Origin of the sequence: Bradyrhizobium sp. LMTR 3 (assembly GCF_001693485.1) — a bacterium.
GTDB lineage: Bacteria > Pseudomonadota > Alphaproteobacteria > Rhizobiales > Xanthobacteraceae > Bradyrhizobium.
The window spans coordinates 1-57,671 of record NZ_MAXC01000005.1 but is presented as its reverse complement, the minus strand read 5'-3'; the positions used below and the strand labels follow the sequence as shown (position 1 = coordinate 57,671).

The 57,671-nt window shown below is 63.3% G+C and carries 50 protein-coding genes; 35 read left to right on the top strand and 15 right to left on the bottom strand.

Annotation, left to right across the window (positions count from 1 at the left end):
- Window positions 1-163 precede the first annotated feature (163 nt).
- The 16 genes from LMTR3_RS05620 to LMTR3_RS05545 all read left to right on the top strand — a co-directional run bounded on the left by LMTR3_RS05620 (window position 164) and on the right by LMTR3_RS05545 (window position 15,077).
- Complete coding sequence (locus LMTR3_RS05620; protein ID WP_028350065.1) at window positions 164-544, top strand: hypothetical protein; 381 nt, start codon at window positions 164-166, stop codon at window positions 542-544.
- Complete coding sequence (locus LMTR3_RS05615; protein ID WP_065744101.1) at window positions 541-1,623, top strand: alpha/beta fold hydrolase; 1,083 nt, start codon at window positions 541-543, stop codon at window positions 1,621-1,623. Before LMTR3_RS05620 ends, LMTR3_RS05615 begins: the two co-directional genes overlap by 4 nt.
- Window positions 1,620-2,213, top strand: coding sequence for a GNAT family N-acetyltransferase (locus tag LMTR3_RS05610; RefSeq protein WP_065744100.1), 594 nt, complete (start codon window positions 1,620-1,622; stop codon window positions 2,211-2,213). The genes LMTR3_RS05615 and LMTR3_RS05610 overlap by 4 nt, the downstream gene beginning before the upstream one ends.
- A 246-nt stretch (window positions 2,214-2,459) precedes the next feature.
- Entirely contained in the window at window positions 2,460-2,936 is a 477-nt protein-coding gene (locus LMTR3_RS05605) for a phasin (protein WP_065744099.1), read from the top strand.
- A 201-nt stretch (window positions 2,937-3,137) separates the two neighbouring features.
- Entirely contained in the window at window positions 3,138-4,424 is a 1,287-nt protein-coding gene (locus LMTR3_RS05600; protein WP_065744098.1) for a DUF445 domain-containing protein, read from the top strand.
- A 186-nt stretch (window positions 4,425-4,610) separates the two neighbouring features.
- Entirely contained in the window at window positions 4,611-5,381 is a 771-nt protein-coding gene (locus LMTR3_RS05595; protein WP_065744097.1) for an esterase/lipase family protein, read from the top strand.
- Window positions 5,382-5,774: 393 nt separating this feature from the next.
- A complete protein-coding gene (gene paaX, locus LMTR3_RS05590; RefSeq protein ID WP_065744096.1) occupies window positions 5,775-6,644 on the top strand; it encodes a phenylacetic acid degradation operon negative regulatory protein PaaX in 870 nt (289 codons plus the stop codon).
- A 75-nt stretch (window positions 6,645-6,719) separates the two neighbouring features.
- Window positions 6,720-7,712, top strand: a complete 993-nt coding sequence (gene paaA, locus LMTR3_RS05585) for a 1,2-phenylacetyl-CoA epoxidase subunit PaaA (protein WP_065744095.1) — start codon at window positions 6,720-6,722, stop codon at window positions 7,710-7,712.
- Window positions 7,713-7,723: 11 nt separating this feature from the next.
- Window positions 7,724-8,011 (top strand): 1,2-phenylacetyl-CoA epoxidase subunit PaaB, encoded by a 288-nt coding sequence (gene paaB, locus LMTR3_RS05580; protein ID WP_057844448.1) that lies wholly within the window; start codon window positions 7,724-7,726, stop codon window positions 8,009-8,011.
- Between the two features lie 192 nt (window positions 8,012-8,203).
- Window positions 8,204-8,980: a 1,2-phenylacetyl-CoA epoxidase subunit PaaC gene (gene paaC / locus LMTR3_RS05575; RefSeq protein ID WP_065744094.1), complete on the top strand. Its 777-nt coding sequence runs from the start codon at window positions 8,204-8,206 to the stop codon at window positions 8,978-8,980.
- Window positions 8,974-9,477 (top strand): 1,2-phenylacetyl-CoA epoxidase subunit PaaD, encoded by a 504-nt coding sequence (gene paaD / locus LMTR3_RS05570; RefSeq protein WP_065744093.1) that lies wholly within the window; start codon window positions 8,974-8,976, stop codon window positions 9,475-9,477. The genes paaC and paaD overlap by 7 nt, the downstream gene beginning before the upstream one ends.
- Before the next feature lie 111 nt (window positions 9,478-9,588).
- Window positions 9,589-10,668, top strand: a complete 1,080-nt coding sequence (gene paaE, locus LMTR3_RS05565; RefSeq protein WP_065744092.1) for a 1,2-phenylacetyl-CoA epoxidase subunit PaaE — start codon at window positions 9,589-9,591, stop codon at window positions 10,666-10,668.
- Window positions 10,669-10,923: 255 nt separating this feature from the next.
- Window positions 10,924-11,382: a hydroxyphenylacetyl-CoA thioesterase PaaI gene (gene paaI, locus LMTR3_RS05560; RefSeq protein ID WP_065744091.1), complete on the top strand. Its 459-nt coding sequence runs from the start codon at window positions 10,924-10,926 to the stop codon at window positions 11,380-11,382.
- 19 nt (window positions 11,383-11,401) lie between these two features.
- Window positions 11,402-12,733, top strand: coding sequence for a phenylacetate--CoA ligase PaaK (paaK, locus tag LMTR3_RS05555; protein WP_065744090.1), 1,332 nt, complete (start codon window positions 11,402-11,404; stop codon window positions 12,731-12,733).
- 31 nt (window positions 12,734-12,764) lie between these two features.
- Window positions 12,765-13,784 (top strand): quinone oxidoreductase family protein, encoded by a 1,020-nt coding sequence (locus tag LMTR3_RS05550; RefSeq protein ID WP_065744089.1) that lies wholly within the window; start codon window positions 12,765-12,767, stop codon window positions 13,782-13,784.
- A gap of 234 nt (window positions 13,785-14,018) precedes the next feature.
- Window positions 14,019-15,077, top strand: a complete 1,059-nt coding sequence (locus LMTR3_RS05545) for a YeeE/YedE family protein (RefSeq protein WP_176721822.1) — start codon at window positions 14,019-14,021, stop codon at window positions 15,075-15,077.
- Window positions 15,078-15,111: 34 nt separating this feature from the next.
- Here LMTR3_RS05545 and LMTR3_RS05540 read toward each other — a convergent pair whose 3' ends face one another.
- From LMTR3_RS05540 to LMTR3_RS05525, 4 genes are all read right to left on the bottom strand, one after another.
- Window positions 15,112-16,335 (bottom strand): bifunctional alpha/beta hydrolase/OsmC family protein, encoded by a 1,224-nt coding sequence (locus tag LMTR3_RS05540; protein WP_065744088.1) that lies wholly within the window; start codon window positions 16,333-16,335, stop codon window positions 15,112-15,114.
- 38 nt (window positions 16,336-16,373) lie between these two features.
- Window positions 16,374-17,039 (bottom strand): sulfite oxidase-like oxidoreductase, encoded by a 666-nt coding sequence (locus LMTR3_RS05535; protein WP_065744087.1) that lies wholly within the window; start codon window positions 17,037-17,039, stop codon window positions 16,374-16,376.
- Between the two features lie 30 nt (window positions 17,040-17,069).
- The gene (locus LMTR3_RS05530; RefSeq protein WP_065744086.1) at window positions 17,070-18,542 is read right to left on the bottom strand and encodes an amidase; all 1,473 of its coding nucleotides are present in this window, start codon (window positions 18,540-18,542) and stop codon (window positions 17,070-17,072) included.
- 201 nt (window positions 18,543-18,743) lie between these two features.
- Window positions 18,744-19,520 (bottom strand): SDR family oxidoreductase, encoded by a 777-nt coding sequence (locus LMTR3_RS05525; RefSeq protein ID WP_065744085.1) that lies wholly within the window; start codon window positions 19,518-19,520, stop codon window positions 18,744-18,746.
- 174 nt (window positions 19,521-19,694) lie between these two features.
- On the opposite strand from LMTR3_RS05525, the gene LMTR3_RS05520 reads away from it, so the two are divergent.
- Window positions 19,695-20,774, top strand: coding sequence for a tartrate dehydrogenase (locus LMTR3_RS05520; protein WP_065744084.1), 1,080 nt, complete (start codon window positions 19,695-19,697; stop codon window positions 20,772-20,774).
- A gap of 144 nt (window positions 20,775-20,918) precedes the next feature.
- Here LMTR3_RS05520 and LMTR3_RS05515 read toward each other — a convergent pair whose 3' ends face one another.
- The 3 genes from LMTR3_RS05515 to LMTR3_RS05505 are packed head-to-tail and all read right to left on the bottom strand — an operon-like array spanning window position 20,919 to window position 24,088.
- Entirely contained in the window at window positions 20,919-21,836 is a 918-nt protein-coding gene (locus tag LMTR3_RS05515) for an NAD(P)-dependent oxidoreductase (protein WP_065744083.1), read from the bottom strand.
- Between the two features lie 27 nt (window positions 21,837-21,863).
- A complete protein-coding gene (locus LMTR3_RS05510) occupies window positions 21,864-23,114 on the bottom strand; it encodes a Zn-dependent hydrolase (protein ID WP_065744082.1) in 1,251 nt (416 codons plus the stop codon).
- A 56-nt stretch (window positions 23,115-23,170) separates the two neighbouring features.
- Window positions 23,171-24,088, bottom strand: a complete 918-nt coding sequence (locus LMTR3_RS05505; protein WP_065744081.1) for a LysR family transcriptional regulator — start codon at window positions 24,086-24,088, stop codon at window positions 23,171-23,173.
- Window positions 24,089-24,208: 120 nt separating this feature from the next.
- Here LMTR3_RS05505 and LMTR3_RS05500 point away from each other — a divergent pair, with 120 nt between their 5' ends.
- The 6 genes from LMTR3_RS05500 (at window position 24,209) to LMTR3_RS05475 (ending at window position 29,832) form a co-directional block, all read left to right on the top strand.
- Window positions 24,209-25,030 carry a putative hydro-lyase gene (locus LMTR3_RS05500; protein ID WP_065744080.1) on the top strand — a complete coding sequence of 274 codons (822 nt, stop codon included), beginning with the start codon at window positions 24,209-24,211 and terminating at the stop codon, window positions 25,028-25,030.
- Between the two features lie 82 nt (window positions 25,031-25,112).
- Window positions 25,113-26,363, top strand: coding sequence for an ABC transporter substrate-binding protein (locus LMTR3_RS05495; protein WP_065744079.1), 1,251 nt, complete (start codon window positions 25,113-25,115; stop codon window positions 26,361-26,363).
- A gap of 167 nt (window positions 26,364-26,530) precedes the next feature.
- A complete protein-coding gene (locus LMTR3_RS05490) occupies window positions 26,531-27,409 on the top strand; it encodes a branched-chain amino acid ABC transporter permease (RefSeq protein ID WP_065744078.1) in 879 nt (292 codons plus the stop codon).
- The gene (locus LMTR3_RS05485) at window positions 27,409-28,416 is read left to right on the top strand and encodes a branched-chain amino acid ABC transporter permease (protein ID WP_065744077.1); all 1,008 of its coding nucleotides are present in this window, start codon (window positions 27,409-27,411) and stop codon (window positions 28,414-28,416) included. The genes LMTR3_RS05490 and LMTR3_RS05485 overlap by 1 nt, the downstream gene beginning before the upstream one ends.
- A complete protein-coding gene (locus tag LMTR3_RS05480) occupies window positions 28,413-29,144 on the top strand; it encodes an ABC transporter ATP-binding protein (RefSeq protein ID WP_065744076.1) in 732 nt (243 codons plus the stop codon). The genes LMTR3_RS05485 and LMTR3_RS05480 overlap by 4 nt, the downstream gene beginning before the upstream one ends.
- Window positions 29,128-29,832, top strand: a complete 705-nt coding sequence (locus LMTR3_RS05475) for an ABC transporter ATP-binding protein (protein ID WP_065744075.1) — start codon at window positions 29,128-29,130, stop codon at window positions 29,830-29,832. The genes LMTR3_RS05480 and LMTR3_RS05475 overlap by 17 nt, the downstream gene beginning before the upstream one ends.
- Window positions 29,833-29,915: 83 nt before the next feature.
- Here the strand turns inward: LMTR3_RS05475 and otnC are convergent, their stop codons facing one another.
- Window positions 29,916-30,575 carry a 3-oxo-tetronate 4-phosphate decarboxylase gene (otnC, locus tag LMTR3_RS05470; protein ID WP_065744074.1) on the bottom strand — a complete coding sequence of 220 codons (660 nt, stop codon included), beginning with the start codon at window positions 30,573-30,575 and terminating at the stop codon, window positions 29,916-29,918.
- Between the two features lie 51 nt (window positions 30,576-30,626).
- Between otnC and ltnD the strand changes: the two genes are divergently transcribed.
- The 8 genes from ltnD to LMTR3_RS05430 all read left to right on the top strand — a co-directional run bounded on the left by ltnD (window position 30,627) and on the right by LMTR3_RS05430 (window position 43,199).
- On the top strand, window positions 30,627-31,610 hold the full coding sequence (gene ltnD, locus LMTR3_RS05465) for an L-threonate dehydrogenase (protein ID WP_349643790.1): 984 nt from the start codon (window positions 30,627-30,629) through the stop codon (window positions 31,608-31,610).
- Between the two features lie 26 nt (window positions 31,611-31,636).
- Window positions 31,637-32,419, top strand: coding sequence for a 2-oxo-tetronate isomerase (otnI, locus tag LMTR3_RS05460; protein WP_065744073.1), 783 nt, complete (start codon window positions 31,637-31,639; stop codon window positions 32,417-32,419).
- The gene (otnK, locus tag LMTR3_RS05455) at window positions 32,416-33,693 is read left to right on the top strand and encodes a 3-oxo-tetronate kinase (RefSeq protein WP_065744072.1); all 1,278 of its coding nucleotides are present in this window, start codon (window positions 32,416-32,418) and stop codon (window positions 33,691-33,693) included. The genes otnI and otnK overlap by 4 nt, the downstream gene beginning before the upstream one ends.
- A 178-nt stretch (window positions 33,694-33,871) precedes the next feature.
- On the top strand, window positions 33,872-35,563 hold the full coding sequence (locus LMTR3_RS05450) for a methyl-accepting chemotaxis protein (protein WP_065744071.1): 1,692 nt from the start codon (window positions 33,872-33,874) through the stop codon (window positions 35,561-35,563).
- Window positions 35,564-35,811: 248 nt separating this feature from the next.
- Complete coding sequence (locus LMTR3_RS05445; RefSeq protein ID WP_065744168.1) at window positions 35,812-37,839, top strand: methyl-accepting chemotaxis protein; 2,028 nt, start codon at window positions 35,812-35,814, stop codon at window positions 37,837-37,839.
- Window positions 37,840-38,051: 212 nt separating this feature from the next.
- Entirely contained in the window at window positions 38,052-39,752 is a 1,701-nt protein-coding gene (locus LMTR3_RS05440; RefSeq protein ID WP_065744070.1) for a methyl-accepting chemotaxis protein, read from the top strand.
- Window positions 39,753-40,228: 476 nt separating this feature from the next.
- The gene (locus LMTR3_RS05435; RefSeq protein ID WP_245319768.1) at window positions 40,229-41,197 is read left to right on the top strand and encodes a helix-turn-helix domain-containing protein; all 969 of its coding nucleotides are present in this window, start codon (window positions 40,229-40,231) and stop codon (window positions 41,195-41,197) included.
- Between the two features lie 253 nt (window positions 41,198-41,450).
- Window positions 41,451-43,199 (top strand): methyl-accepting chemotaxis protein, encoded by a 1,749-nt coding sequence (locus LMTR3_RS05430; RefSeq protein WP_065744068.1) that lies wholly within the window; start codon window positions 41,451-41,453, stop codon window positions 43,197-43,199.
- Between the two features lie 201 nt (window positions 43,200-43,400).
- Here the strand turns inward: LMTR3_RS05430 and LMTR3_RS05425 are convergent, their stop codons facing one another.
- Window positions 43,401-44,915 (bottom strand): acetyl-CoA acetyltransferase, encoded by a 1,515-nt coding sequence (locus LMTR3_RS05425; RefSeq protein WP_065744067.1) that lies wholly within the window; start codon window positions 44,913-44,915, stop codon window positions 43,401-43,403.
- A gap of 126 nt (window positions 44,916-45,041) precedes the next feature.
- Entirely contained in the window at window positions 45,042-46,175 is a 1,134-nt protein-coding gene (locus tag LMTR3_RS05420) for a nitronate monooxygenase (protein ID WP_065744066.1), read from the bottom strand.
- Window positions 46,176-46,506: 331 nt separating this feature from the next.
- Between LMTR3_RS05420 and LMTR3_RS05415 the strand changes: the two genes are divergently transcribed.
- On the top strand, window positions 46,507-48,165 hold the full coding sequence (locus LMTR3_RS05415) for a flavin-containing monooxygenase (RefSeq protein WP_065744065.1): 1,659 nt from the start codon (window positions 46,507-46,509) through the stop codon (window positions 48,163-48,165).
- A 139-nt stretch (window positions 48,166-48,304) separates the two neighbouring features.
- On the opposite strand, the gene LMTR3_RS05410 is transcribed toward LMTR3_RS05415, so the two are convergent.
- On the bottom strand, window positions 48,305-49,456 hold the full coding sequence (locus tag LMTR3_RS05410) for an aminotransferase class V-fold PLP-dependent enzyme (protein WP_065744064.1): 1,152 nt from the start codon (window positions 49,454-49,456) through the stop codon (window positions 48,305-48,307).
- Between the two features lie 282 nt (window positions 49,457-49,738).
- Between LMTR3_RS05410 and yghU the strand changes: the two genes are divergently transcribed.
- Both yghU and LMTR3_RS05400 read left to right on the top strand, forming a co-directional pair.
- Window positions 49,739-50,632, top strand: coding sequence for a glutathione-dependent disulfide-bond oxidoreductase (gene yghU, locus LMTR3_RS05405; RefSeq protein WP_065744063.1), 894 nt, complete (start codon window positions 49,739-49,741; stop codon window positions 50,630-50,632).
- 290 nt (window positions 50,633-50,922) lie between these two features.
- The gene (locus LMTR3_RS05400) at window positions 50,923-51,681 is read left to right on the top strand and encodes an alpha/beta fold hydrolase (protein ID WP_065744062.1); all 759 of its coding nucleotides are present in this window, start codon (window positions 50,923-50,925) and stop codon (window positions 51,679-51,681) included.
- A 122-nt stretch (window positions 51,682-51,803) separates the two neighbouring features.
- Here the strand turns inward: LMTR3_RS05400 and LMTR3_RS05395 are convergent, their stop codons facing one another.
- From LMTR3_RS05395 to LMTR3_RS05380, 4 genes are all read right to left on the bottom strand, one after another.
- The gene (locus LMTR3_RS05395; protein ID WP_065744061.1) at window positions 51,804-52,424 is read right to left on the bottom strand and encodes a flavin reductase family protein; all 621 of its coding nucleotides are present in this window, start codon (window positions 52,422-52,424) and stop codon (window positions 51,804-51,806) included.
- A 317-nt stretch (window positions 52,425-52,741) separates the two neighbouring features.
- Entirely contained in the window at window positions 52,742-54,016 is a 1,275-nt protein-coding gene (locus tag LMTR3_RS05390) for an acyl-CoA dehydrogenase family protein (protein ID WP_065744060.1), read from the bottom strand.
- Window positions 54,017-54,243: 227 nt separating this feature from the next.
- A complete protein-coding gene (locus LMTR3_RS05385; protein WP_065744059.1) occupies window positions 54,244-55,578 on the bottom strand; it encodes an amidohydrolase in 1,335 nt (444 codons plus the stop codon).
- Window positions 55,579-55,663: 85 nt separating this feature from the next.
- A complete protein-coding gene (locus tag LMTR3_RS05380; protein WP_065744058.1) occupies window positions 55,664-56,044 on the bottom strand; it encodes a VOC family protein in 381 nt (126 codons plus the stop codon).
- A gap of 321 nt (window positions 56,045-56,365) precedes the next feature.
- Here LMTR3_RS05380 and htpX point away from each other — a divergent pair, with 321 nt between their 5' ends.
- On the top strand, window positions 56,366-57,301 hold the full coding sequence (htpX, locus tag LMTR3_RS05375; RefSeq protein WP_065744167.1) for a zinc metalloprotease HtpX: 936 nt from the start codon (window positions 56,366-56,368) through the stop codon (window positions 57,299-57,301).
- Window positions 57,302-57,671 lie beyond the last annotated feature (370 nt).

The following is a 57,671-nucleotide window of genomic DNA, read 5'->3' as shown; positions in this document are numbered from 1 at the left end:
GCGTGTCTTCCCTCAAGTGTTATCTGGCTTCAGTAACTATGGCACGGTTTCCCGCACCGCAGAAGACGTCGCCGCGGTTGACCGGCCCGCTGCAACGGTGTGGTATGGGCCAAACACAAGCGAAGCGTGGCAAGCGCTCGTAATCTTTCGGGAGAGGGCGCCAATGGCCGACAAAGGCAACGATCCTGCCGTGATCTGGCAGACCATGATCGGGGAGATGGAGAAGGGGTTCAACTCCTTTGCCAACCAGGCGATGGCCTCGCCCGAATTCTCAAAAATGATGAACCAGGTCGGCGGCGTCAGCGCAGGCGCGCAGAAGCAGCTCGGCGAACTGATGGAGAAATACCTGCTGGCGATGAACCTGCCGAGCCGGGCGCAGCTCGTCGGCATGGCGGAGCGGCTGCAAGCGATCGAGGGCCAGCTCAACGAGATCAAGGCGTTGTTGCATCAGGTGCACCACAATTCGCTGGCGCCGGAGAGCGGCTACGGCACGCCGCGGCCGCCGCGCACCAAGCGTCCGCCCGCGGAGGGAGAGCAGAAATGAACGCTCCCGCGGGTCTCGATCTCGCTTCCATTTCGGAGCGGGTCCAGTCCGAGGTGCAGCGCGCGATCCAGCGTAGCATCAAGGGCGTCGAATATTTTTCTACCTCCGGCCCTTCGCTCGGCTCGACGCCAAAGGACATTCTGGCCGCCCGCGGCACCATGAACCTCTATCACTATCGGCCGATTGCGGACGAAATCTACCGCGTGCCGATCCTGATCGTGATGGCGACCACCAACCGCGGCTACATCCTCGACATGGTGCCCGGCCAGAGTTTTATCGAGTTTCTGCTGAAGCGCGGCTACGACGTCTACATGCTGGACTGGAGCGCGCCGAAGCCGGAAGAAAAATCCTTGCGGATGGAGGACTACGTCCTCGACTTCATCCCCGACTGCGTCCGCCGCGTGCAGCAGGATTCCGGCGAGCAGGACGTTACGGTGATCGGCTATTGCTTCGGCGGCGTGCTGTCGCTCTTGTACGGCTCGATCTTCCATGACGGGCCGATGAAGAATTTGATCTGCTTCACCACGCCGATCGATTTCCGCGAGATGAAGCTGTTCCAGAACTTTTCGGACCGCCGCTATTTCGACGTCGATCGCCTCGTCGATAGCGTCGGCAATGTGCCGCCCGAAATGATCCTGTCCTCGTTTGAAATGCTGCGGCCGGCGTCGCGCACCGTCAGCCAGGTGCAATTGTGGGAAAACATCTGGAACGACGAGTTCGTGAAGTCGTACCGGATGTTCGACCGCTGGGCGACGGATACGCTGCCACTGGCGGGCGAGTATTTCCGCGACATCACCAAGAACCTGATGTGGGACAACAAGCTCTTTAACGGCAACATGTCGGTCGGCGGGCGTGCGGCGGATATTTCCAGGATCAAGGTGCCGATCCTGCATGCGGTCGCCGAACACGACCACATCGTGCCCTATGATGCGGCCAAGCACCTGATCGCCAAGATCGGTTCGACCGACAAGGAAGAGGTGATCCTCAAGGGCGGTCACGTCAGCCTCGTCGCCGGCGCCAACGCGATCAAGCGGCTGTGGCCGAAACTGGATTCCTGGCTAGGTAAGAGATCAACATGAGCGAGACACGTTCCTATCCGCGCCACGTCAAGACCGATTCCGGAGAGATCGAATTCCGCATGATGGGGCGGGCGGACGAAGCCGCCGTGCTGGCATTTGCGCAAAAGCTCCCGACGCATGATCTCTTGTTTCTGCCGCGCAACATCAGCCAGCCAAAGGTGCTCTCGGCCTGGATCAACGAGATCGAGCGCGGCCAGATCGTAAGCCTGCTGGCGGTGAAGGCGGGGACGGTGGTCGGCTGCGGCACGCTGGTGCGCGACCCGCATTCATGGTCGCCCCATGTCGGCGAGATCCGGATGGTGGTGTCGCTTGATGTCCGCGGGCAGGGGGTCGGCCGGGCGCTATCGCAGGAAACGTTTGCGCTGGCGCTGGGCGCCGGGCTGGAAAAGCTGTCGGTGCAGATGACCGTCGACCAGCAAGCGGCGATCGCCTTGTTCGAGAGCCTTGGCTTCCGGGCCGAGGCCCTGCTGCGCGATCACGTCCGGGATGTCGACGGCAAAAAGCACGACATCGTCGTGCTCGGGCACAATGTGGCGCAGGTTCGGGCACAGATGGAAGCCTATGGGCTCCCGGGGGCCGTGCAGCACTAGCCAAACCCAAAATCGCGAAAACAACCCCATGCAAAGTAGATGGGGCGACTCCGGCATTAGCCTAAAGTGGAACTTTTGCCGGTTCTCTGGGCGGACCGCTCATCCATTAGGCGTTTCACGAATTTGTGATATCGCGGTGCAACATTAATGTTGCGACGCACCATTAACTATGGCACAACACACGTGCCCCGGGCCAATCCGGACGGGGTGAGCCCATAGCTCAAACCGAGGATGGAGAGACCCCCAATGACCACCGAAACCAATTCCGTGCTGAACACCGTCAAGGATGCCTTCGCCCCCGTCACCGAGGCGTTCACCAAGCTCCAGAACCTGGAAGTTCCGGAAGCCGCCCGTGAGTTCGTGAAGAAGCAGACCGAGACCGCCAAGGAGCGCGCAGCCGACCTTTATGCCGGTTCGGAGAAGGCGACCGCTGCGATCGAGACCGCCGTTGCCGGTTCGGTTTCCGAGGCCGCCAAGATCAGCCGCAACATCCAGCAGGCGCTCTTCCAGGACGCGGAAGCGTTCTTCGCCGGCATCGACAAGCTCGCTTCGGCGAAGTCGCTGAGCGAAGCCGCCCAGATCCAGTCGGACCTGGTCCGTGCGCGCGGCGAAGTGTTCGTCACGCGGGCGAAGGCCACCACCGAATATCTCGGCAAGCTCGTCGCCGACAGCGCCAAGACCGCGCAGGACAACTTTGCCAAGGTCTACTCCAAGACCGCCTGATCGCGATCCGCTGACAACTGCCGTTTCGAAGGCCCGCTTTTGCGGGCCTTCTTTTTTGGCGGGTATCCCTGTCATTCCGGACGACGCGAAGCGGCGATCCGGAATCTCGAGATTCCGGGTTCGTGCTTCGCACGCCCCGGAATGACGGCGATGGGCGCATCGCGCTATGATTGAAGTGGGTGTAGCTCTCCGAAAGCCGTCATGACCCTTCCGGCCACCTTCATCATTGACAGCCCCGGCGACGCGATCCGCGCCGCCGAGTTGCGGCGCGTGAAGATTTTGGCAACGTCGGTGCTGGCGGCGACGTTTGCGATCTTCCTCGCCGCACGAGCGCTGCTGCCGATGCATCCGGCCTTCGGCTTCATCGCGGCGTTTGCGGAAGCTGCCACCATTGGCGGCCTGGCCGACTGGTACGCCGTGGTGGCGCTGTTCAAACGGCCGCTGGGACTGCCTATCCCGCACACCGCAATCATCCAGAGCAACCAGCACCGCATCGCCGACAAGCTCGGCGAATTCATCGAGAAGCATTTCCTGGAAGCTGCTCCCGTCGAGGCCAAGCTGCGGCAAATCGATTTCGGCGCGTTCATCGCCGACTGGCTGCGCGACCGTAAACGCAGCGAGGATCTTGCGCGCTTTGCGCTGCGGCTGTTGCCCGAAGCGGTGGCGGCGACGGAGACCTCCGGGCTGATGACGTTCGTCAGCCGCCGCATCACCGCGCAACTGATGTCGATCGATCTCGCGCCGCTGGCGGCCGGAACGCTGCGCGCATTCGTGAAGGAGGGGCGGCATTCAGGCCTGCTCGATGACATCCTGCGCGCGGTGCATCAGACCATGACGCAGGCCGAAACCATGGCGATGATCCGCGAAAAAATCCGCGCCGAACTGCCGACGCTGCTGAAGCTCTATCGCGCCGACAAGTTCCTGGTGAACAAGATCGTCGCTTCCGCCACCGCCTTCTTCGAGGAAGTCCGCAACGATCCCGCGCATCCGTTCCGCGGCGAGTTCGATCGCATGGTGATGACCTTCGTCGATCGCCTCGGCACCGATCCAAGCTACGCCGAGCGGATCGAGGGGTTGAAGCGCGATCTCCTGGCGCGTCCCGAAGTGACGGGTCTCGCACGCCACATCTGGGCCAACGCACGCTCGTTCTTCGAACGCAGCGCCTCGGGCGAGACCCAGGTGTTGGAGCAATATCTGGTGCGCATGTTCGTGAAAGCGGGCGAGGCACTGGCCGGCGATGCCGAGTTGCGCACCGAGATCAACCAGGGGCTCGTGGCGGTATTGCGCACCGTGATCGCCGAACAGAAGAGCGGCGTCTCGACCTTCATCTCCGACCAGGTGAAGTCGTGGGACATGGGGCAGTTGATCTCGCTGATCGAAATCAACATCGGCCGCGACCTGCAATACATCCGCTTCAACGGATCGCTGATCGGCGGGATAGCGGGATTGGCGCTGTACACTCTCGAATACCTGCTGCGGCTGCTGTGACTATTTCATCACGTCAACGCTTTTAGTTATCCGAGATGTGATCTGCACTGCTTGCAAGGGGAAAGCCGGTTCCCTAGCTTTTTGTGGAACTATATTGCAGTGCCGAACGATTCTACCGCGTTGGCGTCTAACTGAACCGGTGGCCGGCTGCCGCGACGCAAGGGGCCGAGCCCGAGAGGAGATATGATGTCCGTTGCAGCACAGACGCTTTCGCCGCCGTCCAGAACCCTGATGCTTCTGGAGGGCCGTGCCATTCACGAACTCGGCGCGTTTCTGGGGGCGCTGCCATTGCTGAGTCTGGCGCCACGCGGCGACGGGCATCCCGTGCTGGTGTTGCCCGGTCTCGTTGCATCCGACACCTCGACGCGACCGCTGCGCAGCTTCCTGCGCACGCGCGGCTATGCCGTCAGCGGCTGGCGTCAGGGGCGCAACCTCGGCCTGCGCCACGGCGTGCAGAACGCCATGGTCGATCTGGTGCAGGAGTTGAACGACACACACGGCCGCAAGGTCTCGCTGGTCGGCTGGAGTCTCGGCGGTCTCTATGCGCGTCAGCTTGCCAAGATGATGCCGGAGCGCGTGCGCTCGGTGATCACGCTCGGCAGCCCGTTTGCGTCAGGCCCGAAGGCGACCAACGCCTGGCGCGTCTATGAGCTGGCGAGCGGCCGTCGCGCCGACGAAGAGGATCCCCGTTTTGGCGGCGCGCTGTCGGCGACGCCGCCGGTGCCGACCACCGCAATCTTCAGCCGCACCGACGGCATCTGCGCCTGGCAGGGCTGCATGGAAAAGACGTCAGCGACATCCGAGAGCATCGAGGTCGAAAGCAGCCATTGCGGCATGGGCCATCACCCGGCCGTGGTCTATGCGGTTGCCGATCGCCTGGCGCAGCCGGAAGGCAAGTGGTCGCCGTTCGATCGAAGCGGCTGGCGCAGCGTGGTTTACCCGAATCCGCATCGGTAGTCCGTACGCACGCTCTGCAGTTCGGGGCTTCATCCTTCGAGACGCGGCCTACGGCTGCTCCTCAGGAGGAGGTCTTGAGCACGATGATAATTGGTTAGATCGATTTGGCCGCATCCGCGTTTCACCTCTCCCGCTTGCGGGGGAGGTCGGCGCGAAGCGCCGGGTGGGGGCTCTCTCCGCTCGGGCAGCGTCGCCCGTGGAGACACCCCCACCCCAGCCCTCCCCGCAAGCGGGAGAGGGAGCTCACCTTCTTCCTGGTCGCAATCAAACCTAATTTCATCATGTTTTAGACCCTCATAGCGAGGAGCGGCAGCGCAGCGCGTCTCGAACCATGCGGCCGTGCTGCAGCATCAGCGTTGTTGCATCTCGGCAAAACGCGCTATGCCTTGACGCATGTCGCCGCCGCTTGCCCGCATCATTCAGCAGTTGAAGCGCGAACCGTCGCGCACCGGATCGATCGTCATCACCGTATTCGGCGATGCTATCGTGCCGCGCGGCGGCTCGGTCTGGCTCGGTACGCTGCTGGAATTTTTCGAGCAGCTCGACATCGATGCCAGCGTGGTGCGCACCGCGATGTCGCGGCTGACGGCCGACGGCTGGTTCGAGCGCAATAGAATCGGTCGCAACAGCTTCTACCGGCTCGTGCAGAGCGGTCGGCAAACATTTGATATCGCAACCAGGCACATATACGGCCCGCCAGCCTCCGACTGGACCGGGCGATTTGAACTGCTGCTGATCGGCAATGGCGGAGATCGCGACGCCGCGCGCGAGGCGCTGAAGAACGCTGGTTTCGGCAGTCCGCTACCGGGCGTATGGGTGGCGCCGTCGGGCGTGCCGGTGCCTGCGGAAGCCTCCGGCGCCATTCGTCTCGAAGTGTCGGCGGAAGACGACAGCGGGCGGCGTCTGCTCAGCGAAAGCTGGCCGCTCGATCGCACCGCCGACGCCTATCAGAAATTCATGAAGACCTTCGAGCCGCTGCACGGCTGGCTCGGTCGCGGCGAGCGGTTGACCGAGGCCGACGCGTTCACCGCACGGATCCTCCTGATCCATCATTACCGTCGCGTCGTGCTGCGCGACCCATTGCTGCCGACCGCGCTATTGCCCGCGGACTGGCCGGGCAGGGCCGCCCGAACGCTCTGTGGCGAGATCTATCGCGCGCTGCTTCCCGCGTCCGAACAGTGGCTTGACCGCCATGCGATCAACGAAAGCGGGTCCCTGCCGAAACCCGGCGGGGAACTTTCGAAGCGGTTTGACGGGCCGTAGATATGTTACAGAAATATATTGCATATCATAATTTGTGTTATATATTTCCTCCCAATAAATTCCGGGAGGTCCGCCATGTACACGCAGGCGCTCAACACGTCCGACGGCGACGACCGCCACATTGAGGACGCCACGCGGGCTGCGCAGTTTCAGGCGCGCATCGATGCCGACGAGCGCATCGAGCCCAACGACTGGATGCCGGCCGCCTACCGCAAGACGCTGACGCGGCAGATTTCGCAGCACGCGCATTCCGAAATCGTCGGCATGCTGCCCGAAGGCAACTGGATCACCCGCGCGCCGTCGCTGCGCCGCAAGGCGGCGCTGCTCGCCAAGGTGCAGGATGAGTGCGGCCACGGCCTCTACCTCTACGCCGCCGCCGAGACGCTCGGTTCTTCGCGCGAAGAGCTGGTCGACGCGATGCTCGCGGGCAAGGCAAAGTATTCCTCGATCTTCAATTATCCGACGCTGACCTGGGCCGACATCGGCACCATCGGCTGGCTGGTCGATGGCGCGGCGATCATGAACCAGATCCCGCTGTGCCGCTGCTCCTATGGTCCTTACGCGCGCGCGATGATCCGCGTCTGCAAGGAAGAGTCTTTCCACCAGCGCCAGGGTTTTGAGATCATGCTGACGCTGTGCCGCGGCACTGACGAGCAGAAGGCGATGGCGCAGGACGCGCTGAACCGCTGGTGGTGGCCGGTGCTGATGATGTTCGGCCCGCCCGACCAGGTCAGCCAGCACAGCGACACCTCGACCAAGTGGAAGATCAAGCGTTTCTCCAACGACGAGCTGCGGCAGAAATTCATCGATGCCACCGTGCCGCAGGCCCAGTTCCTGGGGCTTACGATTCCCGATCCCGGCATGAAGCAGAACGCGAACGGCAATTGGGAATACAGCGCGATTGATTGGGACGAGTTCAAGCAGGTGCTGGCAGGCAACGGTCCCTGCAACCGCGACCGTCTGGCGGCGCGGCGCAAGGCGCATGAGGACGGCGCCTGGGTGCGCGAAGCAGCGATGGCCTATGCCGAGAAACGCCGGCAGCGCGCCGCCTTGCAGGCCGCTGAGTAGGGAGACCAACGATGGCGACGCCGAACATTCCGCTCTGGGAAGTTTTCATCCGCAGCCGCAACGGGCTGGCGCACAAGCATGTCGGCTCGCTGCATGCCACCGACGCCACGCTGGCGCTGCAGGCCGCCCGCGACATCTACACCCGCCGCGGCGAGGGCCTCTCGATCTGGGTGGTGCCGTCGAGCGCGATCACGGCGTCCGATCCGTCCGAGAAAGGCATGATGTTCGAGCCGGCGGAGTCGAAGATCTACCGGCACCCGACGTTTTACGACGTGCCCGACGAAGTCGGGCATATGTGAACTCTTTCTCCCCTCACGGTGAGGAGGCGCGCAGCGCCGTCTCGAACCATGAGGCCCCAGACCTCATCCTGAGGAGCTTGCGAAGCAAGCGTCTCGAAGGATGGCGGCAACGGGACTCGCAGCCCATCCTTCGAGACGCGCCTTCGGCGCTCCTCAGGATGAGGTCGGAATGTGAATAGACAGGAATAAAGTATGGCCGCAGCCAACATCACCGTCTCCGAAACGCCGCTGGTGCTCTACACCCTGCGCCGCGCTGACGATGCGTTGATCCTGGGCCATCGGCTGTCGGAATGGTGCGGCCATGCGCCGATGCTGGAAGAGGACATGGCGCTCGCCAATATGGGTCTCGATCTGCTCGGCCAGGCGCGCGAGCTCTATACCTACGCGGCCAAGGTCGAGGGCAGGGGCAACGACGAGGACAAGTTCGCTTATCTCCGCGACGTCAGGCAGTACCGAAATCTCCTGCTGCTGGAACAGCCGAACGGCGATTTCGCGCGCACCATGGTGCGGCAGTTCTTCTATGCTGCGTTCGCCGATCTCTATTGGCGCGCGATGATGCGTTCCACCGATGCAACGCTGGCGGCGATCGCGGCGAAGTCGGAAAAGGAAAGCGCCTATCACGTCCGGCATTCCTCGGAATGGATCGTCCGTCTCGGCGACGGCACCGAGGAAAGCCACCGCCGCGCGCAAGGAGCGATCGACGAGCTCTGGGCTTTCACCGGCGAGATGTTTGAGGTCGACGACAGCGAGCGCGGCCTGATCGATGCCGGCATTGCGATCGACCCTGCTACCTTGCGCCCGCAATGGCTGAAGGCGGTATCGGATGTCGTCCACGAAGCGACGCTTGTTCTGCCTGATAATAAGTGGATGCAGCAGGGTGGCCGCAGTGGGCGGCACAGCGAGCATCTCGGCCATCTCCTGAGTGAATTACAATCGATGCAGCGGACGTTTCCGGGGGCGACATGGTAACGGCCATCCACAGCGATAGCGATCTGCGCCGCCGCGCCTGGGAGGCGGCGGCACAGGTGGTCGATCCCGAAATACCGGTGCTTACGATCGCCGATCTCGGCGTGCTGCGCGAGGTTGAGGTTCATGACGGCCGCGTTGAGGTCGCGATTACGCCCACTTACTCCGGCTGTCCGGCGATGAACATGATCGCGCTCGAAATCGAGCTGGCGCTGGAACGCGCCGGAATGCCGCGCCCGACGGTCCGCACCGTGCTGTCGCCGGCCTGGACCACGGACTGGATGAGCGACGACGGCCGCAACAAGCTCCGGGAATACGGCATCGCCCCGCCGCAGGCCTCACGCTCGCGTCGCGCGCTGTTCGGCGAACAGCAGGTGGCGTGCCCGCAATGCGGCTCGCAAAACACCGAGCTGCTGTCCGAGTTCGGCTCGACCTCCTGCAAGGCGCTGTGGCGTTGCAAGGCCTGCCGCGAACCCTTTGATTATTTCAAGTGTCATTGAGGCCATTATGCCGTCATTGCGAGCGAAGCGAAGCAATCCATGGAGCCGCAGCAACACAAGTGTGGATTGCTTCGTCGCTGCGCTCCTCGCAATGACGATAGGGGACTGCTGATGTCGGTCGCGCCGCGCTTTCACCGCCTTGCCGTCAACGACCTCCGTCGCGAGGCTGTGGATGCGGTGTCGATTACGTTTGCGATCCCGAAGGAGCTGGAAGGCGACTACAGTTTTGCGCCGGGACAATACCTCACTTTGCGTACCACGATGGACGGCGAGGAAGTGCGCCGCTCCTATTCGATCTGCTCGGGGCCTGACGACGGCGAGTTGCGCATCGCGGTGAAGAAGGTCGATGGCGGCGCGTTTTCGAACTGGGCAGCAGACGAATTGAAGGCCGGCGACGAGCTCGACGTGATGACGCCGACCGGCCGCTTCGGCGTCGCCCCTGCGCCGGATGAGGCGAGGGTCTATGTCGGATTTGCCGCAGGAAGCGGCATCACGCCGATCCTGTCGATCGTCAAGGGCGTGCTGGCGCGCGAGCCGAATAGCCGGTTCTTCCTGTTTTACGGCAACCGCACGACGTCAAACATGCTGTTCCTCGAAGAACTCGAGGAACTGAAAGACCGCTTCATGCAGCGGTTGTCGCTGTTCCACGTCATCTCGGGCGAGGAGCAGGATATCCCGATCCTGCATGGCCGGCTCGATGGCGCGAAAGTGCGCGTGCTGCTGCGCTCGCTGGTATCAGCCTCGAGTGTCGATCACGTCTTCATCTGCGGCCCCATGGGTATGAGCGAGGACATCGAGACCACTTGCCGCGAGATCGGCATTGCCGAGGATCGCATCCATGTCGAGCGCTTTGTCTCGGAATTCGGCGGCAAGCCGCGCGCGAAGAGGATTGTCGAGCCGTCCGCGCCGCCGAGGGCGATCGCCTCCCTGATCATCGACGGCAAGCGCCGCGAGGTGCCGGTCGCCGAAGGAGAGGCCATTCTCGACGCCGCATTGCGCGCCGGCATGGATCTGCCGTTCGCCTGCAAGGGCGGCATGTGCTCGACCTGCCGCGCCAAGCTGGTCGAGGGCGAGGCGCAGATGGAAGTCAACTATTCGCTGGAGCCGTGGGAACTGAAGGCGGGATTCATCCTGACCTGCCAGGCGCGGCCGTGCTCGGACAAGGTCGTGGTGGACTACGATCATGTGTGACGACAACGTCATTCCGGGATGGTCCGAAGGACCAGACCTCAGATGCGCAATTGCGCATCGGGGAATCTCGAGATTCCGGGTCTGGTCCTTCGGACCATCCCGGAATGACGGACATGGCTAACGCAAACACTTGGGATCGTTGACACCTCAGGTGCTTCGTTCCCAGACTGACCGACTACGTAACGAGGCTTGATAACAAGCCCGGTAACAGGGAGAGAACGTCGTGAAACCGTCTCGCAGAGCGGGTAACCCGCTATGAACGTCGCGCTTTCGCCCGACGAGATCGCCCGCGCCTGCGCGGAGGCGATGTGGAAGGAAGACGACGCCAGCAAGGGCCTCGGCATGAAAATTGTCGAGGTCGGGCCGGGGCAGGCGACGCTGACGATGACGGTGCAGCCGCACATGGTCAACGGCCAGCGCATCGCCCATGGCGGCTTCATTTTTCTCCTCGCCGATTCCACCTTCGCCTTTGCCTGTAATTCCCGCAATGAGCGCGCGGTTGCCGCGCAATGCGACATCGCCTTCATCCGTCCGGGCAAGCTCGGCGACGTGCTGGTCGCAACCGCGCGGGAAGTTTCGCGCAACGGTCGCTCCGGGATCTATGACGTCCGCGTCACATCGGGCGATGTCGTGATTGCGGAATTCCGCGGCCATTCCCGCACCGTCGCCGGGACGTGGCTGTCGGCCGCGGACGAAGATACCAAACAAAAATAGCAAGCGAGAGGAACACGCCATGGCCATGGCAAGATTGAAATCCAGCGGAAGCGGTTACGGCGCTGAATTGGATGAGGCCGAGCGCGCCTCGCGCGACGAGATCATGGCGCTACAGACCAAGCGCCTCGCCTGGTCGCTCCGGCACGCCTACGACAATGTGGCCCATTACAGGAAGGCGTTTGACGCGGCCGGCGTGCATCCCTCCGATTTCAAGCAGCTCTCTGATCTCACGAAATTCCCATTCACGGCGAAGACCGATCTCCGCGACAACTATCCCTTCAGCATGTTCGCCGTGCCGCGCGAAAAGCTGGTCCGCGTCCACGCGTCCTCGGGCACAACGGGCAAGCCGATCGTGGTCGGCTATACGCAAGGCGATATCGATATCTGGTCGGAAGTGATGGCGCGCTCGATCCGCGCCGCAGGCGGCCGCACCGGCATGATCATTCACAATTCGTACGGCTACGGCCTGTTCACGGGCGGACTCGGCGTGCACTACGGCGCGGAAAAACTCGGCTGCACCGTGGTGCCGGTCTCCGGCGGCATGACCGAACGCCAGGTGCAACTGATCAACGATTTCAAGCCTGACATCATCACGGTGACGCCGAGCTATATGCTGGCCATTCTCGACGAGTTCAGGCGGCAGGGGCTCGACCCGCGTCAGTCGTCATTGAAGTTCGGCATCTTCGGCGCCGAGCCCTGGACCAATGCAATGCGCGTGGAGATCGAGCAGGCCTTCGACATGGACGCGACCGATATTTACGGGCTGTCGGAAGTGATCGGTCCCGGCGTGGCGCAGGAATGCGTGGAGACCAAGGACGGCCTGCATATCTGGGAGGATCATTTCTATCCAGAGGTGATCGACCCCGAGACCGGCGCGGTGTTGCCGGACAGCGAGAAGGGCGAACTGGTATTCACCTCGCTCACCAAGCAAGGGTTTCCGATCATCCGCTACCGCACCCGTGACCTGACGCGGCTGTTGCCGGGCACCGCACGCCCGGGCATGCGCCGCATGGAGAAGGTCACCGGCCGCTCCGACGACATGATCATCCTGCGCGGCGTCAACGTATTCCCGACCCAGATCGAGGAAGCGTTGCTGGCGACCGACTGGTGCGGCGGCCATTTCATCATCGAACTGACGCGCGAAGGGCGCATGGACGAGATGACCGTGCTCGCCGAAGCCCGTCCCGAAAGCTGGGACGGTAGCGGCTTGCAGGCGCACGCCGAAAAGGTTGCGCTGTTCATCAAGAACACTATCGGCATCACCGCGCGCATCAAGGCGGTGGCGCCGGAAACGCTGGAACGTTCGCTCGGCAAGGCGAAACGTGTTTACGACAAGCGGCCGAAAGGGTAACTCCTGCTCAGAAGCCGAGCGGGACTCTCTAATGTCAGTTGCCGAAAATTCCGATGTTCGACCTGTCACGGTGCAGGCCCGCTGCGTCCGCCTGCCGGCAAAGGTCGCCGACGCTGCCTCACTTGCGCCCGTCATCGAAACGCACGCGCTGTCGCGTGCCGGCGATGAGTTGCTGATCGAGGTCAAGGCTGCAGCGGTCAATCCGTCCGACGTCAAGGCGGCGACCGGGCTGATGCCCTATGCGGTGTTTCCGCGCACGCCGGGCCGCGACTATGCGGGTGTTGTCATCGATGGGCCGGACGGTTGGATCGGGCGCGAGGTGTTTGGTTCGTCCGGCGATCTCGGTATTCGCCGGGACGGCACGCACGCTACGCATCTGGTGGTCGAAGCCGACGCCGTGGTGGAGAAGCCCAAGGGCATTTCATGGGAAGAGGCGGCCGGCATCGGCGTGCCCTTCGTCACCGCGATGGAAGGCTTGCGCCGCGCCGGCGTTCCGAAGGCGGGCGAGACCTTGCTGGTCATGGGCGTCAACGGCAAGGTCGGGCAGGCGGCGGTGCAGATCGCGAGCTGGCACGGCGCGCGGGTGATCGGCGTGGTGCGCAAGAGCGAGCCCTACGAAGGCCACGCCAATTCAAAGGTAGAAGTCATCGACGCTTCCGCAACCGATGTCGCGGCGCGCGTGCGCGAACTCACCGGCGGCAAGGGCGCCGATATCGTGTTCAACACGGTCGGCGATCCCTATTTCCAGGCCGCACATCAATCGCTGGCGATGCGCGGGCGGCAGATCCTGATCGCTGCAATCGAGCGCATCGTGCAGTTCAATATTTTGGAGTTCTATCGCGGCCAGCACACCTATGTCGGCATCGATACCCTCGGCCTGTCGTCGATCGCGACCGGCGCGGTGCTGCGGGAACTCGGGCCTGGATTTGCCAGCGGGCATCTCAAGCCGTTTCCGATCAAGCCGGCCGCGATCTATCCGCTGGAACAGGCCCGCGCTGCGTTCCTCGCGGTCGCCGGCTCGTCGCGCGACCGGGTGATCCTGCGGCCTTGAAACAGGCATTCGCAGGAGGCGCGGGATTCAAATTTTTCATGGGGAATAAACCTGCCGCACCCCGCCCATGCGCAATGATTTTATTTCGTCATCGCCGACCTCGATGGGCGATTCATTCTCCGCATCGTTGCGGCGTGGACGGGCGCACATTTCCAACATATTAGCAACTGCTGAAATGGCTTCCTATTTGAGCGGTAACCGCTGCATCGGCCGCGCGGGAACAGGGAAACACTAGTGCTGGACAGTGCCAATATCGTCGTCATCAGCGGATTGCTGATCGGTCTCGTCTATGGATCGGTCGGATTGTTGAGCGGATTTTGCTTGCTCAGTAGCCTCAGAGGTTTTTGGGCTGAAGGCGATGGCCGGCTGGTGCGCACCTATGCGCTGGCGATCGGCGTCGCGGTGGCCATGACGCAGTTGCTGGCTGCGGGCGGCCTCGTCGATGTCGGCAAGTCGATCTATCTGCAGCCGTCATTCTCCGCGCCCGTGATGTTCTTCGGCGGGCTGTTGTTCGGTTACGGCATGGTGCTGTCGAACGGCTGCGGCTCGCGCGCGCTGGTGCTGCTCGGGCGCGGCAATCTCCGCTCCTTCGTGGTGGTGGTCGTGCTGGCGATCTTCGCCCAGATGACGCTGAAGGGCCTGATCGCCCCGTCGCGCATCGCGATGGTCGGGGCGTCGCAGACCACGGCCACGGCGAATTCGGTGCCGGCCTTGTTCGCCGCCGCAGGCCTGAGCGCAACGGCCGCGCGCATGCTGGCCGCCTCGGTCATCTCGGCCGCGCTGATCATTTTTGCCTTTGCGCATCCCGCTTTCCGGCGGTCGCCGGGCCAGATCGCCGCGGGTCTCGTCATCGGCTTACTGGTGGCGGCGGGCTGGTTTGCCACCGGCTATCTCGGCGCCGACGATTTCAATCCCACGCCGGTGACCTCGCTCACCTTCATCGCGCCGATCGCGGACGCCCTTCAATATGTCATGCTGTCGACGGGCTCGACGCTCAATTTCGGCATCGTCACCGTGTTCGGCGTGTTCGCCGGCAGCCTCGTGACGGCGCTGTTGACCGGACGCTTTCAACTCGAAGGCTATCAGTCGCCGCGTCACATGCTGCGCTCCGGCAGTGGTGCCGCGCTGATGGGCATCGGTGGCGTGATGGCATTCGGCTGCTCGATCGGGCAGGGGTTGACGGGATTTTCCACGCTGGCGCTTGCGTCGCTGATTGCCTTCGCCGGCATCCTCGTCGGCACCGCCGCCGGTCTCCGCGGCGCGCTGCGGGTTCGGCCGCTGGCGGCCGTTTGATCTTCTCCCTCTTCGCGGGGAGAGAGGTTACTTCTCAATCCGCAGCCCTCGTCACGATCCGTATCTTCGACGTCAGTGTCCGGTGCACCGGGCACTTGTCCGCAATCTCCATCAGCCGCGTGCGCTGATCGGCGTCGAGCGCGCCTTCAATCGAGATCACCCGGTCGATCTGATCCAGCATGCCCTCCCGCGTCTCGCATTCGGCGCAATCCTTTGCGTGAATCTTGCTGTGCTTCAGCGTCACGGTGACGCGGTCCAGCGGCAGCGATTTGCGGTCGGCATACATCCGCATCGTCATCGACGTGCAGGCGCCAAGGCCGGCGAGCAGGAAATCATACGGCCCGGGCCCGCTGTCCTGGCCGCCGACGGCAACGGGCTCATCCGCCACCATCTGATGGGGACCTGTGGCGACGATCTGCTGGAATTTGCTGTTGCGGGTTTCACGCACCACGACGTTGCGTGGCGCGTCGCTCGTGGCAGAAACAGGCTGCGCCGCGGCGGGCTCGATATAGCGCTCGGCCCACGCGGCGATGACGCCGGCGACATAGGCGCTGTCCGGTTTGCCGCTCAGCAGATGATCGGAGCCCGACAGCGACACAAAGCTCTTGGGATGTTTGGCGGCAGCGAAAATCTTGGTGGCATTGTCGATGCCGACCGTGTCGTCGGTCGGCGAATGCATGATCAGCAGCGCCTTGTGAAGTTTTGCGATCTGCGCCGCCAGGCTGTGTTCGGCGATGTCGTCGAGGAATTCGCGCTTGATGTGAAACGGCCGCCCGGCGAGCTGGACCTCCACCGTGCCGTGCGTGCGGATATCGTCGAGGCGATCCTTGAAGAGATGCGTGACATGCACGGGATCGGAGGGGGCGGCAATCGTAACGACCGCCTTTGCCTCCGGGATTTGTCCGGCGGCAGCCAGGATCGCGGCGCCGCCCAGGCTATGGCCGATCAGGATCGCGGGCGCCGTGCGGGTTTCGCGCAAATGATCGGCGGCGTGGACGAGATCAGCAACGTTCGAGGAGAAGGTCGAGTTGGCGAACTCTCCCTCGCTGGAGCCGAGCCCGGTGAAATCAAACCGCAACACCGCGATGCCTTTTGCGGTGAGCGCCGTCGCAATGCGTTTCGCGGCCAGCACTTCCTTGCCGCAGGTGAAGCAATGCGCAAACAGCGCGTAGGCCTGCACCGGGCTGTCAGGCATATCGAGGGAAGCGGCAAGCTGATGGCCGCCTTCGCCGGTGAATTGAAAGCGTTCGCTCGGCATGGCTGTTCTCCCTCGGCTGTTCTCGCTCGGAATTGGCTTCAATCGCCTGAATAGCGCTGCTCGGCCCACGGATCGCCGCGGTTGTGATAGCCGCGTACTTCCCAATAGCCCGGCGCATCCTCTGCCAGAAACTCGATGCTCTGCAGCCATTTCGCGCTCTTCCAGAAATAGAGATGCGGCACGACGAGCCGCACCGGGCCGCCATGCTCCTGCTCCAGCGGCGCACCGGACCAGCTATGGGCGAGCAGGGCATCCTCGGCGGCGAAATCCTCCAGCGACAGATTGGTAGTGTAACCGTCATGGGAGTGCAGCACCACGAAGCGCGCTTCCTCGCGCGGCCGGCAGATGTCCAGGAGGTCGCGCGTTGCCAGCCCCTCCCATTGATTGTCGTAGCGCGACCAGGTCGTGACGCAGTGGATGTCGGATACGAACTTGCTCTGCGGCTGGGCCGTGAACTGCGCAAAATCCCAGAAGATCGGTTTTTCGACTGCGCCGTAGACGTCAAGCCGCCAGCGTTCGCGCGAAATATTGGGCGTCAGTCCCAGATCGAGGGTCGGCCAATCCCTGGTCAGATGCTGCCCTGGCGGCAGCCGTTGGTCTTCAGGCCGGGAGGTCTTCCCGGTAAGGAACTTGCCTTCTCGCGCCCAGCGTTCCTTGCTGCGCGTCAGCTTGCTCTCGGGCGGCGGCTCATTCTCATCGGTCATGTGAAGGGCCCCTCGGTAAGCGCGCCTGGTTTACTTCGGCGCCCTCGGATCGATCGGCGTCGTGCCGCGCACGCCCAGAATATCCTCCAGCACCTTGGCTCCGGCAAGCAATTGCGCCTCGCCGCGCGGCGGCGCGACCACCTGCAGCCCAACCGGAAGGCCCGAGGCCGTGAAGCCGCACGGCAATGACAGAGCAGGACAGCACACCAGCGTGATTGCATAGACGATGCCGAGCCATTCGACATAATTGTCGAACTGCTTGCCGGCACATTCGGCGACGTAGCGGTTCTCGACCGGGAAGGGCGGCACGATCGTGGCGGGCGCGAGCAATAGATCGTATTTGTCGAAGAACTCCAGCGTGCGCGCGGTCATCGCGACGCGCTGCGCCTCGGCGCGTTCGAGCTGTTCGACCGTCAGCTTCAGACCTTCCTCGATATTCCAGATCACTTCGGGCTTGAGCAGGTCACGTTTCGTGCGCAGCAGCGCCGCCTTGGAAAGCGCGAAGTCGAACGCGCGCAGCACATGGAAGCATTCATGGGCCTCGCGCAAATCGGGATGAGCCTCTTCGACGATGACCCCTAGCTCCGCAAAGCGCTGCGCCGCCTTGCGGGTGACGGCGGCGACTTCCGCGTCGACCGGCGTGATGCCGAGATCGGGCGAATAGGCGACGCGCTTCGGCTTATTGCCCGAGCGGACGGCTGCGAGAAACGAATTCGGCAACACCGGCAGCGACAGCGGATCGGCGGGGTGCTCGCCGCTCATGGCATCGAGCAGCAGCGCGATGTCTTCGACATTGCGCGCCATCGGGCCCTGGACGCCGAGATTGCGATCGACCGCCGCGGCTACCGTATGCGCGACGCGGCCGATGCTTGGCCGCAATCCGACGATGCCGCAGAAGCTCGCGGGATTGCGCAAGCTACCGCCCATATCGGAGCCGTGCGCCAGCCAGGCCGTGCCGGTCGCGAGCGCGACCGCCGCGCCGCCCGAGGAGCCGGCGGCGGAGCGTGACGTGTCGAAAGGGTTGCGCGTCGGGCCGAACACTTCGTTGAAGGTGTTGGCGCCGGCACCGAATTCCGGCGTGTTCGACTTCGCGTAGATCACCCCGCCATTGTTTTCGAGATGCTTGACCAGAATATCTGAGTTTGCCGGAATGCTGTCCCTGTAGATCGGTGAGCCCTGCGTGGTCAGGACGCCGGCGACATTGGTGAGGTCCTTGATCGGGATCGGAAGACCGGCGAGCAGGCCGCGCTCGGCGACGGGCTTGTTCATCAGCGCGGTGGCGTGCTTGCGGGCGCGGTCGAAGCACAGCGTCGGCAGCGCGTTGACCTTGCCGTCGACCTCGGCGATGCGCTTTTCCAGCACGTCGAGCAGGTCGAGTGGGGTGACCTCGCCCGATTTCAGCTTGCCGACAATGGCAACCGCCGTCTCACGCACCAGCCCCTGATCAGCCACTTCGATACTCCTGCTTCGGTTTTCTCGATCGCAGGTCGTGCTGTAGAACATTTTCCGGCAAAGTGGAAACGCATGGAAGTAGTGGCCGACCGGAGATAATGCATGGCGGCCTAGCTAGGCCGTCATTGCGAGCCACCCGGTCGGCGCAAAGCGCCGCCGGATGACAGGCTCCGCGAAGCAATCTATAGCTCCACAAGCGGACACGTGGATTGCTTCGTCGCTTCGCTCCTCGCAATGACAGTGCAGCGCGGCCTAACCCCACCCCGCCGTATATCCGCCATCCACCGTAAAGATCACCCCCGACGTATATCCCGAGCGATCCGACGCCAGGAACGCCATGAGGTCACCGATCTCGCGCGCATGCGCCGGGCGGCCGAGCGGCATGTTCTTCTGGAATTCCTTGTAGCGGTTCTCGTCGCCGAACTGGTTCTTCGCCCGCGTCTTCAGGAGCGTCACATGGCGGTCGGTGCCGACGGGGCCGGGATTGATGCCGACCACGCGGATATTGTCGGCGAGGCTTTTTCCCCCGAGCGCGCGGGTGAATGCCATCAGCGCCGCGTTGCCGGCGCTGCCGCAGATGTAATTGGCGTCGAACTTTTCGCCGGCCGCGCCAATGTCGTTGACGATGACGCCGCCGCCACGCGCCTTCATCTGCGCGTAGATCGCGCGGGTGAGATTGATGTAGCCGAACACCTTCAGCTCCCAGGCGTGGCGCCATGTCGTCTCGTCGATCTTGTCGATCGAGCCGCCGGGGATATCGCCGGCATTGTTGACGAGAATGTCGATATCGGCGGCTTCCTTGGCGAGCCTTGCGATGTCCTCGCCCTTGCGCAAGTCGACGACATGGGCGGTCGCGCCGATCTGGTGCGCCGAGCGCAGCCGCTCGGTCAGCGCTTGCAACTGCTCGCCGCTGCGGGCCGCCAGCATGACGTCGCAGCCTTCTTCGGCAAAGGCTTCGGCCGCGGCCGCGCCAATGCCCTTGGATGCGCCGGTGATCAGGACGCGCTTGCCGCGCAAATGCAGGTCCATGGGATTCTCGTGTGGTGAGAGGAGGGTAGAAGACGGTCAGCGAAATTGGTAAGCGGCGGGCGCCGTCTCGGTCAACATTGCAGTGCAGCGTTGCGCGGCAGGCAGGATTGGTCCATTGCAAGACAATCGAATAACCGGCATTAGCGGCCGGGCAAGACAACAAGGAAACTCTCGATGAGCAGCGCCAAAAAGCAGTATCGGATCGCGGTCATTCCCGGTGACGGCATCGGCAAGGAAGTGATCCCCGAGGGCCTGCGCGTGCTGGAGGCGGCGGCGAAAAAGCACGGCGTTGCCGTGCATTTCGATCATTTCGATTTCGCGTCCTGGGACTATTACGAAAAGCATGGCGAGATGATGCCGGAGGACTGGAAGGCGCAGATCGGCAATCATGATGCGATCTATTTCGGCGCGGTCGGCTGGCCCGCGAAAATCCCCGATCACGTTTCGCTGTGGGGCTCGCTGATCAAGTTCCGGCGCGAGTTCGATCAGTACGTCAACCTGCGCCCGGTGCGGCTGATGCCCGGCGTGCCGTCGCCGCTCGCCAACCGCAAGCCCGGCGATATCGATTTCTGGGTGGTGCGCGAGAATACTGAGGGCGAGTATTCCTCCGTCGGCGGCCGCATGTTCCCCGATACCGACCGTGAATTCGTCACGCAACAGACGGTGATGACGCGCACCGGCGTCGACCGCATCCTGAAATTCGCGTTCGAGCTGGCGCAGTCGCGGCCGAAGAAGCATCTGACCTCGGCGACCAAGTCCAACGGCATCTCGATCACGATGCCTTATTGGGACGCGCGCGTGGAGGCGATGGCGAAGAAATATCCAGGCGTGAAGTGGGACAAGTACCACATCGATATCTTGACCGCGAATTTCGTGCTGCATCCGGACTGGTTCGACGTCGTGGTCGGCTCCAATTTGTTCGGCGACATTCTCTCCGATCTCGGCCCGGCCTGCACCGGCACCATCGGCATCGCGCCATCCGGCAACATCAACCCGGAAGGTAACTTTCCGTCCGTGTTCGAGCCGGTGCATGGATCGGCGCCAGATATTGCCGGGCAGGGGATTGCCAACCCGATCGGCATGATCTGGTCCGGCGCGATGATGCTGGAGCATCTCGGCGAGAAGCAGGCGGCGGAGTCCATCGTCGGCGCCATCGAGCGTACGCTGGGCGAACGCACGCTACGCACGCGCGATCTCGGCGGCAATGCGGATACGGTCGCCTGCGGCAAAGCGGTGGCGGAGATGGTGGATTGATTTCTTCCCTTCTCCCCTTGTGGGAGAAGGTGGCGCGAAGCGCCGGAGGAGGGGGTTCTCTCCGCGGAGACAGACCCCTCATCCGTCTCGCTGCCGCTGCGCGTCAGCGATCCACCTTCTCCCACAAGGGGAGAAGGAAGAGGGCTATTTCCCCTTCACAACAATCCTTCGACAATGCTCCCACGCCGCGCGCATCAGATTCTCGCTCGCTTCCGGCGTGCGGAACGCCGAATGCGCCGACAGCGTCACGTTCGGCAGTTTGGTCAGCGGATGATCCGCCGGCAGCGGTTCGATGTTGAAGACGTCGAGGCCGGCATGGCGGATCTGGCCCGATTTCAGCGCCTCGATCATCGCTTCCTCGTCGACGATGGCGCCGCGTGCGGTGTTGATCAGGATGACGCCGGGTTTCATCGCCTCGATGCAGGCGCGCGAGATCAGGCCGCGTGTCTCGTCGTTGAGCAACAGATGGATCGAGACGACGTCGCTCTCGGTCAAGAGTTCGTCGAGATCGACGAACTCGACTTTCGGATGTTTTTTCGGCGACCGGTTCCAGGCGACGACGCGCATGCCCGAGCCGATCGCGATCCGCGCCACTTCCGCGGCGATGCCGCCAAAGCCGATCAGGCCGAGCGTCTTGCCGGTCAGTTGCATGCCGTCATCGCGCAGCCAATTGCCGGCCCGGATACCGCGATCCATTTTCGCAAGTCCGCGCGCGCCTTCCCACATTAGCGCAACAGCGCATTCGGCGACCGCCGTGTCGCCATAGCCCTTGATCAGGTGGACCTGGATTCCGAGTTCGGCGAGCTCTTCCGGATTCATGTAGCTGCGTGCGCCGGTGCCGAGAAACACCACGTGCTTCAGCCCCGTGCATTTCTTCGCGATATCGATCGGCAGCGCGGTGTGATCGACGATCGCGATCTCGGCGCCGTCGAGTATCCCGGGATATTGATCCGAGGTGATATCGGGATTCCGGTTGATCCGCACCTCGGGATCGCCGGGGTTCTGAAGCCGCTCAAAGATCACGGCCAGCGATTCATTGGCGTCGACGAAAACTCCGCGCACGGCATTCCCCCGTTTCTTGGTTTGATATCAGGACGCGACGCCGGCCAGCGCCAGCACGGTATGCATCAGCACGTTGGCGCCCGCCGCGCAATCGGCCTGGGTGGCGTCTTCGAGCTCGTTGTGGCTGATGCCGTCCTTGCAGGGCACGAACACCATGGCGGTCGGCATCACGGTGTTGAGGTTGCAGGCGTCGTGGCCGGCACCGGAGGTGATGCGGCGATGCGAATAGCCGAGCATTTTTGCGGCGTTCTCCACCGCATCCACCAGCTTGGGATCGAAATGGGTCGGCGGTTTGCGCCAGATCAGGTCGAACTGGACGTCGACCTTGCGTCGCGCCGCGATCTCGGCAATCGCGTCGCGCAAATCCCTGTCCAGCGCGTCCATGATGGCAGCATCCGCGCTGCGGCAATCCACCGTGAAGGCGATCTCGCCGGGAATGACGTTGCGCGAGGGATTGGCGATCACCGCCTCGCCGACGGTGCCGACCGCTTTCGGCCCGTGCTTCTTGGCGATTGCTTCCATCGCCAGCACGATTTCCGACAGCGTCGCCAGCGCGTCGCGGCGCAGCGGCATCGGCGTCGAGCCGGCATGGCTCTCGAAGCCGGTGATCTTGCCGTCGTACCACAGAACTCCCTGGCCGGAATCGACCACGCCAATGGTCTTGTTCTCGGCCTCCAGGATCGGCCCCTGTTCGATATGCAGCTCGACGAAGCCGGAGAATTTTTGGCGACCCACCGGCGCGTCACCGCGATACCCGATGCTGTCGAGCGCCTCCGCCACCGTGACGCCCTCGGCGTCCTTGCGCGACAAAATGTCGTCGGTGGTGAAATCACCGACGTATGCGGCGGAAGCCATCATCGCCGGCGCAAACCGCGAGCCTTCCTCGTTTGTCCAGTTGCAGATGCAGATCGGCGTCTCGGTTTCTATTCCCGCGTCGTTGAGCGTGCGCACCACTTCCAGCGCCGCCAGCGTGCCGAGCACGCCGTCATATTTGCCGCCAGTCGGTTGCGTGTCGAGGTGGGAGCCGAGCCCAACCGGCGCCTTCGACATGTCGCGCCCCTTGCGCAGGCCGAACATCGAGCCCAGCGCGTCGACATGCACTTCCAGCCCTGCGGCCTCGCACCGCTCGCGGAACCAGTCGCGCACCTGCTTGTCTTCAGGCCCGAGCGTCAGCCGCCGCACGCCGCCTTTCGGTGTCGCGCCGAATTTGGCGGTTTCGTGAATCGTGCCCCACAGGCGGGCAGAATCGATTTGCAGATTGGAGCCGATCTTGGTCATGCACTGTTCCGGGAGATCAGGTGGCAGGCGCGATTATTCGTTCTTGTTCGGTCATTTCAATGACGCGCCTGCGGCGGCGCGTCAACAATGACGCCGCCGCGGGCCAGGCTGGCCGCAAGTTCGACCACGCGCTCCACCGCGACCGTGTCGGGGGAGGCGAGCCAGCTTGCCGAAAACGTCAGCGGCGCCAACTCCAGATTGGTCGACAGCAATTGTAGCCGCCCGTTTGCCATGTCGTCCTCGACGATCGCAGTCGGTATCAGGGCGATACCGAGACCTTCGATCGCCATGTGGATCACGGTTGCGAGCGAGGCGCTGGCATGCAGCCGTATCGGCGGCAGGTCAGGGCGGTTGAACAGGGAGCGCACGATCTCATAGGGCTGGGTACGGCGCGAAAACGTGATGATGGGGAACTTCGCCAGATCGTGCAGCGTCAGTTCCTGCTTGCCGAGGCCGAGCGAGGGGCTGGCCGTAAAACCCACCGGATAATCGCACAGTGCCCGGTTGTTGACCATCGGCGCCGTCAGCGGGCCGAGCACGAAGGCGAGTTCGATCTCCTGCGCCAACAGCCGGTTGCGCAAATTCGAGGTGATGTCGACCTCGATCTCGAGCGAGAGGTTGGGGTAGGCGTAATTGACGCTCTTGATCAGTTGCGGCAGCCAGGTGTGTACGATGGTTTCGGCGACACCGAGCCGCAGCACGCCGCGCATCGCCGAGCGATCGCCGACCACGGCGAGCATTTCCGAGCGCAGCCCGATCAGCTTCTCGGCATAGACCATCAATTGCCGTCCGCTCGGCGTCGGCAGCACCATGCGACGGTCGCGCTGCAAGAGCTTCACGCCCACCTCGCGCTCGAGTTGGGCGATCCGTTGCGAAATCGCCGGCTGCGTCGTGTTCAGCTTCTGGGCCGCGCCGCGAAAGCTGCCAAGCGTCACCACCCACATGAAAGTCTCAATTGCCTTGAAATCAGTCATGCACCCTCGGCCCGCAGGTTGATAATTAGTATTTATCGAATTTGATTAGAAAAGACGATTAGACATTATCATAGCCATATGCGGGAGTAGATGTCGATAAGAATGGAAGCGGGGACAACGATGACCGGCTTGGCGAGGACGGAAACTACGGGCCGCGATAGGCCAGATTTATCGCCCAGCGTGGCAGCCCGGCATGCGTGCCGCAACGGCATGGCTACTCACACAGCGGGTGTGGCCAACGGCTTCGTCCAGGGCAATCTTGCGATTCTGCCCGAGAAGTTAGCGGCCGCGTTTCACCGGTTCTGTCAACTCAATCCCAAACCATGCCCGATCATCGGCATGTCCGACGTCGGCGACCCCCGCATTCCCGCGCTCGGCCTCGATCTCGATATCCGCACCGACCTGCCGCGCTATCGCATCTGGCGCGACGGCGAAATCGTCGAAGAGCCGACCGACATCATGGCGCACTGGCGCGATGATCTCGTCGCCTTCGTGCTCGGCTGCTCGTTCTCCTTCGAAGAGGCGCTGCTGGAGGAAGGTCTCCCGATCCGCCATATCGAGCGCGACGTGCGCGTGCCGATGTTCCGCACCAATATCGCCTGCAGCCCTGCTGGTCCGTTTGCCGGTCCAATGGTGGTGACGATGCGGCCGTTCAAGCCGGCGGATGCGATACGCGCGATACAGATTACCTCGCGTTTTCCGTCGGTGCACGGTGCGCCGGTCCATATCGGTCTTCCGCAATCGATCGGCATCGCCGACCTCGCCAAACCCGACTACGGGGATCCGGTGCCGGTGGAGGCCGACGAAATTCCGGTGTTCTGGGCTTGCGGCGTGACGCCGCAATCGGTGATCGCAGCCGCCAAGGTGCCGTTTGCGATCACGCATGCGCCCGGATTGATGCTGGTGACCGATCTCAGGAACAAAGCGCTTGCCGTGCTTTGATGCAGCCCGTGCTGCTCATTGAGGCTTTACCGTACCCTTCGCCCGTTTCATCGATAGTTGCCGACCCACAAAGGATATCGCCATGAACATCACGCGCCGTAACGTCTTGCTTGGAGCTACTGCTGCCGCTGCGCTCGGCCCGATCGCCGCTCGCGCCCAAACGTCCGAAGTGGTGATCGGCGTCATCTATCCGTTCTCCGGCGCCAGTGCGCAGATGGGCGTCGACGCCCAGAAGTCGTTCGAGACTGCGCTCGACATCATCAACAAGAATCACGATTTCGACTTGCCGCTTGCGAAGGGCGAGGGATTACCCGGCCTCGGCGGCGCCAAGATCCGCCTCGTCTTCGCCGACCATCAGGCCGATCCGCAGAAGGGCCGCGCCGAGACCGAGCGCCTGATCACCCAGGAAAAAGTCTGCGCCGTCATCGGCACCTATCAGAGCGCGGTTGCCGTCACCGTCAGCCAGATCTGCGAGCGTTACCAGGTCCCGTTCATCTCGGCAGACAATTCCTCGCCGAGCCTGCACAAGCGCGGCCTCAAATTCTATTTCCGCGCCGCGCCGCATGACGAGATGTTCTCGGCCGCGATGTTCAACTTTTTCGATGCGATGAAGAAGAAGGGCACCAAGATCGACACGCTGGCGCTGTTCCACGAGGACACCATTTTCGGCACCGACTCCGCCAACACCCAGCTCAAGCTGGCCTCCGAGCGTGGCTACAAGGTCATCTCCGACATCAAGTACCGCTCCAACTCGCCGTCCTTGTCGGCGGAAGTACAGCAGCTCAAGACGGCGAATGCCGACGTGCTGATGCCCTCGAGCTACACCACCGACGGTATCCTGCTGGTCAAGACCATGGCCGAGCTCGGCTACAAGCCGAACGCGATCGTGGCGCAGAACGCCGGCTTCTCCGAAAAGGCGCTGTATGATGCGGTCGGCGACAAGCTCGAAGGCGTGATCTCGCGCGGCAGCTTCTCGCTCGATCTCGCCGCCAAGCGGCCGATGGTCGGCAAGGTCAACGCCATGTTCAAGGAGAAGTCGGGCAAGGATTTTAACGACCTCACCTCGCGCCAGTTCATGGGGCTGTTGGTGATGGCGGACGCCATCAATCGCGCCAAGTCGACCGACGGCGAGAAGATCCGCGAGGCGCTGGTCGCCACCGACATCCCGGGCGAGCAGACCATCATGCCCTGGAAGCGCGTGAAGTTCGACGAGTTGGGCCAGAACAACGACGCCGACCCGGTGCTGCTGCAATATATCGGCGGCAAGTTCGTCACCATCTTCCCGCCGCAGGCCGCCATCGCCGAAGCCGTCTGGCCGATGAAGAAAGGCTGACGCCTTCTGGAGAGACATCACAAACGCAGCGTCGTCCCTGCGAACGCAGGGACCCATACGCCGGGGAGCATCGGTTTCATCGTGGCCTCACGCCCTTCCTTCAAATGCAACTCCGGTGGTTATGGGTCCCTGCGTTCGCAGGGACGACGTGCGATGGGGGCATACCCATGACAGCCGAAACCATCATCCAAAGCCTGGCGAGCGGCCTGCTCATGGGCCTGCTTTACGGCCTCATCGCCGTCGGCCTCGCGCTGATCTTCGGGCTGATGGACGTCGTGAACTTCGCCCATGGCGAATTCCTGATGATCGCGATGTACGCGACGTTCTTCCTGTTCGTGTTCTTTGCGATCGATCCCTTGCTGTCGGCACCGCTGGTCGCCGCCGCCCTGTTCGTGTTCGGGGCCGTCGTGTATCTATTGATTGTGCGCTTTGCCGTGCGCGCGAAAGCCAATGCCGGCATGGTGCAGATTTTCTCGACCTTTGGCCTCGCCATCGTCATGCGCGGCCTGGCACAATACTTCTTCACGCCCGACTATCGCAGCGTCACCCATTCCTGGCTCGGCGGCAAAACTGTCTCGATCGCCGGGATTTACCTGCCGGTGCCGCAACTGGTCGGGGCACTGGTGGCGATTGCAGCGTTCGGCGCGCTCTATCTCTTCATCAACCGCACCGATTTCGGCCGCGCGCTGGAAGCGACCCGCGAGGATGCCGGCGCGGTGGCGCTGGTCGGCATCGACAAGAACAAGGTGTTTGCGCTGGGCTGGGGCCTCGGCGCGGCGCTGGTGGGCCTCGCCGGCGCGGTCATGGCGATCTTCTTTTACATCTATCCCGATGTCGGCGCCTCGTTTGCGCTGATTGCCTATGTGACGGTGGCGCTCGGCGGCTTTGGCAGCGTGTTTGGTGCGTTCGCCGGCGGCATCATCGTCGGCCTCGTCGAGGCCACGACCGCAATGTTGCTGCCGCCGTCGCTCAAGGCGGTCGGCATCTATGCCGTCTATCTCCTTGTGGTTTTTGTCCGGCCGCGCGGCCTGTTCGGATCGATGTGATGGATACCGCTTTCGCAGAACGCCGCCGCCGCGACCTCATCGTTGCCTGTGTTCTCGCCGCGATTGCGGCCACCGTTCCGCTGTTCGTCAAAGACGTTTACGTCCAGAACATCATGGTGCTGACGCTGATGTGGGGTGCGTTGTCGCAAAGCTGGAATATCCTTTCCGGCTATTGCGGGCAGATCTCGCTCGGCCACGCGCTCTACTTCGGACTTGGCGCCTATACCACCGCGCTGCTGTTTACCAAGTTCGGTGTGCTGCCATGGTTCGGCATGCTCGGCGGCGGCGTGATCTCCGCGCTGATTGCGATGGCGCTGGGCTATCCCTGCTTCCGGCTGCGCGGGCACTACTTCGTCATCGCCACCATCGTCATTGCCGAGATCGGGCTGCTGCTGTTCCACAACTGGGATTGGGCTGGTGCTGCGATGGGGATCGAAATCCCGGCGCGTGGCGATAGCTGGCTGAAATTCCAGTTCCCACGCAGCAAGCTGCCATACTTCTACTTCGCGCTGGCGCTTGCCTGCGTCGCCTGGTTCGTCACCTGGTGGCTGGAGGATTCCAAATGGGGCTATTGGTGGCGCGCGGTGAAGGACAATCCGGAAGCCGCTGAAAGCCTCGGCGTCGACGTGTTCAATTCCAAGATGGGCGCGGCGGCGGTATCGGCATTCCTGGTCGCCATCGGCGGCAGCTTCTATGCGCAGTTCGTCTACTTTATCGATCCCGAGAGCGTCATGGGCTTTCAGTTCTCGCTGCTGATGGCGTTGCCTGCGGTGCTCGGCGGCATCGGCACGCTATGGGGTCCGATGCTGGGCGCGGTGATCCTGATCCCGCTCACCGAATTGACGCGGTCCTATGTCGGGGGCTCCGGTCGCGGTGTCGACCTGATCGTCTATGGCGGCCTGATCATCGCGATCTCGCTGGCGCGGCCGCAGGGGCTGATCGGCCTGTTTTCGTTCAAAGGCCTTGCAGGACTGTCTGCGGCCAAGCGCAAGGAGGCTGTCCGATGACGCCTCTTCTGGAAACGCGCGGCGTCTGGCAGCGCTTCGGCGGCCTGATCGCCAACAGCGACGTCTCGATCTCGGTTGGGCGCGGCGAGATCGTCGGCCTGATCGGCCCGAACGGCGCCGGCAAGTCGACACTGTTCAACCTGATCGCGGGCGTGCTGCCGCCGACCCAAGGCTCGATCATCTTTGACGGCGAGGACGTCACCGCATTGCCGGCAGCGGAGCGCTGCCAGCGCGGCATCGGCCGCACCTTCCAGGTCGTGAAAAGTTTTGAGACCATGACCGTGATCGACAATGTCATCGTCGGCGCGCTGGTCCGCACCACCGTGATGCGCGATGCCCGCCGCAAGGCGCATGAGGTGCTGGAGTTTTGTGGCCTTGGTCCGCGCGCCAATGTGCTGGCCAGCGATCTCGTCCCGTCCGAAAAGCGCCGGCTCGAGGTGGCGCGTGCGCTCGCGACCGAACCGAAATTGCTGCTGCTGGATGAGGTGCTCACCGGCCTGACGCCGGTCGAAGCCAAGACCGGCGTCGAACTGGTGCGCAAGGTGCGCGATACCGGCGTCACCGTGCTGATGGTCGAGCATGTCATGGAAATCGTGATGCCGCTCGTCGACCGCGCCATCGTGCTCGATCTCGGCAAGGTGCTGGTCGAGGGCAAGCCCGCGGACGTGGTTCGCGACCCGAAAGTCATCACCGCCTATCTGGGAGACCGTCATGCTGTCGGTGCATGAAGTCACCACCGCCTATCAGGGGCTGGTCGCGATCTCGGCAGTCTCGATCGAGGTGGCAAAGGGCGAAATCGTTTGCGTCGCCGGCGCCAACGGCGCCGGGAAGTCGACGCTGCTGAAATCGATTGCGGGCGCCGAGCGACCTCGCTCCGGCAGCGTGTCGTTCGACGGCACCCGCATCGACGGCATGGCGCAGCACATCATCACCTCGCGCGGCATCGCCTATGTGCCGGAAAACCGCCGGCTGTTTCCGCGTCTCTCGGTGCGCGACAACTTGAGGCTCGGCAGCTACCTCTATCGGGGCGAAGCGAACCGCGAGGCACCGCTTGATCTCGTGTTCAAGCTGTTTCCGCGCCTGCAAGAGCGGTTGGAGCAGCGCGCCGAAACGCTCTCCGGCGGCGAGCAGCAGATGCTGGCGATCGGCCGCGCCCTGATGACGCGCCCGCGGCTACTCATGCTCGACGAGCCGTCGCAGGGCATCATGCCAAAGCTGGTCGATGAAATCTTCCAGGCCGTCAAACGCATCCGCGACGCCGGCATGACGGTGCTGATCGTCGAACAGCGCATGTCCGAATGCCTCGAAATCGCCGACCGCGCCTACATCCTGCAAACCGGCCGCGTGCTGATGCAGGGCAGCGCGGCGGAGATCAGCGTCAATCCGGATGTAAGGAGGGCCTATCTGGGGCTGTGATGCCGTAGGATGGGTAGAGCGAAGCGAAACCCATCAATTCCATTGCGCGGAGAGATGATGGGTTTCGCTGCGCTCTACCCATCCTACGAGTGCCCGTTCTCCGGCAGCGTCAACCCGAACACCTCAGTCAAATCCTCCACCTGCGCCGGCGACAGATACCGCGGGTTCAATCCGCGCAGCAGCAGATAGAGCTTCGCGGTCTCCTCCAGTTCCTCCATGGCGAACACCGCCGCTTCCAGCGTGTCGCCCGAAACCACCGGGCCGTGATTGGCGAGCAGCACGGAGGAGTACTTCCCGGCCAGTCCCTTGATGGCGTCGGCGACGGCCGGATCGCCGGGGCGATAGTAGGGTACGAGCGCAGTGTGCCCGCATTTCATCACGTAATAGGCCGTCATCGGCGGCAGCGCGGCGCGGGGGTCGATCTCGGGCAGCATCGACAGCGCCACCGAATGGGTCGAATGCAGATGCACCACGGCGCGCGCGGCGCTGCGGGTCTGATAGAGCGCGGTGTGCAGCGGCACTTCCTTGGTTGGCGCGTCGCCGGATACCAGCCGTCCGTCGGGCCCGAGCCGCGACATTCGGGCCGGATCGAGGAAACCGAGCGAGGCATTGGTCGGCGTCACCAGCCAGCCGCCGTCATCGAGCTTCACGCTGATATTGCCGGAGGATCCCGGCGTCAGCCCGCGCTCGAACAGCGAGCGGCCGAAGCGGCAGATTTCCTCGCGGAGCCTTGTTTCGCTCATGGACCGACCTCTTTTCCGCCTTGTCTCACGCTTTGGCAGCGCGGCCAAGCCGTGATACGCAAGGACGCCAAGCCGCCGGCCGAATGGGCCGTTGAACAGAAACCATCGAGGAACCGCCGCATGCCAGAATCCGCGAAACCGCGCGTCGCCGTCATCGGGCTGGGCTCGATGGGCTATGGCATGGCGACCTCGCTGCGCCGCGCGGGGCTAGAGGTCACCGGGTGCGACGTTTCGGCTGACACGGTCAAGCGGTTCGTCGCCGATGGCGGCAAGGGCGCGGTAACGCCGGCGGAAGCCGCAAAATCGGCCGACATCGTCGTCAGCGTCGTCGTCAACGCCGCCCAGACCGAGACCATCCTGTTTGGCGCCAGCGGCGTTGCGGAAACGCTGGCGAAAGGCGCGGTGTTCATTTCCTCCGCCACCATGGACCCCGATGTCGCGCGGCGTCTCGCCAAACAGTTGGAAGAAACCGGCCGGCACTACCTCGACGCGCCGATCTCCGGCGGCGCGCAGCGCGCGGCGCAGGGTGAGCTCACCATCCTCGCATCCGGCAGTCCGGCCGCGTTTGCCAAGGCACGGCCAGCGCTGGACGCAATGGCGGCAAAGCTCTACGAGCTCGGTGACGCCGCCGGCCAGGGCGCCGCGTTCAAGATGATCAACCAGTTGCTGGCCGGTGTGCACATCGCCGCCGCTTCCGAGGCGATCGCATTCGCCGCCAAGCAGGGCCTCGACATCCGAAAAGTCTACGAGGTGATCACGGCGTCCGCCGGCAATTCCTGGATGTTCGAGAACCGCATGCCGCACGTGCTTGACGGCGATTACGCGCCGCGCAGCGCGGTCGATATCTTCGTCAAGGATCTCGGCATCATCCAGGACATGGCGCGTTCGGCGAAATTCCCGGTGCCGGTCTCCGCTGCCGCCTTGCAGATGTTTTTGATGACGTCGGCCGCCGGCATGGGCCGCGACGATGATGCCTCGGTCGCGCGCATGTATGCAAAAGTCACCGGCACGCATCTGCCGGGCGAGCCGAAGTAAGAGCAAGATCAAGAAGGGGACCTTCGATGCCGCGTTTCGCCGCCAATCTCTCCATGATGTTCACCGAGGTCCCGTTCCTCGACCGCTTCGATGCGGCGGCAAGAGCGGGCTTCACCGCGGTCGAATTCCTGTTTCCCTATGATCATCCGGCCGAGGCTGTCGGCGAACGGCTGAAGCGCAATGGTCTGACGCAGGCGCTGTTCAATCTGCCGCCGGGCAATTGGGACGCCGGCGAAAAGGGTTTTGCCGCATTGCCGGAGCGCTTTGACGATCTCAAGCGAAGCCTGGAGACCGCGCTGCCTTACGCGAAGGCGACCGGCGTCAAGCGGCTGCATCTGATGGCGGGAATCGCCGATCGCAGCAGCACGAAGGCCGTCGAACAATTCTACAAGTCGGTGGCATGGGCAGCCGAGTTCTACGCGCCCCATGGGCTGGACGTCGTGATCGAGCCGATCAATCCGCGCAATGTGCCCGGCTACTTTCTCAACGATTTTTCGTTCGCGCGCGACCTGATCACCGAACTGAAGATACTGAATCTGAAACTGCAGTTCGACATCTATCACTGCCAGATCATCCACGGCGACGTCACCATGCGGCTGCGCGAGATGATGCCGATAACAGGCCATGTCCAGATCGCCAGCATTCCCTCGCGCAATGAGCCTGACGGCGAAGAGCTGAACTATCCGTTCCTGTTCACTGAACTCGACCGGCTCGGCTATGGCGGCTTCGTCGGCTGCGAATATAACCCGCGCGGCAAAACCACCGATGGCCTCGGCTGGTTCAAGCCCTATGCCGGAGCAAAGCCGTGAAACTATCCCTTGGCTGTATCGCCGACGACTACACCGGCGCTTCCGATCTCGCCAACACGCTGACGCGTCAGGGCCTGCGCACGGTGCAGACCATCGGCGTGCCATCAGACGATCTGGCGCTGCCGGAGGTCGATGCGGTCGTGATCTCGCTCAAGAGCCGCTCGATCGAGGCCGGCGTCGCGGTGGACCGTTCGCGCGCCGCCGAAAAATGGCTGCGCGCCCGCGGCGCCGGTCACGTGCTGTTCAAGATCTGCTCGACCTTCGATTCCACCGACGCCGGCAATATCGGCCCGGTGATGGACGCGCTGCGCGCCGACTCCGGCGAGGCGATCGTGCTGGTGACGCCGGCCTTTCCGGAAACCGGCCGCACCGTCTATCAAGGCAACCTGTTCGTCGGGGCCGTGCCGCTGAACGAAAGCCCGCTGAAGGATCATCCGCTCAACCCGATGCGTGATTCCAATCTGGTGCGGGTGCTGGCGCGCCAGAGCCGGACGCAGGTCGGGCTGGTCGATCTCGCGACCCTCACGCGCGGCGCGGAGGCGGTTCGCGGACGTCTCGCGGAGCTGGCGGGAAAGGGGATCGGCGCGGCCATCATCGATGCGGTCTTTCACCGCGATCTGGAAACCATCGGCGCCGTCGCGCTGGATCACCGGCTGTCCGTCGGCGCATCCGGCATTGGCCTCGGGCTTGCCCGGGCGCTGGTTGCCTCCGGCAAGGTCAAAGCGGCTTCCGCGAGCGCGGTGTCCGGCACGCCGGTCGGCGGACCGGCTGCGTGCCTTGCGGGGAGCTGCTCGCAGGCGACCCTGGCGCAGATTGCCAATGCCGAAAAGACCATGGCCGTGCTGCATCTCGATCCCGAGCAGATAATCGCGGGGCCGGCAGAGGCGCGCCGCGCACTGGCCTGGGCGAGCGACCGAATCAGCGATGGTCCAATCCTGATCGCCAGCAGTTCGACGCCGGACCAGGTTGCAGCTCTGCAATCTCGACATGGCCGCGATGCAGCCGGACATGCCATCGAGCAGGCGATGGCCGATATCGCCGAAGGCCTGGTGCGGTCAGGCGTGCGGCGATTGGTGGTCGCCGGTGGTGAAACTTCGGGCGCCGTCGTCGATCGGCTGCGGATTCCGGGCTTTCTCGTCGGCGAAGAAATCGCTGCAGGCGTGCCGGTCTTGCGCGCGGTCGGCGCCGAGGACGGCGAGATGCTGCTTGCGCTGAAATCAGGCAATTTCGGCGGGGCGGAATTTTTCTCCGATGCCTTGAAGCTGATGCGCTGATCGCGTCAAGCCGACATTCATTTCCTGGTGAGAACTGTCGCGTAGGTATTTGTACGGACGCGAATTAACTCAACCTGAGGAAGCGTCGGGTTTGATATCCGCCAGGCATCCTTCCTTCCAAATTCCGGGCCTTTTCCCAGACGGCGTCCCGCGCGCCCAAAATCAAGAGATTCCACCCATGCTCGCCCGCTATTCGATCCGCACCAAGATCATCACCGTGGTCGCCTTCCTGCTCGTCGCGATGGCGGGCATGGGTCTGCTCGCGGTGAAGAACATGCGCGCCATCAACGCCAACACGGTCGATATCGCCACCAACTGGATGCCGAGTATCCGCGTGCTGGGCGACCTGCGCGCCGGCACCATCACCTACCGCAACGTGATCCGCGAGCACATGCTGTCCGAGACGCTGGAAGAGAAGCTCGCGATGGAGAAAACGCTCGCCGCCGTCATCGAGAACAACACCAAGATCCGCGCGGCGTACGAGCCGCTGATTGCCTCGGCGGAGGAACGTGCGCTGTATGCCGAATGGTCGAGGCTGTGGGACAAATACCGGAAGGGCACCCAGGAGGTAATGGAACTGTCGCGCAAGGCGGTTGGGAATATCCCGACCGAGGCCCACGACCTGAATACCACGACCATCAACAAGATCAGCCTCGATGCCGACGCCGTCCTGAAGAAGAGCATCGACCTGAACAATGCCGGCGCGGACAAGGCGGCAAGGGAGGCGGCCGACAGCTACACCGCCGCTCTCATGATGCTTGCCTTGATCCTCGGCGCCGCCGTCATCATCGGTGTTGGCATCAGCGTCTATCTGGTTCGCGACGTCTCGAGCGGCATTGCCTCCATCGTCACGCCGATGCAGGCGCTGGGTAACGGCGATCTGAGTGCGGAAGTGCCGCATCAGGGCGAGAAAACCGAAATCGGCGCGATGGCCGATACCTTGCAGATATTCAAGGAAGCGCTGATTGCGAAGAAAGCCGCCGACGAGGCTGCCGCCGCCGACGCCGAAGCCAAGATCGAGCGCGGCCGGCGGGTCGACGGCATCACCCGCAACTTCGAAAGCCTGATCGGCGAGATCGTGCAGACGGTATCTTCGGCTTCGACGCAGCTCGAAGCGTCGGCCGGCACGCTGTCGGCGACCGCCGAGCGCTCGCAGACGCTGACCTCGGCCGTGGCCTCGGCTTCCGGCGAAGCCTCCGCCAACGTGCAGTCGGTGGCCTCTGCGACCGAAGAGCTTTCTTCCTCGGTCACCGAGATCGGCCGCCAGGTGCAGGCTTCGGCGCGGATGGCGACCGACGCAGTCGGTCAGGCCCGCGTCACCAACGACCGGGTCAGTGAATTGTCCAAGGCAGCGGGCCGGATCGGCGACGTCGTCGAACTCATCAACACCATTGCCGGCCAGACCAACCTGCTCGCGCTCAACGCCACTATCGAGGCGGCGCGCGCCGGTGAGGCCGGCCGCGGCTTTGCGGTCGTGGCGTCGGAGGTCAAGGCGCTGGCCGAACAGACAGCAAAAGCCACCGGCGAGATCAGCCAGCAGATTGCCGGCATCCAGGGCGCGACCCAGGATTCTGTTAGCGCCATCAAGGAAATCAGCGGCACCATCGAAAGGCTGGCGGAGATCTCCTCGGCGATTGCGGCCGCCGTGGAAGAGCAGGGCGCCGCGACCCAGGAAATTTCCCGCAACGTGCAGCAGGCCGCCCGCGGCACCCATCAGGTCTCCACCAACATCACCGATGTGCAGCGCGGCGCCAGCGAGACCGGTGCAGCCTCCTCGCAGGTGCTGTCGGCGGCACAGTCGCTCTCGGGCGATAGCCAGCGCCTCAGGCTCGAGGTCGGCAAGTTTCTGGAGTCGGTCCGGGCAGCCTGACAACCGGCCGACCGTCGACGAAGGGCCCGGCTCGCGGAAGGCGCGCCGGGCCTATTCGCGTGTGGCGCGAAGTTAGCAGCCCCACAACCCGGCTGGATGTCCGTAATTTCACGCAAGCGGAAATTAACCGGTCCCCGCTACGCTGCGCCGTATCTTTCGGGATTCGCCCGCGAAGGTTGCCGGTTCCTTTGCGTCGTAAATTCCGCATCCGGAAAACTGATTCAGAAGAAATTGGGGTCGTCGACATGATCAAGCTCAACCGTATCGGATACAAACTGGGCTTGGCCGGGGCGGTCGGCGTCCTGCTGGCGATCGGCATGGTCGCCAACCAGATGGTCACCGAATCGAGGATCGAGGAAGCCAGCGAGCGCGCCACCTGGTCGCAACGGGTGGCCGACAACTCGCTCTCCGCCCATATCGACCTGCGCAAGATTCAGCTTGCGGCCGGCAATGTCAGGCTGGCGAGGACTTCCGCCGAGGTCGAGAAGACCATTGCCGATTTGCAGCGCTACAAGGCGAGTGGGGCGAAGGAGCTGGACGCTGCGCTCGCAACCGCGCAGCGGCCTGACGCCAGGGAGCGGCTGCAGAAGATCAAGGCTTTGATGGATGGCTTTACCGCCGCCGTGGAAGATCTCGCCAAGGCGCAGATCACGCTACTGGCGCAGATCGACAAGCGCTCGGTCATCTCGGAAGAATGGACCAAGGCGGTCGATGCCCAGTTGAAGTTGCCGGCCATGGCGAAGTTGGACAACCGCCTCGAGATCGAGCGTTTGCTGTTTCAGGCCGATGGAAAGGTGAACGCGTTGCGGGCTGCCGCCTGGAAGCTCGGCGCAACCGGCGATGCCAACCTGGTCTCGGAGATGGCCAAGACCGAGGCCTCGCTGAAGGACGTGTTCAACAAGCTGCGCGGCGAGGCCGATGACCGGGAATTGCTGGTCGTGGTCAGCAACCTTTCCTCGACGGTCAAGCGCTTCCTGGCCGCCAATGAGGAAGCGGTAAAGACCGAGCAGGTCAAGAACGACATCATCGCCAACCGCACCGTCAAGGCCGCCGCGGATGTCGCCGACCTGATGGAAACAACCGTTGAGGCCGCGCAAAAGGATGCCAAGACCTCCAAGGACGAGGTCATGGCCGATACCGAGCGCGCCAATCGCATCAACCTGATCATGGCGATCATCGTCGTCGCGTCGCTGATCGCCTCGGTGGCATTCTCCTTCCTCGGGGTCGCGCGTCCGATGACGCGGCTGAACGGTGCGCTGGGCGAGATGGCCGGCGGTAATCTCGACGTCGAGATTCCCGGCGCCGACCGTGGCGACGAAATCGGCGATCTCGCCAAGACGGTGACCGTCATTCGCGAGAATGCCGAGCACAAGGCGCGCGAGGAAGCCGAAGCCAAGGTTCAGCAGGATCTGATCGCGGCGCAGCGGCGCAAGGCCGAGATGATCAAGCTCGCCGACGATTTCGAAGGTGCGGTCGGCAATATCGTCGAGACCGTGTCGTCGGCATCGACCCAACTCGAAGCCGCCGCCGGCACGCTGACGACGACTGCCGAACGTGCCCAGGAATTGACCACTATGGTTGCGGCGGCCTCCGAGGAAGCCTCCACCAATGTGCAGTCGGTGGCCTCTTCCACCGAGGAGATGGCGTCGTCGATCACCGAGATCGGCCGTCAGGTTCAGGAATCGGCGCGGATGGCCAATGAGGCCGTTGATCAGGCCCGCACCACCAATGACCGGGTCAGCGAATTGTCGAAGGCGGCGGCCCGCATCGGCGCGGTGGTCGAACTCATCAACACCATCGCCGAACAGACCAATTTGCTGGCGCTCAACGCCACCATCGAGGCCGCCCGTGCCGGCGACGCCGGTCGCGGCTTCGCCGTCGTGGCATCTGAGGTGAAGGCGCTGGCGGAACAGACCTCGAAGGCGACCGGCGAGATCGGTCAGCAGATCACCGGCATCCAGGCCGCGACGGAGGAGTCCGTCGGTGCGATCCAGGCGATCAGCTCCACGATCGAGAAGCTGTCGGAAATATCCTCGACCATTGCGGCCGCGGTGGAAGAGCAGGGTGCCGCAACCCAGGAAATCTCCCGCAACGTGCAACAGGCGGCCCGCGGCACCCAGCAGGTCTCCGCCAACATCACCGACGTGCAGCGCGGGGCCGGCGAGACCGGATCGGCCTCGACGCAGGTGCTCTCTTCGGCCCAGTCGCTGTCGTCGGACTCCAACCGCCTCAAGCTCGAGGTCGGCAAGTTCCTGAATTCGGTGCGGGCGGCATAAGCAGCCGGCAGGCCGCGAGACCTAGGAAGGCCCGCCCCTCAACCAGGGACGGGCCTTTTGCCGTTCGGAACTGTGGCGGGACGCGCTGGCCGCGGGTGTGGTTAAAACCCCGTATATCTACTGAGTGCAAAATTAACGGGTAGAAAGCGCCTGACATATACGATTCCGCGCAGTGGGGCGCACGACCGCCGTCGTCGCGTGGGAGATGAAGCATGTTTGGAATGATAAGCCGGGCCAAGCTGACGGTTGGCCGAAAGATCTATGCCCTCATCTGCCTGAGCTTTGCCGGGCTCTTGGGCATCGCCTTTCTCGATTCGCGCGAACTGGCATCGGGATTGAACCAGCAGAAGCAGATCGAGCTGCGCCACCTCGGCGATGTCGCACTCGGCATCATCAAGGAAGAGCATGCCGCGGTGCAGAAGGGCGGCGTTTCCGACGCCGATGCCCAGAAGCGGGCGATGGCGCGGATCGCGACGCTCAGGTACGGCAACAACGACTATTACTGGATCAACGACATGCATCCGAAAATGGTGATGCATCCGATCAGGTCGGAGATGAATGGCAACGATCTTTCGGCCTACAAGGATCCCAACGGCAAGCTGTTGTTCGTCGATTTCGTCAATACCGTCAGAAAGAATGGCTCCGGCTTCGTTCCCTACGAGTGGCCGAAGCCCGGCTTCGACAAGCCGCAGCCGAAATTGTCCTACGTGGTCGGCTTCGCCCCGTGGAACTGGGTCGTCGGCACGGGTGTCTACATCGACGACCTGACGGCGCAGACCTGGGCCTCGACCCAGCGCTCGCTGATCGTTGCCGGCGTAGTCCTGCTATTTACGCTCGTGGTGTCGATCTTCGTGGCGCGTAGCGTCACCGGTCCACTGCAGCGGATGACGGTTGCGATGAACGATCTCGCGGGCGGCAACCTTGCCGTCGAGGTGCCCGGCGTCGGACGCGGCGATGAGGTTGGCGAGATGGCAAAGGCTGTCGAAGTGTTCAAGAGCAATGCTATCGCCCGCCAGTCGCTGGAGGCCGAGCAGCATGCGGCCGAGACCCGCGCCGTGGCGAGCCGCAAGGCGGATATGAGCAAGATGGCCGACGATTTCGAGGCAGCAGTCGGCCGGATCGTCGAAGCCGTGTCGTCGGCATCCAGCCAACTCGAGGTGTCGGCGGGTACGCTCACGTCGACCGCGGAACGCGCGCAGGAACTTGCGACAACGGTCGCCTCGGCCTCCGAGGAAGCCTCGACCAACGTGCAGTCGGTGGCGTCGGCCACCGAAGAGATGGCGTCATCCGTCACCGAGATCAGCCGTCAGGTTCAGGAATCGGCGCGGATGGCCAACGACGCCGTGGAGCAGGCGCGCACGACCAATGACCGCGTCAGCGAATTGTCGAAGGCGGCAACCCGCATCGGCGACGTCGTCGAACTGATCAACACCATCGCCGGCCAGACCAATCTGCTTGCGCTCAACGCCACCATCGAGGCGGCGCGCGCCGGCGAGGCGGGCCGCGGCTTCGCGGTCGTGGCCTCCGAGGTAAAGGCTCTGGCCGAGCAGACCGCAAAAGCCACCGGCGAAATCGGCCAGCAGATCACCGGCATCCAGGCCGCTACCCAGGAATCCGTGAACGCGATCCAGGCGATCAGCGGCACCATCGAGAAGCTGTCGGAGATTTCGTCGACGATTGCGGCGGCCGTGGAAGAGCAGGGCGCCGCGACGCAGGAAATCTCCCGCAACGTGCAGCAGGCGGCCATGGGCACCCAGCAGGTGTCGTCCAACATTACCGACGTGCAGCGTGGCGCCAGCGAAACCGGATCGGCGTCTTCGCAGGTGCTTGCGGCGGCGCAATCGCTGTCGGGCGACTCGAACCGCCTCAAGCTCGAGGTCGGCCGGTTCCTCGATTCCGTGCGGGCGGCCTGATCTCGCACCGACTATTCGGTTCGAAGCCGGTTCCTGATGCCGGCTTCGCGATCGCTGGCGATCCGAATCAGAAACGCGAATTGCCATGAGCAGTCGGTTTTTCGGCTGCAGGAGGAGCGGGAGACATCCCTAGATCGTAAAGTTGAGATTGCGGTACGTGCCGATCAATCGCAATGAGTGAAACTGGGACAAAATGCGGCGAACGAACTTTCGTAGTCGGGAAAAAGTGGTAAGACGCAGAGGCATCGTGACGATCTGATGTCAGAAGGTCTTCAGAAGGTCTGATGCCGGAAGACTGCCATGTGTTCTGCGTCAATGAAGATCGGCCGGGACTCAACACGCTTCATCCAAAGGGGAGGCGCATCGAGGCACCCACCCGCCATCGTCAAGTTGACGCATACGATCCTTCTCAATCCCGGCTAGCGTTCTTTTTCGTTGTTGCGACGATCGCTACCGATGACTCGGATGACCGCCGCGTGTCGTTGCTTGATGAACTAGTTGAATCTGAATTCGTAAAGGTTTGCCGGTCTCTGGACGTCGATCGTTTCCGGAACATCGAAGCACTGGGCGATGCCAAGAGCATTCCGATCGACGCCAAGGACTTCGCCGCCGCTTTCGCCTCGTTGAAGCTGAAGTCCTGTTCGGTCCATCTGCAGCGGACGTTCCCTCGAATTCTGCAGATGCAGTATTCCACGACCGGTGCGATCGTCGGCTTCACGATGGACGATGCGGCTTCGCTGATCATCAACGGCGTTGAAGCCCGCGCGCCGGCCTTGCTCCTGGTCAAGGGCACCGCGACGTGCGAGATCGTGGAACAGCAGGCCAATCTGGTGGCGCTTGTGAATTTTGCTTCCATCGACGATCGCGGCTGGCCAGGTGATGCCGATAGTGCTCAATTGATCGCGACGCTGCCGGATAGATGCGAAACACTCCGGGTGACGGTTCGCGATGTCCTGACGCTGGCTTCGCATTCGCCCGATAGCTTCGCACAGCCGAACGTGATCGAGCACGTTGAAGAATCGATTTTGCAGGCGGTCGATCTGGCAATGGCTGCGGCATCGCCCACACCCGAAGCCAAGCGCCTCAGTCTGAGCCACTATCTGGCGCTGGTCCGAAAGCTCGACGAGTTCGTGGCCGACAGCGCCGGCAAGACGTTGTACAGCGCCGACGTGGCGCGGCAACTCGGGGTCTCGGTGCGGACGCTGCATAACGCCGTGGTTGCCATTCGCGGCATGAGCATGCATCGCTACATGCGGCTGCGGCGACTGTGGAATGTTAGACAACAACTGGTGCGCGGCGCATCGGTGCAGTCGGTGAAGGCGGTCGCGCTGGTGAACGGCTTCTGGCACATGGGCGAGTTCACCGCGCTCTATCGCGAGTTGTTTGGCGAAACGCCGCAGCAGACGCTGTCGGCAGCGCGCAAGCAGACGAGCGAGCCGTCATGATGCCGGTAAAGCGCGCCGCGCTTCCGTAATACTACCAGTTCCTCGAGCGGTGTCGGCTTAGTCCCCCATTAACCATCGTATGGAACGTTGAAGGCATGAGTGCCGCTCTGTGGCTTTGCCACAGGAGCCCATCGTTCGCAACGATCCGGCTCGTCCAGACGTCTGGCCCGGCACTTCTTCACCGTGATCCCGCCGTGCGGGAAGCAGACGGTATCGCCGCTCCCTGACCACCTGTTTCTTGAGAACGCCAGCCATGTCCAGCATCTTCCGTCTCATTTTCAATCTCTCGATCGGCGCCAAGCTCGGCATCGCCTCGGGCCTCGGCGTCCTGCTCGTTGCCGCGATGGTGACGAATCAAATGCGGGCAAATGCGGCAATGCGCGATCTGGACGCTCGCATGTCTGCGCAGCAGGCGGTCGCGCGAGATTCAGTGGATGCGAAGGCGTCCATTGCCGGTATGCAGACCGGTGTTCGTGATATTCGTCTCGCCGGTACTGCGGCGCATTTGCAAAGAGCCAACGACTATCTGGCCGCCGGTCTGAAATCGGCGAGTCAATTCAGTGACGAGATGCTGAAACTGTCGCACGCCGCCGAGAACCGCGCGCGCATCGAGAAGCTCAAGACGAGAGCTTCAGACTACGTGAAGGAAGCCCAGCAGATCGTGAAGGCGCGGGACGAAGCGATTGCTGCGGCGGGCGCCCCTGACGCCACATCGCGGATCGTGAAGCTGAACGAGGAAGCGATCCGCATCGCTCGCGAAGTTACACTACCAATCGCGGCCGAACTCGAATCGCTCGCCAACCAAATCACCGATTTCGCCAAGCAGAGCGTGGAGAAGGAAAAGGTCCAGGCCGCCCTCGAAATGGCGGCGGCTGAACAGATATCCATGGCGATTGGCCTCTGCACGATCTTCCTGCTGATCGGAACCAGCATATTCTCGTTCTTCACGATTGCCCGGCCGATGCGCGCATTGAGCGTCTCGATGGACGAACTCGCGGGCGGCAATTTCGCCGTTGTACTGCCGGGCCTCGGCCGCAAGGATGAACTCGGTGCCGTCGCCGGCGCCGTCGAGAAATTCAAGGTCGTCTCGGAGCAGAAAGCCCGCGACGAGGCGGAAGCCAAGATGAAACAGGACCAGATCGCCGCTCAGCAGCGCAAGGCCGATATGGTCCGCCTTGCCGACGCCTTCGAGGCAGCCGTCGGCGAGATCGTCGAAACCGTATCGTCCGCCTCCACGGAACTCGAAGCGTCTGCGGGAACGCTGACAACGACCGCCGAACGCGCCCAGGAAGTGACCACGATGGTGGCTGCAGCCTCGGAGGAGGCTTCCACCAATGTGCAGTCGGTTGCTTCGGCGACGGAGGAGTTGTCGTCTTCCGTCAACGAAATCAGCCGTCAGGTGCAGGAATCGGCGCGGATGGCCGGCGAAGCCGTCGACCAGGCCCGGATCACCAACGAACGTGTCAGCGAATTGTCGAAGGCGGCAAGCCGCATCGGCGACGTGGTCGAACTCATCAATACCATTGCGGGCCAGACGAACTTGCTGGCGCTCAACGCCACCATCGAGGCGGCACGCGCCGGCGAGGCTGGCCGCGGTTTCGCGGTGGTAGCATCCGAAGTGAAGGCGCTTGCCGAACAGACCGCCAAGGCGACCGGCGAGATCGGTCAGCAGATCACCGGTATCCAGGGCGCCACCCAGGAGTCGGTGGGCGCGATCAAGGAGATCAGCGGCACGATACAAAGGCTGGCCGAGATCGCCTCGGCGATAGCGGCCGCCGTGGAGGAGCAGGGCGCTGCCACCCAGGAAATCTCCCGCAACGTGCAGCAGGCCGCGGAGGGCACCCATCAGGTCTCCGCCAACATCACCGACGTGCAGCGCGGGGCGAGTGAGACCGGCTCGGCTTCCGCGCAGGTGCTCTCGGCGGCACAATCGCTCTCTGCCGACTCGAACCGCCTCAAGCTTGAGGTCGACAAGTTCCTCGATACGGTGCGGGCGGCATGAGGGTCCCATCGTGCCCCGGACGGAACGCGGCATGCGGTAAACCGTAGGGTGGGCAAAGGCGCTTGGCGCCGTGCCCACCATCTATCAACAGATCGCGTCGTGGATGGTGGGCACGCGGAGCCTGTCATCGGGCGCGCATGCGCGCGACCCGGTGGCTTTGCCCACCCTACAGTTTACTGCGCCGCGTCCGGGACACGAGAACTATCCTGCCCGCCACTCCAGCACGCCATCATCCGCGGCAACGATATCGCCGACCGATCCCACCGGGGTGCGGTCCATGTCCAGCAGGTGCTTGAGCGTCGCGGCGTCATTGGCCGGCACACGCGCGAGCGCCCGCGCATCCTGCTCGGTGCGCAGCATCACCACGCCGTGCTCGATCTCGCCCTTGCCCTTGTAGATCACGGTAAAGCTCTCGACTTTGCCCTTGCCCGAGGCCTCGGTGACGAAGTCCGGCACCGGACGCCGATGGCGGTCGGCCTCGGCCTGCACGCTGGTGTCCTGCTTGAGCATGTCGTTCGGCGCTTCGCGTGACAGCACCAGTCCATGATGCTTGGTGACGAAGCCGCCCTGGCCGTAGAGCAGGCCGAGCTTGCCGCCTTCGCGCAGTTTCCGCACCATCGCAATAGCCGCGTGCGTCATATAAGTGTTGAGCGGCGCGCCGAAGAAGGTGAGGCCGCCGGTCACCGTCGGCTGCACGTCGGGGCCCAAGCCGAGTGTCCGCCGCGCCATCTTGGGTACGCAGGGAAAGCAGCTATAGAGCTCGATGGCGTCGAATTTCCTGCCGTCGCCTTCGACAAGATCCATCACCGCCTTCAGCACCGCGTTCTGCGGATGGCTTTCGTAAAACTGGTCGCGCACCAGATAGTCGCGCGGCTCCTCCGCCGAGGCGCCGCCGATCGGATAGATCAACCGCTCCTCGGCTACGCCGGCCGCACGCGCTTTCGCCAGGGAGGTCAGCAAGACGGCCCCGCCCATGTTGACGGTCGGATTGGCCACCATCAGCTTTGTATACGGCCAGGCGATCAATCGGTTTTCCGGCGTCGGCGTGATGATCTCTTCAGGTGCAAAACGCTTCTTCAGCCACGAATTTGGATTTTCTGACGCCACTTTCGAATAGGTCGACCACAGCGCGCCGGATTCGGCGAGCGCCTCGCGCGGCGTCTGGCCCCAATGCGCTGACGTGGCGGATTCATAGAGCGGATAGACGGTGATGGGGCGGAACACCCCGAGTTTCACCGCCATCGGCTTCTGGAACGCCGCACCGCGCTTCGGCTCCTCGACGTCATGGGCGAACGGCGTCCATGGCAGGGCGATGCCGCCGCGCTCGGCCTTGGTTGCGGTGGATTGCGCTTCCGCGCCGCAGACCACCGCCACGCTGCACTCGCCGCGCGCGATCCGCTTTGCGGCTTCGTGAATGTAGCGGATCGGGCTCTCGCCGCCGACCGGGCCGTAATAGCAATGCGCTGGCGCAGCACCAAGCTTTGCTGCGAGCTGCTTCTCGGGATCGCGATAGCGCCAGCTCAGGAAGTTGACGACGTCGAGCGAGCCGAGCTCGCCGAGCAGCTTTGTGCCGCTATCGGCTTCCGCGCGCCGCACCGCCTGTTCGAGCAATGCCATCGGTTCGAGGCCGGCGGCGATGTCCTTGGGCCGGTCGACGATTTCGCCGACGCCAACGATGACGGGAATGCGGTCTTCGGGGAGGGAGGAGTTGGACATTTCTTCTTGTTTCGCTTTCTAATCTCGTAGGGTGGGCAAAGGCGCGTAGCGCCGTGCCCACCATCTAACGTCTTGCTCGAACCGGAGGGCACGCTTCGCTTTGCCCACCCTACAAGAGCTTCGCAATCACTCCTCCATCAGCATGTTCATATGCTCCACCGCGTCGGCAAAATCTTCCTTGAATTCCTGCACCACCGCGCCGGCCGACTTCACGCTGTCGATCAGGCCGACGCCCTGGCCGACGAAGTAGGTCACGAGATCGCGCGCCTGCACATTGCCGGCGGCGGCCGCGCGGTCGATCGAGTTGAAGGCGTCGCGGCTGATGATGCTTTGCAGCGGCATCGGCAAGGCGCCGGGGCTATCCGGTCCGCGGTCCCATGCATCGGTCCAGACCGACCGCAATTGCCGTGCCGGCTTGCCGGTGCGGCCCTTGGAGCGGACGGCGTCGCGCGAGGATGCCGCGATCATCTTCTCGCGGAAAATTTCCGTGGTCTCCGATTCCACCGTCGCCAGCCACACCGAGCCGGTCCAGGCGCCGGCCGCACCCATCGCCATGCAGGCCGCCATCTGCCTGCCTGTCATGATGCCGCCGGCGGCCAGCACCGGCACGTCGCGGACCGGCCTGATCGCCTTGATCACCTCGGGCACCAGCACCATGGTCGAAACCTCGCCGCAATGGCCGCCGGCCTCGGTACCTTGCGCAACCAAAATATCGACGCCGGCAGCGACCTGCCGCAGCGCATGCTCTTTCGAACCAACGAGCGCCGCCACCGGCACGCCATGCTTGCGGCCCATGTCGATCATCTGTTTCGGCGGCACGCCGAGCGCGTTCGCAATCAGCTTGATCGGATGGCGGAACGAGACCTCGAGCACATCGAGCGCGCGCTGCGCGTCGAACGGTTGCGGCTGGTTGTCGGCGACATTGGTCGTCGTCAGCTCGACGCCGTATTTCTTCAGCAGGTTGCGGGTGAAATCGCGATGCTGCGGCGAGATCCGCGCCTCCAGGCTCTTCCAGGTGACGTCCTTTTCGCCCGCGGTCGAAATGTTTTCAGGGATCAGCACGTCGAGCCCGTAGGGCTTGCCATCGGTGTGATCGTCGATCCATTTCAATTCCTGTTCGATCGTCTCGGGCGAATGCGCGGTCGCTCCCAATACGCCAAACCCGCCGGCGCGACTGACAGCGGCAACGACGTCGCGGCAATGGCTGAAAGCGAGCAGGGGGAATTCAATTCCCAGCATGTCGCAGATTGGCGATTTCATGGTGACCTCCCGGCGGCAGCATTCGGTGATTGCTGCTCGGCTTTCCGCGCGACGCTAGCCCATCGGAGACCAGAAAGCCAAGCGCCTTACCCTCGTCCTGAGGAGCCGCGAAGCGGCGTCTCGAAGGATGTAGGCCCGACTGTGGCCTCATGGTTCGCCCGGCGATGCGCAGCATCGTCCGGAGACGCGCGAAGACGCGCTCCTCACCATGAGGAACGTGCAATTCCATCTCGCAAAATATGCAGAGCACGGCCGCCGATTTGCGTCTTGCGCTTTGGCGCTATCGATAGAATGCTGCCAATCAACCAAAAGAACTTTTCAGGGAGTCTCCATGTCCGCCATGCCGTCCGCCGCCGCCAAATCGCCCGAGGCCTACGACGTCGTCGTGGTCGGCGCGGGCTTTGCCGGCATGTACATGCTGCACCGCTTGCGCGGACAGGGGATGACGGCGCGGGTCTACGAGCAGGGCTCGGGCGTCGGCGGCACCTGGTACTGGAACCGCTATCCCGGCGCGCGCTGCGACGTCGAGAGCATGCAGTATTCCTATTCGTTCTCGGAAGAGCTGCAGCAGGAGTGGGACTGGAGCGAGCGCTATGCACCGCAGCCGGAGATTTTGAAATACGCCAACCACGTCGCCGACCGCTTCGATCTGCGAAGGGACATCCAGTTCGACACCCGCGTCGATCGTGCCGAGTTCAACGAGGCGACCTCCCTCTGGTCGGTAACGACTTCGGACGGCAAAACGGTGTCGGCAAAATTCGTCGTGCTCGCCACCGGCTGCCTGTCGAACGCGCGGATGCCCGACATCAAGGGTCTCGATCGGTTCAAGGGCAAGGTCTACCACACCGGCCACTGGCCGCATGAGGAAGTCGATTTCACCGGCCAGCGCGTCGGCGTCATCGGCACGGGATCGTCGGGGATTCAGTCGGTGCCGGTCATCGCCGAACAGGCGAGCCGTCTGACGGTATTCCAGCGCACCGCGAATTTCTCGATTCCCGCCCGCAATGCGCCGCTGACGGAACAAGAGCGGCAGAAATTCCGCGCCAACTATCCCGAGATCCGGCGCTTCGCCCGCGAGGTGGCGAAAAACGGCATCTACACCGAGATGCCCGATCGCGGCGCGCTCGATGACGGCGACAACGAGCGCCGCGCGAAGTACGAGGCGCGCTGGAATCACGGCGGGCTTACCTTCATGTCGGTCTACAACAATCTTGCGCTCGACAAAGCCGCCAACGACACCGCTGCGAATTTCGTTCGCGAGAAGATCGCCGGCATTGTCGAGGACCCGGAAACGGCAAGACTATTGCAACCGAACAACCATCCGATCGGCTCAAAACGCATCTGCATCGACACCGATTATTTCGCGACCTTCAACCGCTCAAACGTGACGCTGGTCGACATCAAGTCGAATCCGATCGAAGAGATCACCGAAAACGCCGTGCGTGTGGCCGGCAAAAACTACGAAGTCGACGCTCTGGTGTTGGCGACCGGTTTTGACGCCATGACGGGATCGGTGGCGAAGATCGATATCAGGGGCCGCGACGGCCAGACGCTGAACCAGAAATGGGCGGCAGGTCCACGCACCTATCTCGGCCTGATGAGCGCGGGCTTTCCCAACCTCTTTGTCGTCACCGGCCCCGGTAGCCCGTCGGTGTTGTCCAACATGATCGTGTCGATCGAGCAGCATGTCGACTGGATCACCGACTGTCTCGCTTACATGCGCGATCGCGGGCTCGATACGATGGAGGCCGCCACCGAAGCCGAGGACAAATGGGTAGCCCATGTCAACGAGGTCGCTTCCGGCACGCTCTATCCGCAGGCGAATTCCTGGTACATGGGCGCCAACGTCCCGGGCAAGCCGCGGATCTTCATGCCCTATATCGGCGGCGTCGGGCCCTACCGGCAGATCTGCAATGACGTCGTAGCCAAGGGCTATCAGGGATTTGTGATGGAGCGGACAGAGCAGCCGCGCAAGCTGGCGGCGTCCTAAGCGGCTGCCGTAGGGTGGGCAAAGGCGCGCAAGCGCCGTGCCCACCATCTCTCCGATTCGATAGCACGAATAGTGGGCACGCGGAGCCTGTCATCGGGCGCGCATTTGCGCGACCCGTTGGCTTTGCCCACCCTACAGGTCAGCCCCGCAGCCGCCTGCCCAAAACCTCAACGAACCGGTCGGCATCGGCTTCGTCATTATAGACGTGCGGCGACACACGCAGGCGCCCCAGGCGCTGTGCGACATAGACGCCTTCGCTTGCCAGTCCTTCGACGAGGCCCGCCGGCATTCCGCCCTTGAAGGCGAGGCTCACGATATGCGGCGCTCGCAGATGAGGTTCGGGAACGTGGACGCCGATGTCGCGTATGCCTTGCGCGATCCGCTCCGTCAGCATCGCGAGACGTTGCGCAATGGTCGGCGCTCCCCATTCGTCCATCATCTCCATGCCGATCGATGCCATCTCCATCGAGATGAAATGATCGCGCTCGCCCATGTCGAAGCGCCGCGCATCGCCAACGTAACCGACGTCCGTGAAATAGACCGCGTTCTCGGCGCGCACGTTGCGACGGCCGGACGCGGTCTGCTCCAGCGGGATACCGCCTTGATGGCGTTTTGCAACATAGAGAAAGGCGCGACCGTAGGGCCCGAGCAGCCACTTGTAGGTCGGGAAGACCACAAAATCCGGGTCGAGACGCTTCACGTCGGTCGTCAGCACGCCAATGCTTTGCGTCGCGTCGACGAGAAATGCTGCGCTCCGCTGCCGGAGTGCCGTGCCGACCTTGTCGACGTCGATCAACCCACCGTCCGACCAGTGCACCGATGAGATCGAGGCCAGGCTGACCGGTGGTGCGCCGGATCGTTCGATCGCGGCAACCACCGCCGACGTCCAATCGCCATCGTCGGGTTGCCGAATCGTCTCGACCGCGAACCCTTCCGCCTCGGCCCGCGTATGCCATTCGAGCACCGGCGAGGAGTGGTCGTTCTCCAGCACGATCACGCGCGTGCCGCGGGTGATCGGCAGCATCTTCGCGGCGGTCGCAACGCCGTAACTGACCGAGGGAATCAGCGCGATATCGGCGGCTTCGGCGTTGATCAGCCGGGCGGCAGCAAGGCGCGCGCGTTCATGCTGTTGGTTGGCGAAGGAGGCCTCGAGCGTCCACGGCGCGCCCTTGCGGAGAACCGCGGCGCGGCCGGCCTCCAGCGTTCGAATCGGCAGCGGGCTGTAAGAGGCGGCATTCAGGTAGCAGATCTGGCGCGGTATCTCGAACCGGGCGCGCTGCGATGGGAGCATTTGGATGGTCTCTTTGGTGGCGACACATCCAGTATGGCCGATCTCGACTACGCCAGCCACAGGAGCATTGCTCCGCGTACATTTGCCACTGGCGCGAGATTTTCAGCGCAATGGTGAGCTTCTCCTCCACTTGCTACGCAGCATGGCCGCATTCCTCCCCTGAGTTTTGTGCGCTTTTTGTTTGGTTGCAGTGCTGATACGAAACCTTACATGGATTGCAGCGGCTGCCGCGCGACGGATCACGCAATCGCGAGACGGCCAAGAAGCCTGGAGCCTAGCCGAATGACCGACGCCCCCGTTAACGATTCCGCCGAATACGTCCCGCCGAAAGTCTGGACCTGGAACAAGGAAAGTGGCGGCCGGTTCGCCGCCATCAATCGCCCGATCGCAGGCCCTACGCATGAGGCGGAGCTGCCGGTCGGCCGCCATCCGTTCCAGCTCTACTCGCTGGCCACTCCCAACGGCGTCAAGGTCACGGTGATGTTCGAGGAACTGCTGGCCGCCGGCCACAGCGGTGCGGAGTACGACGCCTGGCTTATCAAGATCGACGGCAATCAGTTCGGCAGCGGCTTTGTCGCCGTCAATCCGAATTCGAAAATCCCCGCACTGATGGATCGCAGCGGACCGACGCCGATCCGGGTGTTTGAGTCCGGTGCGATCCTGATGCATCTCGCCGAAAAGTTCGGTGCGTTTTTGCCGGCGAGCGGCGCGGCGCGGGCCGAATGCCTGTCGTGGCTGTTCTGGCAGATGGGCAGCGCGCCGTTTCTCGGCGGCGGCTTCGGCCATTTTTACGCTTATGCGCCGACCAAGATCGAATACGCCATCGACCGCTACGCCATGGAGGTGAAGCGCCAGCTCGACGTGCTCAATCGGCGTTTGGCCGATAACGAATATCTCGCAGGGAGCGAATACACGATCGCCGACATGGCCACCTGGCCATGGTACGGCGCGCTGGCCAAGGGCCTGGTCTACGGCGCCGGCGAATTCCTGTCGGTGCATGAATACAAGAACGTGCAGCGCTGGACCGATGCGATCGCCAAGCGCCCGGCGGTGAAGCGCGGGCGCATGGTCAACCGCATCTCCGGCGACCCGGCAAGCCAGTTGCACGAGCGGCACGATGCGAGCGATTTCGATACCAGGACGCAGGACAAGATCGGCGAGCCCGCGAAGGGGTGAGGCTTGTTACAGGAACCCATCCGCGATCGAATGTGCGGAGGCACCCCCACCCCAGCCCTCCCCCGCAAGCGGGAGAGGGGGCGCAGCGGTGCTTGCTGCATGACTTGAGTTCAATTACGGCCACGTCTGTCGCCCGCATCCGTCTTCAACTAAGCTATTCGCCACATGGCGCGCTCGTCTCCCTCTCCCGCTTGCGGGGGAGGGCTGGGGTGGGGGTGTCTCCGCACGGGGACTCTCGATAAACAACCAACAAGGTGCCGCGCGCCCAACAGGGCAGAGGAAAAACCGCCATGAGCTTCTTCGAAAAAGGCTCGGTTCGCATCCACTACGAGGAAGCCGGCTCCGGCTTTCCGCTGCTATTGATCGCCGGCGGCGGATTGAATTCGAACATCTCGGGCATCACCGGCGACTATCCGCCCTTCAATGCCGTCAAGGAGTTCGGCAACGAATACCGCTGCATCGCGTACGACCTGCGCAACGCGCCGCCCGGCCAATCCACCGGCCCGCTCGAGATCGAGCGTCCCTGGGATTCCCACACCGACGACCAGCTCGCCCTGATGGATCACCTCGGTTTTGAAAAATTCATGGTGCTGGGTTTCTGCATCGGCGGCCCGTTGATCTGGAATCTGATCAAGCGCGCGCCGGATCGTGTCGTCGCCGCCGTGCTGGCGATGCCGTCAGGCTCGCGTCCGGAAATGCGCGACCTGTTCTACAATAACAACATGACCGGCTGGGCGCCGGAACTGACAAAACGCCGGAGCGACATCACGATGGAGCAGGCGGAAAAATTCCTGACGAAGATGTATCGCACCGATCCCGATTTCGTCTTCACCGTGACGCGCGATTTCGTCCGTCAATGCCAGACGCCGGTGCTGATCCTGCCCGACGACATCCCGGCGCATCCTTACGCGGTCGCCATGGAGAGTGCGCTGCTGGCGCCGAACGCGGAAGTCAGCCTGTTTCCGTGGAAGGACCCGAAAGAGCGGGTGCCGCTCGCGGTGCGGCAGACCCGCTCTTTCCTGCGTGCGCATAGGCCGGTGGCTGCGTAGGGTGGGCAAAGGCGCTCTTGCGCCGTGCCCACCATTTTCATACGTGGTTGGAATGGTGGGCACGCGGAGCCAGTCATCGGGCGCGCATTCGCGCGACCCGTTGGCTTTGCCCACCCTACAAATTAGACCGCTGTCTTCGCCCCTTCCGCCGGCGGAAACACCACGCGGTCGTCGGTCCGGCAGTAACGATCCGCGAACATGCGGCCGATCGGGTGATAGCGCTCCATGTGCACGCGCATCGCGGCGTGGTCCCATAATTCGTCGCGGATATGGAAGTGGATGCCTTCGCCCATCACCAACAGCCGGTCGCCGTTGACGTCGATCTCCTTCCAGGTCTTGCACTCCATCGCAAACGGCGCGTCGGCCAGCCGCGGTACGGCGATTTTGGTCGAGGGCGCCAGTTTGAGATCGAGATAGTCCGGCTCGCCGACCTCGGGCGGAAAATCGCCGCTGCTTTCATGCATCGCCAGCGCCAACGGCTCGTCGGTCATGTTGACGACGAATTCGGCCGTTCGGCGGATGTTGATTACGGTATCCTTGACGCGGCCGTCGGGCCGCAGATTGGCGGCGAACATGCAGAGCGGCGGATCCTCGCAGAACACGTTGAAGAAGCTGAACGGCGCCGCGTTGACCACGCCGGTCGGACCAATCGTCGTCACCCAGGCGATCGGCCGCGGCAGCACGAAGGAGGTGAGCACCTTGTAGCGCTCGCGGGATTTTAGGTCGCTGGGGTCGTATTGCATGTATGGAGGCTCCGCGTAGGGTGGGCAAAGCGCAGCGTGCCCATCACGCAGCGCGGACGCAAGGTGCAGTGGGCATAGCGCATTCTCTCTGCGAGCGAGTATGCGGAGGCACCCCCACCCCAGCCCTCCCCCGCAAGCGGGAGAGGGGGCGCACTTTCGCGCGCTGAGCGACCGACGTTCAACAACGGCGGCGCGCATATCTAACGTTGTTGCTGTTGCGCACGGTGTGATCACTCAGCGCGCTCTACTCCCTCTCCCGCTTGCGGGGGAGGGCTGGGGTGGGGGCGCCCCACGGGGATTGCCGATGGGGACTCCCCTTACGGCATGCTCAGTTCATGCCTTCCGACCACCATCCAGTGCACCTCGTCCGGACCGTCGGCGAAGCGGAGGTGGCGGACGTCCTGGTACATCTCACCGAGCGGGCTCCACTGCGAAATACCGGTGGCGCCGTGCATCTGGATCGCCTGGTCGATGATCTTGCAGGTGCGCTCCGGCACCATGGCCTTGACCATGCTGACCCAGATCCGTGCCTCCTTGTTGCCGAGCACGTCCATCGCTTTCGCGGCTTTCAGCACCATCAGGCGCATCGCCTCGATCTCGCAGCGCGCCTGGGCAATGATCTGCAAGTTTCCGCCGAGATGGGCGATCTTCTTGCCGAAGGCTTCGCGGGTGAGCCCGCGCGACACCATCAGGTCGAGCGCCTTTTCCGCCTTGCCGATGGTGCGCATGCAGTGATGGATGCGGCCGGGTCCGAGGCGAACCTGCGAGATTTCAAAGCCGCGGCCTTCGCCGAGCAAAATGTTCTCCTTCGGCACCCGGCAATTGTTGAAGCGCAGATGCATGTGGCCGCGTGGCGCGTGGTCGTGGCCGAACACGTGCATCGGGCCCAAAATCTCGACGCCGGGGGTGTCGATCGGCACCAGGATCTGCGACTGCTGCTTGCTCGGCGGCGCATCGGGATTGGTCTTCACCATCACGATCATGATCTTGCAGCGCGGATCGCCGGCGCCGGAGATGTAATATTTCTCGCCGTTGATCACCCATTCGTCGCCGACGAGTTTTGCCGTGGTGGAAATATTCTTGGCGTCGGAGGAGGCGACGTTGGGTTCGGTCATCGCATAGGCCGAGCGGATTTCGCCTGCCAAGAGCGGCTTCAGCCACTTCTCCTTCTGCTCCTTGGTGCCGACGCGCTCCAGCACTTCCATGTTGCCGGTGTCGGGCGCCGAGCAGTTCATGGTCTCCGACGCCAGCGGATTCTTCGCCAGTTCAACCGCGATATAGGCGTAGTCGAGATTCTTCAGGCCTTCGCCGGTTTCGGCATCAGGCAAAAAGAAATTCCACAGGCCTTCTTCCTTGGCCTTGTCCTTGGCCTTCTGCAGCACCGCGAGTTGCTCCGGCGTAAAGCTCCAGCGGTCCTTCTTGCCCTCGCCGAGCCGGATGAACTCGACCGACATCGGATCGACGGTCTCGCGGATGAATTTTTTGACGTGCTCGTACAGCGGACGAACCTCGTCCGACATGCGCAGATCGTTGAGTTCTTCGCCCGGGTTGAGATTGTAGGTCGTCGTTCGCGGGATGTAGGCGTGTTTCATGGATTATTCCTCCCATTGCGCAGACCATTCATCTGCGGGCGCGCGCTCGGTTCGTTGGCCGGCAATGTAGACGGCGGGGAGGGGCTTGCACAAGCGCGGGGCGTAGACGCGCAATTTTCCGCGTCGTGGGAAGCGCGTAGGATGGGTGGAGCGGAGCGATACCCATCAATCCCTTGCGCGGAGCCATGATGGGTATCGCTCCGCTCCACCCATCCTACGATTCAAATTCATTTGCGCCTGGCGTGCCGATCGAACGCGCTGAGCACCGCGAGCGTCATCGCGGTGACGCCGGTTTCGATGGTCGGCCTCGGCACCGGTGCGAACAGCGGCGAATGATTGGACGGTATCGGCGGGCCGCCGTTGCGTGCCGCGACGATACGTTCCTGGTCATAGACGCCGATGTTGAACATCATCGACGGTACGCCTGCGCCGGCGTATTCGGAGAAATCCTCGCTGGCCGTCCCCGGCGGTGATATCTTGAACTTATCGCCGAATGCCGCCTTCAGCACGTCTGCGGTGGCTGCGACCACATCCGGATCGTTCATGACGGGCTTGGTACCCTCGACGATCTTGATGTCGGGAGCGGGAGCGTCCGACATCGCCGCGGCCGCCTTTGCCGTTCGTTCGATCCCGGCATGTAGTTTGGCGCGAACCTCGGGCTTGTAGGAGCGAATGGTGCCGGAGAGCCGCACCGAGTCGGGGATAATATTTGGAGCGGTGCCACCGTGAATGGCGCCGATGCTCACGACACCGAATTCGGTCGGGTCCTTTTCGCGGCTGATCACGCTTTGCACTTCGACAATGAAGCGTGCCGCAATTACCACGGGGTCGACGGTCGTGTGCGGCGCCGAGCCGTGACCGCCGCGGCCGTGGAATGTTATATCGAGGCCGTCGGCAGCGGACGAGCCTACTCCTGTGCGATAGAAGCCCGTGCCATGAGAGAACGGACCGGCATGCAGGGCGAGGGCGATATCGGGTTTGGGGAAGCGCGTGAACAGGCCGTCCGCAATCATGGCGCGCGCGCCGGCCACGATCTCTTCCGCCGGCTGGGCGATGAACATCAACGTGCCGCGCCACTGCTCTTTCAGGCCGAGCAGCGTCTTCGCCGTTCCGACCCAGCTCGCCATGTGGACGTCGTGGCCGCAGCTATGGGCGACGAATACCTCCCGCCCGTTCCAGTTGGCCTTGTCGCGGCTCGCATAGTCGAGGCCGGTTTTCTCTTCCATCGGCAGGCCGTCGAGCTCGGTGCGCACCATGATCGTCGGGCCCTCGCCATTTTTGTAAATGGCGACCAGCCCGGTCCTGCCGACCTTCTCGGTGACCTCAAAGCCGAGCGCGCGCATTTCCGCAGCGAGTCTCGCGGCGGTTTTTACCTCCTGAAACGCCAGCTCCGGATGGGCGTGGATTTCCTTGTAGAGCGCGTCGAGCTTCGGATAGTCGCTTGCGAGCGACGCTTCGATCGCCTTCTGCAGGGTGGCGACATCGAGCTCGGCGTGGGCGGGCAGTGCGATCGCTGCGAATAGCGCGACGGACGCCGCCAATGAGATGACAGATCGCTTCATGGCCCGACGTTCCTTCGATTGTGCCGCAACCTGTGCTGCATAGGGTGGGTTACGCCTTCGGCTAAACCCACCCTGCAATCTTCGTTTACGCCGGCAGCCGGTGCATCGCGCAGATCTTGTTGCCGTCGAGATCGCGCAGATAAGCGAGATAGAGTTTGCCCGTGCTGCCTTCGCGGATGCCCGGCGGATTTTCGCAACTCGTTCCGCCATTGGCGATGCCGGCCGCGTGCCATGCGTCGGCCTGCTCGGGCGAGTCGGCCGCAAAACCGATGGTGCCGCCATTGGCGGGCGTCGCGGGCTGGCCGTTGATCGGCTTGGTCACCGAGAATATTCCGGTCTTGGTGATGTAGAAAATGCGGTGGCCGTCGACCCGCGCCGGCCGCACACCGAGCGTACCGAGCAATGCGTCATAGAACGCCTTGGCCTTGTCGAGGTCGTTGGTGCCGATCATCACATGCGAAAACATTGCTTCAATTTCCTCCCAGTTTTTTCCGGACGAACATACGCAAATTGATTGCCCCACTTCACTTTCCCGGGCGCCTCATCACGCTGCTCGTTGCCGGGCAATGTAGACGGCGGGGCGGGCGTTCTACAAGCAGCCTCGTCCGGTAGCCGAAAAGCCACGCGATCCCACCGGATTACGGATCGTTAATCCGGCTGGCGCGTTGGTTCCTGTCGCCAAACGCGGCGCCTCGACGCACCTCGGCATCTTGAAGCGGTCTCGGGTGAGTTCCTACCTTTGGGATGCCAGCCCGGCGTATCCGCCGCGGGCGGCAAGGAGACGACAATGAGCTATTTTAAGACTGCCATTCTGTTGGCCGGTCTGACCGGCCTCTTCATGGGCGTCGGCTATCTGATCGGCGGCGCCACCGGTGCTACGATCGCGCTCGTGATCGCGGCTGCGACCAATATTTTCGCCTACTGGAATTCGGACCGTATGGTGCTGTCGATGTACGGCGCCCATGAGGTCGACCAACGCACGGCGCCCGACCTCTTTAATCTCGTGGCTGAGCTCGCCGGCCGCGCCGGCCTGCCGATGCCGCGCGTGTTCCTGATGGACGAGCCGCAGCCCAATGCCTTCGCCACCGGCCGCAATCCGCAGAACGCGGCGGTCGCCGTGACCACGGGTCTGGTGCAGTCGGTCAGCCGCGAAGAGCTCGCGGGCGTGATCGCGCACGAGCTCGCGCACATCAAAAATCACGATACGCTGCTGATGACCATCACCGCGACCATCGCCGGTGCGGTCTCGATGCTGGCGCAGTTCGGCATGTTCTTTGGCGGCAACCGCGACAACGGTCCCGGCATCATCGGATCGATTGCCATGATGATCCTGGCCCCGCTCGGCGCCATGCTGGTGCAGATGGCGATCAGCCGGACCCGCGAATACGCCGCCGACGATCTCGGCGCGCGCATTTGCGGTCAGCCGATGTGGCTTGCGTCCGCTCTGGCCAAGATCGCCAACGCCGCGCATGTCGTGCCGAATGTCGAAGCCGAGCGCAATCCGGCAACCGCGCACATGTTCATCATCAACCCGTTGTCGGGTCAGGGCATGGACAATCTATTCACGACGCACCCCTCGACCGAGAACCGCATCGCCGCCTTGCAGCAGCTCGCGGCGGAGCTTGGCGCGCAGGGCGGCACGTTCCCCACCAACGCGCGCGGCAACTATCCGCGTCGCGGTCCGTGGGGCCGCCCCTCGGCTTCGCGCGGCCCGTGGGGATAACGCCTCGTTCATGTCGCGAGATCGCTGACACACATTCACCTGTCGTCACCCGCGAAAGCGGGTGATCCAGTATTCCAGAGACGTCAGTGATTGAACCGATAAGCCGCAGCGTACTGGATTCCCGCGTGCGCGGGAATGACAGTTGAGTGTGCGGCGCCGATCAGGTCGCGTAGGGTGGGCAAAAGGCGCGTAGCGCTGTGCCCACCATCCATCATCGAACGCGCTGCTGACGGTGGGCACGCTTGCGCTTTGCCCACCCTTCTGTAACGGGCCTCGATTAGTCAATCCCTTTGCGTTGTCCGCCCGCCGGGGTCTCGCTTCTGTGCGGGGTCGGCGCAGGGCCGCCACCTGATGGGGTTGGAAGAGGATA

Bases quoted from the DNA above. Each gene is read 5' to 3' on its own strand.
- LMTR3_RS05620 (WP_028350065.1), top strand. From the start codon at position 164: ATGGCCGACAAAGGCAACGATCCTGCCGTGATCTGGCAGACCATGATC.
- LMTR3_RS05615 (WP_065744101.1), top strand. From the start codon at position 541: ATGAACGCTCCCGCGGGTCTCGATCTCGCTTCCATTTCGGAGCGGGTC.
- LMTR3_RS05610 (WP_065744100.1), top strand. From the start codon at position 1,620: ATGAGCGAGACACGTTCCTATCCGCGCCACGTCAAGACCGATTCCGGA.
- LMTR3_RS05605 (WP_065744099.1), top strand. From the start codon at position 2,460: ATGACCACCGAAACCAATTCCGTGCTGAACACCGTCAAGGATGCCTTC.
- LMTR3_RS05600 (WP_065744098.1), top strand. From the start codon at position 3,138: ATGACCCTTCCGGCCACCTTCATCATTGACAGCCCCGGCGACGCGATC.
- LMTR3_RS05595 (WP_065744097.1), top strand. From the start codon at position 4,611: ATGTCCGTTGCAGCACAGACGCTTTCGCCGCCGTCCAGAACCCTGATG.
- paaX (WP_065744096.1), top strand. From the start codon at position 5,775: ATGTCGCCGCCGCTTGCCCGCATCATTCAGCAGTTGAAGCGCGAACCG.
- paaA (WP_065744095.1), top strand. From the start codon at position 6,720: ATGTACACGCAGGCGCTCAACACGTCCGACGGCGACGACCGCCACATT.
- paaB (WP_057844448.1), top strand. From the start codon at position 7,724: ATGGCGACGCCGAACATTCCGCTCTGGGAAGTTTTCATCCGCAGCCGC.
- paaC (WP_065744094.1), top strand. From the start codon at position 8,204: ATGGCCGCAGCCAACATCACCGTCTCCGAAACGCCGCTGGTGCTCTAC.
- paaD (WP_065744093.1), top strand. From the start codon at position 8,974: ATGGTAACGGCCATCCACAGCGATAGCGATCTGCGCCGCCGCGCCTGG.
- paaE (WP_065744092.1), top strand. From the start codon at position 9,589: ATGTCGGTCGCGCCGCGCTTTCACCGCCTTGCCGTCAACGACCTCCGT.
- paaI (WP_065744091.1), top strand. From the start codon at position 10,924: ATGAACGTCGCGCTTTCGCCCGACGAGATCGCCCGCGCCTGCGCGGAG.
- paaK (WP_065744090.1), top strand. From the start codon at position 11,402: ATGGCCATGGCAAGATTGAAATCCAGCGGAAGCGGTTACGGCGCTGAA.
- LMTR3_RS05550 (WP_065744089.1), top strand. From the start codon at position 12,765: ATGTCAGTTGCCGAAAATTCCGATGTTCGACCTGTCACGGTGCAGGCC.
- LMTR3_RS05540 (WP_065744088.1), bottom strand. From the start codon at position 16,335: ATGCCGAGCGAACGCTTTCAATTCACCGGCGAAGGCGGCCATCAGCTT.
- LMTR3_RS05535 (WP_065744087.1), bottom strand. From the start codon at position 17,039: ATGACCGATGAGAATGAGCCGCCGCCCGAGAGCAAGCTGACGCGCAGC.
- LMTR3_RS05530 (WP_065744086.1), bottom strand. From the start codon at position 18,542: ATGTTCTACAGCACGACCTGCGATCGAGAAAACCGAAGCAGGAGTATC.
- LMTR3_RS05525 (WP_065744085.1), bottom strand. From the start codon at position 19,520: ATGGACCTGCATTTGCGCGGCAAGCGCGTCCTGATCACCGGCGCATCC.
- LMTR3_RS05520 (WP_065744084.1), top strand. From the start codon at position 19,695: ATGAGCAGCGCCAAAAAGCAGTATCGGATCGCGGTCATTCCCGGTGAC.
- LMTR3_RS05510 (WP_065744082.1), bottom strand. From the start codon at position 23,114: ATGACCAAGATCGGCTCCAATCTGCAAATCGATTCTGCCCGCCTGTGG.
- LMTR3_RS05505 (WP_065744081.1), bottom strand. From the start codon at position 24,088: ATGACTGATTTCAAGGCAATTGAGACTTTCATGTGGGTGGTGACGCTT.
- LMTR3_RS05500 (WP_065744080.1), top strand. From the start codon at position 24,209: ATGACCGGCTTGGCGAGGACGGAAACTACGGGCCGCGATAGGCCAGAT.
- LMTR3_RS05495 (WP_065744079.1), top strand. From the start codon at position 25,113: ATGAACATCACGCGCCGTAACGTCTTGCTTGGAGCTACTGCTGCCGCT.
- LMTR3_RS05490 (WP_065744078.1), top strand. From the start codon at position 26,531: ATGACAGCCGAAACCATCATCCAAAGCCTGGCGAGCGGCCTGCTCATG.
- LMTR3_RS05485 (WP_065744077.1), top strand. From the start codon at position 27,409: ATGGATACCGCTTTCGCAGAACGCCGCCGCCGCGACCTCATCGTTGCC.
- LMTR3_RS05480 (WP_065744076.1), top strand. From the start codon at position 28,413: ATGACGCCTCTTCTGGAAACGCGCGGCGTCTGGCAGCGCTTCGGCGGC.
- LMTR3_RS05475 (WP_065744075.1), top strand. From the start codon at position 29,128: ATGCTGTCGGTGCATGAAGTCACCACCGCCTATCAGGGGCTGGTCGCG.
- otnC (WP_065744074.1), bottom strand. From the start codon at position 30,575: ATGAGCGAAACAAGGCTCCGCGAGGAAATCTGCCGCTTCGGCCGCTCG.
- otnI (WP_065744073.1), top strand. From the start codon at position 31,637: ATGCCGCGTTTCGCCGCCAATCTCTCCATGATGTTCACCGAGGTCCCG.
- LMTR3_RS05450 (WP_065744071.1), top strand. From the start codon at position 33,872: ATGCTCGCCCGCTATTCGATCCGCACCAAGATCATCACCGTGGTCGCC.
- LMTR3_RS05440 (WP_065744070.1), top strand. From the start codon at position 38,052: ATGTTTGGAATGATAAGCCGGGCCAAGCTGACGGTTGGCCGAAAGATC.
- LMTR3_RS05430 (WP_065744068.1), top strand. From the start codon at position 41,451: ATGTCCAGCATCTTCCGTCTCATTTTCAATCTCTCGATCGGCGCCAAG.
- LMTR3_RS05425 (WP_065744067.1), bottom strand. From the start codon at position 44,915: ATGTCCAACTCCTCCCTCCCCGAAGACCGCATTCCCGTCATCGTTGGC.
- LMTR3_RS05420 (WP_065744066.1), bottom strand. From the start codon at position 46,175: ATGAAATCGCCAATCTGCGACATGCTGGGAATTGAATTCCCCCTGCTC.
- LMTR3_RS05415 (WP_065744065.1), top strand. From the start codon at position 46,507: ATGTCCGCCATGCCGTCCGCCGCCGCCAAATCGCCCGAGGCCTACGAC.
- LMTR3_RS05410 (WP_065744064.1), bottom strand. From the start codon at position 49,456: ATGCTCCCATCGCAGCGCGCCCGGTTCGAGATACCGCGCCAGATCTGC.
- yghU (WP_065744063.1), top strand. From the start codon at position 49,739: ATGACCGACGCCCCCGTTAACGATTCCGCCGAATACGTCCCGCCGAAA.
- LMTR3_RS05400 (WP_065744062.1), top strand. From the start codon at position 50,923: ATGAGCTTCTTCGAAAAAGGCTCGGTTCGCATCCACTACGAGGAAGCC.
- LMTR3_RS05395 (WP_065744061.1), bottom strand. From the start codon at position 52,424: ATGCAATACGACCCCAGCGACCTAAAATCCCGCGAGCGCTACAAGGTG.
- LMTR3_RS05390 (WP_065744060.1), bottom strand. From the start codon at position 54,016: ATGAAACACGCCTACATCCCGCGAACGACGACCTACAATCTCAACCCG.
- LMTR3_RS05385 (WP_065744059.1), bottom strand. From the start codon at position 55,578: ATGAAGCGATCTGTCATCTCATTGGCGGCGTCCGTCGCGCTATTCGCA.
- LMTR3_RS05380 (WP_065744058.1), bottom strand. From the start codon at position 56,044: ATGTTTTCGCATGTGATGATCGGCACCAACGACCTCGACAAGGCCAAG.
- htpX (WP_065744167.1), top strand. From the start codon at position 56,366: ATGAGCTATTTTAAGACTGCCATTCTGTTGGCCGGTCTGACCGGCCTC.